This is a genomic window from Paenibacillus chartarius (genome assembly GCF_042432825.1).
GTDB lineage: Bacteria > Bacillota > Bacilli > Paenibacillales > NBRC-103111 > Gordoniibacillus > Gordoniibacillus chartarius.
The window spans coordinates 1-56,783 of sequence record NZ_JBHLWN010000067.1; the positions used below are offsets into that span (position 1 = coordinate 1).

General features: G+C 55.8%; 55 protein-coding genes and 2 pseudogenes (1 of these 57 running past the window's edge). 18 read left to right on the forward strand and 39 right to left on the reverse strand.

Annotated features, from left to right (window positions below):
• Positions 1-132: 132 nt before the first annotated feature.
• Positions 133-534, reverse strand: coding sequence for a fascin domain-containing protein (locus ACFFK0_RS15900; protein WP_377471246.1), 402 nt, complete (start codon positions 532-534; stop codon positions 133-135).
• Between the two features lie 54 nt (positions 535-588).
• Positions 589-1,659: a glycosyltransferase family 61 protein gene (locus tag ACFFK0_RS15905; RefSeq protein ID WP_377471247.1), complete on the reverse strand. Its 1,071-nt coding sequence runs from the start codon at positions 1,657-1,659 to the stop codon at positions 589-591.
• Positions 1,660-1,914: 255 nt separating this feature from the next.
• Here ACFFK0_RS15905 and ACFFK0_RS15910 point away from each other — a divergent pair, with 255 nt between their 5' ends.
• Positions 1,915-3,231, forward strand: coding sequence for a glycosyltransferase family 61 protein (locus ACFFK0_RS15910; protein WP_377471248.1), 1,317 nt, complete (start codon positions 1,915-1,917; stop codon positions 3,229-3,231).
• A 38-nt stretch (positions 3,232-3,269) separates the two neighbouring features.
• Here ACFFK0_RS15910 and ACFFK0_RS15915 read toward each other — a convergent pair whose 3' ends face one another.
• Together ACFFK0_RS15915 and ACFFK0_RS15920 are read right to left on the reverse strand one after the other, a co-directional pair.
• Positions 3,270-4,223 carry a UDP-glucuronic acid decarboxylase family protein gene (locus ACFFK0_RS15915; protein ID WP_377471249.1) on the reverse strand — a complete coding sequence of 318 codons (954 nt, stop codon included), beginning with the start codon at positions 4,221-4,223 and terminating at the stop codon, positions 3,270-3,272.
• Complete coding sequence (locus ACFFK0_RS15920; RefSeq protein WP_377471250.1) at positions 4,208-5,551, reverse strand: UDP-glucose dehydrogenase family protein; 1,344 nt, start codon at positions 5,549-5,551, stop codon at positions 4,208-4,210. The genes ACFFK0_RS15915 and ACFFK0_RS15920 overlap by 16 nt, the downstream gene beginning before the upstream one ends.
• Positions 5,552-5,751: 200 nt before the next feature.
• Between ACFFK0_RS15920 and ACFFK0_RS15925 the strand changes: the two genes are divergently transcribed.
• The 4 genes from ACFFK0_RS15925 to ACFFK0_RS15940 all read left to right on the forward strand — a co-directional run bounded on the left by ACFFK0_RS15925 (position 5,752) and on the right by ACFFK0_RS15940 (position 10,062).
• Positions 5,752-6,996 carry a hypothetical protein gene (locus ACFFK0_RS15925; protein ID WP_377471251.1) on the forward strand — a complete coding sequence of 415 codons (1,245 nt, stop codon included), beginning with the start codon at positions 5,752-5,754 and terminating at the stop codon, positions 6,994-6,996.
• A gap of 189 nt (positions 6,997-7,185) precedes the next feature.
• Positions 7,186-7,959 carry a glucose-1-phosphate cytidylyltransferase gene (gene rfbF, locus ACFFK0_RS15930; RefSeq protein ID WP_377471366.1) on the forward strand — a complete coding sequence of 258 codons (774 nt, stop codon included), beginning with the start codon at positions 7,186-7,188 and terminating at the stop codon, positions 7,957-7,959.
• Positions 7,953-9,053, forward strand: coding sequence for a CDP-glucose 4,6-dehydratase (gene rfbG, locus ACFFK0_RS15935; RefSeq protein WP_377471367.1), 1,101 nt, complete (start codon positions 7,953-7,955; stop codon positions 9,051-9,053). The genes rfbF and rfbG overlap by 7 nt, the downstream gene beginning before the upstream one ends.
• On the forward strand, positions 9,046-10,062 hold the full coding sequence (locus ACFFK0_RS15940; protein ID WP_377471252.1) for an NAD-dependent epimerase/dehydratase family protein: 1,017 nt from the start codon (positions 9,046-9,048) through the stop codon (positions 10,060-10,062). The genes rfbG and ACFFK0_RS15940 overlap by 8 nt, the downstream gene beginning before the upstream one ends.
• Positions 10,063-10,166: 104 nt before the next feature.
• On the opposite strand, the gene ACFFK0_RS15945 is transcribed toward ACFFK0_RS15940, so the two are convergent.
• Entirely contained in the window at positions 10,167-10,802 is a 636-nt protein-coding gene (locus ACFFK0_RS15945) for a class I SAM-dependent methyltransferase (protein WP_377471253.1), read from the reverse strand.
• Between the two features lie 195 nt (positions 10,803-10,997).
• On the opposite strand from ACFFK0_RS15945, the gene ACFFK0_RS15950 reads away from it, so the two are divergent.
• Positions 10,998-12,200: an ROK family protein gene (locus ACFFK0_RS15950; protein WP_377471254.1), complete on the forward strand. Its 1,203-nt coding sequence runs from the start codon at positions 10,998-11,000 to the stop codon at positions 12,198-12,200.
• A 767-nt stretch (positions 12,201-12,967) separates the two neighbouring features.
• On the opposite strand, the gene ACFFK0_RS15955 is transcribed toward ACFFK0_RS15950, so the two are convergent.
• Positions 12,968-14,797, reverse strand: a complete 1,830-nt coding sequence (locus ACFFK0_RS15955; RefSeq protein WP_377471255.1) for a PAS domain-containing protein — start codon at positions 14,795-14,797, stop codon at positions 12,968-12,970.
• Positions 14,798-15,003: 206 nt separating this feature from the next.
• On the opposite strand from ACFFK0_RS15955, the gene ACFFK0_RS15960 reads away from it, so the two are divergent.
• A complete protein-coding gene (locus tag ACFFK0_RS15960; protein ID WP_377471256.1) occupies positions 15,004-15,519 on the forward strand; it encodes an RNA polymerase sigma factor in 516 nt (171 codons plus the stop codon).
• A 5-nt stretch (positions 15,520-15,524) separates the two neighbouring features.
• On the forward strand, positions 15,525-16,751 hold the full coding sequence (locus ACFFK0_RS15965) for a hypothetical protein (RefSeq protein WP_377471257.1): 1,227 nt from the start codon (positions 15,525-15,527) through the stop codon (positions 16,749-16,751).
• Between the two features lie 95 nt (positions 16,752-16,846).
• On the opposite strand, the gene ACFFK0_RS15970 is transcribed toward ACFFK0_RS15965, so the two are convergent.
• The 3 genes from ACFFK0_RS15970 to ACFFK0_RS15980 are packed head-to-tail and all read right to left on the reverse strand — an operon-like array spanning position 16,847 to position 19,196.
• Positions 16,847-18,541 (reverse strand): copper resistance CopC/CopD family protein, encoded by a 1,695-nt coding sequence (locus ACFFK0_RS15970; protein WP_377471258.1) that lies wholly within the window; start codon positions 18,539-18,541, stop codon positions 16,847-16,849.
• Complete coding sequence (locus tag ACFFK0_RS15975) at positions 18,538-18,795, reverse strand: hypothetical protein (RefSeq protein ID WP_377471259.1); 258 nt, start codon at positions 18,793-18,795, stop codon at positions 18,538-18,540. The genes ACFFK0_RS15970 and ACFFK0_RS15975 overlap by 4 nt, the downstream gene beginning before the upstream one ends.
• Complete coding sequence (locus tag ACFFK0_RS15980) at positions 18,792-19,196, reverse strand: DUF2203 domain-containing protein (RefSeq protein ID WP_377471260.1); 405 nt, start codon at positions 19,194-19,196, stop codon at positions 18,792-18,794. Before ACFFK0_RS15980 ends, ACFFK0_RS15975 begins: the two co-directional genes overlap by 4 nt.
• Positions 19,197-19,353: 157 nt before the next feature.
• Between ACFFK0_RS15980 and ACFFK0_RS15985 the strand changes: the two genes are divergently transcribed.
• Positions 19,354-20,241 (forward strand): PhzF family protein, encoded by an 888-nt coding sequence (locus tag ACFFK0_RS15985; protein ID WP_377471261.1) that lies wholly within the window; start codon positions 19,354-19,356, stop codon positions 20,239-20,241.
• Positions 20,242-21,740: 1,499 nt separating this feature from the next.
• Here ACFFK0_RS15985 and ACFFK0_RS15990 read toward each other — a convergent pair.
• The 8 genes from ACFFK0_RS15990 to ACFFK0_RS16025 form a co-directional block, all read right to left on the reverse strand.
• Positions 21,741-23,495 (reverse strand): diguanylate cyclase, encoded by a 1,755-nt coding sequence (locus ACFFK0_RS15990; protein WP_377471262.1) that lies wholly within the window; start codon positions 23,493-23,495, stop codon positions 21,741-21,743.
• Between the two features lie 24 nt (positions 23,496-23,519).
• Positions 23,520-23,894: a response regulator transcription factor gene (locus ACFFK0_RS15995; RefSeq protein ID WP_377471263.1), complete on the reverse strand. Its 375-nt coding sequence runs from the start codon at positions 23,892-23,894 to the stop codon at positions 23,520-23,522.
• Between the two features lie 123 nt (positions 23,895-24,017).
• Complete coding sequence (locus ACFFK0_RS16000; protein ID WP_377471264.1) at positions 24,018-24,386, reverse strand: gamma-glutamylcyclotransferase family protein; 369 nt, start codon at positions 24,384-24,386, stop codon at positions 24,018-24,020.
• A gap of 23 nt (positions 24,387-24,409) precedes the next feature.
• A complete protein-coding gene (locus tag ACFFK0_RS16005; RefSeq protein ID WP_377471265.1) occupies positions 24,410-24,817 on the reverse strand; it encodes a divergent PAP2 family protein in 408 nt (135 codons plus the stop codon).
• Between the two features lie 15 nt (positions 24,818-24,832).
• Positions 24,833-26,599 (reverse strand): hypothetical protein, encoded by a 1,767-nt coding sequence (locus ACFFK0_RS16010; RefSeq protein ID WP_377471266.1) that lies wholly within the window; start codon positions 26,597-26,599, stop codon positions 24,833-24,835.
• Positions 26,586-26,945, reverse strand: a complete 360-nt coding sequence (locus tag ACFFK0_RS16015; RefSeq protein ID WP_377471267.1) for a DMT family transporter — start codon at positions 26,943-26,945, stop codon at positions 26,586-26,588. The genes ACFFK0_RS16010 and ACFFK0_RS16015 overlap by 14 nt, the downstream gene beginning before the upstream one ends.
• A gap of 27 nt (positions 26,946-26,972) precedes the next feature.
• A complete protein-coding gene (locus ACFFK0_RS16020; RefSeq protein WP_377471368.1) occupies positions 26,973-27,893 on the reverse strand; it encodes a decaprenyl-phosphate phosphoribosyltransferase in 921 nt (306 codons plus the stop codon).
• Positions 27,894-28,029: 136 nt separating this feature from the next.
• Positions 28,030-28,323 carry a CD3324 family protein gene (locus tag ACFFK0_RS16025; RefSeq protein WP_377471268.1) on the reverse strand — a complete coding sequence of 98 codons (294 nt, stop codon included), beginning with the start codon at positions 28,321-28,323 and terminating at the stop codon, positions 28,030-28,032.
• 682 nt (positions 28,324-29,005) lie between these two features.
• Between ACFFK0_RS16025 and ACFFK0_RS16030 the strand changes: the two genes are divergently transcribed.
• Genes ACFFK0_RS16030 through ACFFK0_RS16040 form a run of 3 tightly spaced genes read left to right on the forward strand, consistent with a single transcriptional unit; the run spans position 29,006 to position 30,537 of the window.
• Positions 29,006-29,380, forward strand: a complete 375-nt coding sequence (locus ACFFK0_RS16030; RefSeq protein ID WP_377471269.1) for a CidA/LrgA family protein — start codon at positions 29,006-29,008, stop codon at positions 29,378-29,380.
• Positions 29,367-29,834: a hypothetical protein gene (locus ACFFK0_RS16035; protein WP_377471270.1), complete on the forward strand. Its 468-nt coding sequence runs from the start codon at positions 29,367-29,369 to the stop codon at positions 29,832-29,834. Before ACFFK0_RS16030 ends, ACFFK0_RS16035 begins: the two co-directional genes overlap by 14 nt.
• Complete coding sequence (locus ACFFK0_RS16040) at positions 29,770-30,537, forward strand: LrgB family protein (RefSeq protein WP_377471271.1); 768 nt, start codon at positions 29,770-29,772, stop codon at positions 30,535-30,537. The genes ACFFK0_RS16035 and ACFFK0_RS16040 overlap by 65 nt, the downstream gene beginning before the upstream one ends.
• Before the next feature lie 258 nt (positions 30,538-30,795).
• Here ACFFK0_RS16040 and ACFFK0_RS16045 read toward each other — a convergent pair whose 3' ends face one another.
• The 4 genes from ACFFK0_RS16045 to ACFFK0_RS16060 form a co-directional block, all read right to left on the reverse strand.
• The gene (locus ACFFK0_RS16045) at positions 30,796-31,575 is read right to left on the reverse strand and encodes a LamB/YcsF family protein (RefSeq protein ID WP_377471272.1); all 780 of its coding nucleotides are present in this window, start codon (positions 31,573-31,575) and stop codon (positions 30,796-30,798) included.
• Between the two features lie 290 nt (positions 31,576-31,865).
• Complete coding sequence (gene pxpB, locus ACFFK0_RS16050; RefSeq protein ID WP_377471273.1) at positions 31,866-33,731, reverse strand: 5-oxoprolinase subunit PxpB; 1,866 nt, start codon at positions 33,729-33,731, stop codon at positions 31,866-31,868.
• A gap of 213 nt (positions 33,732-33,944) precedes the next feature.
• Positions 33,945-34,745: an alpha/beta hydrolase gene (locus ACFFK0_RS16055; protein ID WP_377471274.1), complete on the reverse strand. Its 801-nt coding sequence runs from the start codon at positions 34,743-34,745 to the stop codon at positions 33,945-33,947.
• A gap of 2 nt (positions 34,746-34,747) precedes the next feature.
• Positions 34,748-36,343 carry a bifunctional metallophosphatase/5'-nucleotidase gene (locus tag ACFFK0_RS16060; RefSeq protein WP_377471275.1) on the reverse strand — a complete coding sequence of 532 codons (1,596 nt, stop codon included), beginning with the start codon at positions 36,341-36,343 and terminating at the stop codon, positions 34,748-34,750.
• 139 nt (positions 36,344-36,482) lie between these two features.
• Between ACFFK0_RS16060 and ACFFK0_RS16065 the strand changes: the two genes are divergently transcribed.
• Together ACFFK0_RS16065 and ACFFK0_RS16070 are read left to right on the forward strand one after the other, a co-directional pair.
• On the forward strand, positions 36,483-37,475 hold the full coding sequence (locus ACFFK0_RS16065) for a phosphate/phosphite/phosphonate ABC transporter substrate-binding protein (protein WP_377471276.1): 993 nt from the start codon (positions 36,483-36,485) through the stop codon (positions 37,473-37,475).
• A gap of 181 nt (positions 37,476-37,656) precedes the next feature.
• Positions 37,657-37,893, forward strand: a complete 237-nt coding sequence (locus ACFFK0_RS16070; protein ID WP_377471277.1) for a hypothetical protein — start codon at positions 37,657-37,659, stop codon at positions 37,891-37,893.
• A gap of 147 nt (positions 37,894-38,040) precedes the next feature.
• Here ACFFK0_RS16070 and phnE (ACFFK0_RS16075) read toward each other — a convergent pair whose 3' ends face one another.
• The 10 genes and pseudogenes from phnE (ACFFK0_RS16075) to ACFFK0_RS16120 all read right to left on the reverse strand — a co-directional run bounded on the left by phnE (ACFFK0_RS16075) (position 38,041) and on the right by ACFFK0_RS16120 (position 44,230).
• Entirely contained in the window at positions 38,041-38,844 is an 804-nt protein-coding gene (gene phnE, locus ACFFK0_RS16075; RefSeq protein ID WP_377471369.1) for a phosphonate ABC transporter, permease protein PhnE, read from the reverse strand.
• A gap of 9 nt (positions 38,845-38,853) precedes the next feature.
• Positions 38,854-39,618: pseudogene (gene phnE, locus ACFFK0_RS16080) on the reverse strand (phosphonate ABC transporter, permease protein PhnE); the annotation flags it as partial.
• A complete protein-coding gene (phnC, locus tag ACFFK0_RS16085) occupies positions 39,615-40,388 on the reverse strand; it encodes a phosphonate ABC transporter ATP-binding protein (RefSeq protein ID WP_377471279.1) in 774 nt (257 codons plus the stop codon). The pseudogene phnE (ACFFK0_RS16080) and the gene phnC, both read right to left, overlap by 4 nt.
• 105 nt (positions 40,389-40,493) lie before the next feature.
• A complete protein-coding gene (locus tag ACFFK0_RS16090; protein WP_377471280.1) occupies positions 40,494-40,853 on the reverse strand; it encodes an Hpt domain-containing protein in 360 nt (119 codons plus the stop codon).
• A 149-nt stretch (positions 40,854-41,002) separates the two neighbouring features.
• Positions 41,003-41,488 (reverse strand): YcxB family protein, encoded by a 486-nt coding sequence (locus ACFFK0_RS16095; protein ID WP_377471282.1) that lies wholly within the window; start codon positions 41,486-41,488, stop codon positions 41,003-41,005.
• A 33-nt stretch (positions 41,489-41,521) separates the two neighbouring features.
• Entirely contained in the window at positions 41,522-41,677 is a 156-nt protein-coding gene (locus ACFFK0_RS16100) for a hypothetical protein (RefSeq protein WP_377471283.1), read from the reverse strand.
• 194 nt (positions 41,678-41,871) lie between these two features.
• Positions 41,872-41,970 (reverse strand): annotated as a pseudogene (locus ACFFK0_RS16105) (histidine phosphatase family protein); the annotation flags it as partial.
• 90 nt (positions 41,971-42,060) lie between these two features.
• Entirely contained in the window at positions 42,061-42,525 is a 465-nt protein-coding gene (locus ACFFK0_RS16110; RefSeq protein ID WP_377471284.1) for a GNAT family N-acetyltransferase, read from the reverse strand.
• 59 nt (positions 42,526-42,584) lie between these two features.
• Positions 42,585-43,013 carry a hypothetical protein gene (locus ACFFK0_RS16115; protein ID WP_377471285.1) on the reverse strand — a complete coding sequence of 143 codons (429 nt, stop codon included), beginning with the start codon at positions 43,011-43,013 and terminating at the stop codon, positions 42,585-42,587.
• Positions 43,014-43,195: 182 nt separating this feature from the next.
• The gene (locus ACFFK0_RS16120; protein WP_377471287.1) at positions 43,196-44,230 is read right to left on the reverse strand and encodes a HoxN/HupN/NixA family nickel/cobalt transporter; all 1,035 of its coding nucleotides are present in this window, start codon (positions 44,228-44,230) and stop codon (positions 43,196-43,198) included.
• Between the two features lie 71 nt (positions 44,231-44,301).
• Between ACFFK0_RS16120 and ACFFK0_RS16125 the strand changes: the two genes are divergently transcribed.
• The 3 genes from ACFFK0_RS16125 to ACFFK0_RS16135 all read left to right on the forward strand — a co-directional run bounded on the left by ACFFK0_RS16125 (position 44,302) and on the right by ACFFK0_RS16135 (position 46,631).
• Positions 44,302-45,207: a sensor histidine kinase gene (locus tag ACFFK0_RS16125; RefSeq protein ID WP_377471288.1), complete on the forward strand. Its 906-nt coding sequence runs from the start codon at positions 44,302-44,304 to the stop codon at positions 45,205-45,207.
• Positions 45,204-45,899, forward strand: a complete 696-nt coding sequence (locus tag ACFFK0_RS16130; protein ID WP_377471289.1) for a response regulator — start codon at positions 45,204-45,206, stop codon at positions 45,897-45,899. The genes ACFFK0_RS16125 and ACFFK0_RS16130 overlap by 4 nt, the downstream gene beginning before the upstream one ends.
• 84 nt (positions 45,900-45,983) lie before the next feature.
• Complete coding sequence (locus ACFFK0_RS16135) at positions 45,984-46,631, forward strand: YcnI family copper-binding membrane protein (RefSeq protein WP_377471291.1); 648 nt, start codon at positions 45,984-45,986, stop codon at positions 46,629-46,631.
• A 67-nt stretch (positions 46,632-46,698) separates the two neighbouring features.
• On the opposite strand, the gene thrS is transcribed toward ACFFK0_RS16135, so the two are convergent.
• The 4 genes from thrS to ACFFK0_RS16155 form a co-directional block, all read right to left on the reverse strand.
• Positions 46,699-48,612, reverse strand: a complete 1,914-nt coding sequence (gene thrS / locus ACFFK0_RS16140; RefSeq protein ID WP_377471292.1) for a threonine--tRNA ligase — start codon at positions 48,610-48,612, stop codon at positions 46,699-46,701.
• Between the two features lie 676 nt (positions 48,613-49,288).
• Positions 49,289-50,281, reverse strand: coding sequence for a GNAT family N-acetyltransferase (locus ACFFK0_RS16145; RefSeq protein WP_377471294.1), 993 nt, complete (start codon positions 50,279-50,281; stop codon positions 49,289-49,291).
• 114 nt (positions 50,282-50,395) lie between these two features.
• Complete coding sequence (locus ACFFK0_RS16150) at positions 50,396-51,082, reverse strand: response regulator transcription factor (protein ID WP_377471295.1); 687 nt, start codon at positions 51,080-51,082, stop codon at positions 50,396-50,398.
• A complete protein-coding gene (locus ACFFK0_RS16155) occupies positions 51,079-53,262 on the reverse strand; it encodes a sensor histidine kinase (RefSeq protein ID WP_377471296.1) in 2,184 nt (727 codons plus the stop codon). Before ACFFK0_RS16155 ends, ACFFK0_RS16150 begins: the two co-directional genes overlap by 4 nt.
• A gap of 228 nt (positions 53,263-53,490) precedes the next feature.
• Between ACFFK0_RS16155 and ACFFK0_RS16160 the strand changes: the two genes are divergently transcribed.
• Positions 53,491-54,183, forward strand: coding sequence for a hypothetical protein (locus tag ACFFK0_RS16160; protein WP_377471298.1), 693 nt, complete (start codon positions 53,491-53,493; stop codon positions 54,181-54,183).
• A gap of 76 nt (positions 54,184-54,259) precedes the next feature.
• On the opposite strand, the gene ACFFK0_RS16165 is transcribed toward ACFFK0_RS16160, so the two are convergent.
• From ACFFK0_RS16165 to ACFFK0_RS16180, 4 genes are all read right to left on the reverse strand, one after another.
• On the reverse strand, positions 54,260-54,526 hold the full coding sequence (locus tag ACFFK0_RS16165) for a YciI family protein (protein WP_377471299.1): 267 nt from the start codon (positions 54,524-54,526) through the stop codon (positions 54,260-54,262).
• Positions 54,527-54,585: 59 nt separating this feature from the next.
• Positions 54,586-55,083 (reverse strand): dihydrofolate reductase, encoded by a 498-nt coding sequence (locus ACFFK0_RS16170; RefSeq protein WP_377471301.1) that lies wholly within the window; start codon positions 55,081-55,083, stop codon positions 54,586-54,588.
• Positions 55,080-55,874: a thymidylate synthase gene (gene thyA, locus ACFFK0_RS16175; RefSeq protein WP_377471302.1), complete on the reverse strand. Its 795-nt coding sequence runs from the start codon at positions 55,872-55,874 to the stop codon at positions 55,080-55,082. Before thyA ends, ACFFK0_RS16170 begins: the two co-directional genes overlap by 4 nt.
• A 98-nt stretch (positions 55,875-55,972) precedes the next feature.
• Positions 55,973-56,783, reverse strand: the 3' portion of a protein-coding gene (locus tag ACFFK0_RS16180; RefSeq protein WP_377471303.1) for a hypothetical protein. It continues 434 nt past the right edge of the window; 811 of the gene's 1,245 nt are visible here — the last part of the coding sequence; its start codon lies beyond the right edge, outside the window; its stop codon occupies positions 55,973-55,975.

A 56,783-nucleotide genomic window follows, 5' to 3' on the forward strand; every position in this document is an offset into this window, starting at 1 on the left:
TTGTACAAAATGAAAAGAGGCTGCCCTCAGTCATCTACGATGACTTTTGGGACAGCCTCATTGTATTCTTCCTAACCGCCTATCGGCCCCCGTGCACTTTCGGCGAACTTGTCCGCCCGGTACCCTACCCTACTACAACAATTCTACGTTGATAGTCTCCCAAGGACCGCGCACGTTTCGGTTCGCAACTACGATACTATTTCCTCCGTTTTCGAAGCACACATATTGTCCATTGTGCGCCTGCAGGGATATGCGGTTATTTCCCAATTGCTCCAGCCGAAACAGCTCCCATGGTCCCAGCTCCGTTCGATCGGCGACCAAGATTTGCCCCCCGCCGCCTTCGGCCGTCACGTAAAAGCGTTGATCATGTGTTTTTAGAAACACAATAAAGTTCAACGGGTCATGAATGTACAACCAGAATGTTTCCCACGGTCCTCTCTGTGTTCGATTAGCAACAATAATGTTCCCGCCGCCGGACTCGTGGGTCATATAATATTTGGAATCCCATGTTTTAAATGCAATTTGCAAAGGCATATCCATTCCCTCCATTTTGCATGAATTCCCATCACAGCATGACCGGTGCGTTCATCAAGGCTGCATTCTTATTTTGAGAAGCAGGCAGCATAGCTCATTGATATCAACAAGGCTATCATGAAAGCCTGCGTACCCTTGCGGATTGTAGGCTTTTGAAACTAATGTGTAATAGTCAAGCTTGCAATGATGAGAGAGGACCCAGTATAGCGGCGAAACAAACGTTTCAGCAAATAGTTCTATGACCTTTGTTCCGGGCTGGGCGAAAGTCAAGTTGGCCAATCCGGCACCATGGGGAGCGACAATCATCTCCGCCGAAGCGAATAACTGAATTTGCTCCTTCAATGTAAGCGCCCCCAGTGTGTAAACCTCAAAACCAAACCGCTGCAATACACCGATCACCTCATGCTCGTTGGCTATTCTGCGATACGCTGCATCCCCCCTGCTAATATAAATAGATTTGGAGCGCCGAAAATCCTTGGATGCGTACGGCAGCAGCTTCTTGCGAAGAAAATCGACTGTCCATTCGGAATACCCCACACGGTTCGGAAGAGAAGGAATCGCTAGTTGAGAAGCGGACCAATAGAATTGGTCGTCTGTATACACGACCTTCGACTCTTCGATTTTCAACAGCCTTAATACTTCGTCTAAAAAACGATGTTTCGTGCCGTTAAGAATATATTGATCGACACGAACTCCGCTTTTTCTAAGCAGCTCAAACCTGGCGATAATATCGTACAGCCAATGGAAATAATTTTGCGGGTCCCAGCAAGTGATAACCGCTGCCGTTCCATGAAAGCGGTCCATCTGCAGCGGTGTCCATGCATGAAACACTTCGTGCTGTCTAGGGTCAAAGTCATGATAAGTCGAAGCATCGTAAAGAAGGTGCACATTAGGCGTTAATACGGCCCCGCTTCTCCCCCACACCCTCCCCTCTGCGACGATGGATACGAAGGGGTTAGGCTCCCTATATGCCATCTCGGTAAAAACGGGCTGATACAGGCCTTTAGAAGGCGATAAGCGGCAATGCGCTGCAAGATTCAAATCCATCGTCATATTTTCAGGATATTTGCTTCGAGAACTATGGACCCATTCTTGAACGGTACAATATCCGAGCGGCCTGCTCATGTCGAACCTCCCTTCGGCAATTTCTTGCCATCCTCTTTTTCTATCGAGAGATAATAGACATTGTATTCAAGCTTCGCTTTATTGGATTAGACTGCTCTCCTTGATAGATTTGTAGAATCGCTAGAAATAAAAAAGACGGGCTTGTCCATAGAGAGATGTTACTTACCCATTTTGCCGTCCATTGGGCATTTTGCCGCTCCTGCCCCGGGTCATTCGCATAAACTGCATGTAAAATTCCGAAGACGGAGGTTGAGCATGCAAACCAAACGAACGCGGGGAAAACAAGCTTCCAATACTAGAAGAAACAAACAAGTGAAATCCATCAAGAAGCGCACCAAACCAACCGGGGGCCGCCGAAAAAAAACGAAACGCCGGAACCCGCTGCGCCAAACGAGGTCTCTGAAGCTGAAGAAAAAAAAGAAAAAGGCGGCTAGGCGAAGAAGAAAGGCTTCTTCTCCGCAGCCCGCCGTTCTTATCGAACCGGGGCGTCCCGTTCGATACGCCGATACGGCGCCGTATGTCAGCGAATGGATCCACAATGGAAACAAGGACTGTTATTTTACAATCCTGTATCCCGACCAGTCCCGGTATTTCGCGACCGCCAAAGCGATCCACGCTCCCGAGTTTCATGAAACCAACCAAGTTTGGGGCCACAGCTTTGCCGCCGTTATTCCCCAAGGAAGAATGTGGGGGCCGCATGGGCATGTGATCACAGCGGACAACACCCTGTTATCGGATGTTTCTCTCGACTTTCCAACAGGCAAAAATCCGGAGTTTCATCCCGCGATGACGAATTGGGAGCCATATCCCCTTATGGATACGTCCGGGACCGTCGCCGCTTTGGCCTTCTGTACCGCAGACAATTACTGGCACTGGCTGTACGACGTGCTTACCCGCATTCATCTGCTGAGAGTGGCCGGTATTCATGTCGACAAGTACGCCGTTAATTTGTCAAGCTCGCGTCCCTTCCAACTAGCAACCTTATATATGTTGGGCATACAACCGGAGCAAATCATTCTCGCCCACCCGCAATTTCACCTTCGAGCAGAGAAGCTGGCCGTAGCATCGGCGCAAGAGAATCAAAACTACCCGCAATGGACAATAGATTGGCTGCGCGAGGAATTGCTGTATAAGCAAAATCTCCACACCAATATCGGTGCCGGCAATGAGCGCATATACATCAGTCGCGGCAACCAACCGCGAAGGCGAATTGAGAACGAACAAGAAATCATGGATCTGCTGTCTGCTTACGGCTTCCGCATCTGCGCTCTCGAGGACATCCCGGTCGAGCAGCAAATTCAGCTTTTCCATTCGGCGCAGGTGATTGTTGCTCCTCACGGTGCGGGGCTTGCCAATCTGACATTTTGCCGGCCTCAGACCAGGGTGTTGGAGCTATTCGGGGAAAACTTTAAACCCAATTTATATTGGAAGCTTAGCAATATGGGAGGACTGGACTACTATCACCTGATCTGCCGTAGCGTCGGCCCCTCGGACACGGGCTATGTCGGCGACGAGAACATTTATGTCGACCGCAACCATCTGGAGCAATCGCTGCAATTCATGGGACTGTGATGACGATTAGACTGTCTAGGCAACACCTAGCCAGTCTATTATTTTTCCCGCTCCAATACACTTGCAAAATAATCGATGGTGTGCTGCAATCCTTCTGCGATCTTTACGCTAGGCTGCCAGTTCAACATGGCGGCGGCAAGACCGATATCCGGCCTTCTTCTGACGGGGTCGTCGGCAGGCAGCGGACGGTGAACGATCTTTGACCGGCTATTCGTCAACCGGATTATCCGTTCAGCAAGCTCTTTGACGGTATATTCCTCGGGATTCCCTAAATTTACGGGGCCGACAAACGAATTCGAGCTGTTCATCATCCGAACGATTCCTTCAATTAAGTCGGTGACATAACAGAAAGACCGGGTTTGGCTTCCATCGCCATACAGCGTAATGTCGTCGCCGCTCAGCGCTTGCACAATAAAGTTGCTGACCACCCTGCCGTCATCCTTATTCATTCGGGGACCATACGTATTGAATATGCGAACGACTTTGACTGGGACTTGATACATACGGTTGTATTCGTAAAACAACGTCTCGGCCGCTCGTTTTCCCTCATCATAGCATGCACGCGGTCCAACTACGTTCACATTCCCGTTGTAGCTTTCCGTCTGGGGATGAACCGCCGGATCTCCATACACTTCGCTTGTCGAGGCGAATAAGATTCGCGCGGATCGCGCTCGTGCTAACTCCAGCATGTTCAAGCTTCCCAGCAGCGACGTCTTCAACGTCATCACCGGGTCTTTCTGATAATGCTTGGGCGATGCCGGACATGCCAGATGATAAATTTGGTCGGCGTCCAAATCGATCGGAACGCTGACATCGTGCTGGATAAACGTAAAGTTAGGATGACCGGTCAATCCTTTGAGGTTATCGACCGTTCCGGTATATAAATTGTCCAAAGCGATAACGTCATGACCGGACGCCAGCAGCCTCTCGCACAAAAACGAGCCCAGAAAGCCTGCGCCTCCCGTAACTACGATTTTCATTCGTGCTCCCATGACGCCTTCCTCCCTATGGAATAGTGATGAAAGCCCGCATTCTTCATCTGCACCGGGTCGAATACGTTTCGGCCGTCAAATACGACCGGCTTGTTCATTGACTTCTTGACAAGGTCCATATCCGCCTTGCGGTAAACGTCCCAATCCGTCACGAGCATCAGTGCATGCGCTCCTTGTACGGCTTCGTACGGATCATTGAAATATCGAATTCCGGGACGATCGCCGAATACTTGTTTGGCATGGGGAAGCGCAATAGGATCATGGATGGATACGGCGGCTCCCTCATTCAGCAAGCTCTTGATCAAATCTAGCGCCGGCGCTTCCCGAATGTCGTCGGTATCGGGCTTAAAGGCTACTCCCCATACGGTGATAGCTTTCCCTTCCAAGCTCCCGTGAAAATATTCGGCGACCTTAGCCAAAAATCGCTTTCGCTGTCTGCGATTGACTTCAACGGTTGCCTGCAGAATGGAGGAAGAAGCCTGGTACTCACGGGCGGTTGCCATTAAAGCCGCTACGTCCTTGGGGAAGCAAGAGCCCCCGTATCCTACACCCGCAGATAAAAAAAACGGGCCAATTCGATGATCGGATCCAATACCTAGACGCACCTTCTCGACGTCGGCCCCTGTCGCCTCGCAGAGCTCCGCGATTTCATTGATAAAGCTGATCCGCGACGCAAGCATGGCGTTAGCTGCGTATTTGGTCATCTCCGATGATCTCAAATCCATAACAATCAGCGAATGTCCCTTCTTCGTCAAAGGCTCATAGATTTGTTCCATGACCCGCGCTGCTTGTTGCGACTCGATACCTACCACGATGCGGTCCGGCTGCAGGAAATCTTCGATCGCTTTACCTTCTCTCAAAAATTCGGGGTTGGATACGACATCCGCAAGCTTCCTGGATAAGCCCCTGCTTTCAAGCTTAGCTTGGATTCGCTCCATAATAACTCGAGTCGTTCCGACCGGAACCGTCGATTTGGCGACAACGACCGTATAGCGGGTTATGAAATCGGCAATTTGATCCGCAGCTTGAAGAACAAAGCTCAGATCGGCCGTCCCGTCCGCTCCGGAAGGAGTACCGACGGCGATGAAGATGGCAGCCGCATCTTCTGCCATTTCGGCGATCGAGGATCTGAACTGCAAGGTTCCCAGCGCACTATGCCGAGTAAGCAGAGGCTCAAGACCCGGCTCGTAAATAGGTGCTTGTCCGGACTGCAGAAGCTGGATCTTCGCAGTATTTTGGTCAATGCATGTGACTTCATGTCCCATTTCCGCCAAGCAAACGCCAGTAACCAGCCCGACATATCCTGTTCCTATTATGCCTATTTTCATTTCTACCCTCCTAACATAACGCTTGGAATACTATATGTTCCGCTGGCGTTTGGCGTAAGGGCTATTTTCCATCGCATATATCCGCCTGATTCTTCAAATTTGGACATATAGTAGGGTTCACTTCTCCCCTGTCTTCATAAGCTATCGCAGGAAACAGACTTTCGACAACTTGGCCCACAGAATTTAAGGAGGGATTATTGTTGATCATCACGACCGTGTCCAGCGCCGCCTATCTGAAGAAAGCCATGTTAATGGCTAAGTCGGCCAAAAGGCATATTCCCAATTGTAAAGTGATTGTCGGCTTGATCGAGGAAAGCATTCCGGAGGGCTGCGCTCAGCTGCCGTATATCGATGAAATCGTTTTGGGCAAGCATATTTGCCCGTATCCGAATTTTCACAAATTTATATTTCAGTACAACGCTTGGGAGGGAATCAATTCTTGCAAGGCGCAGCTATTAAAATACGCCTATCAAACCCACAGCTATGAGAATACGTTCGTTCATATGGATACCGACATGTATGTGTTCGGCAATTTTGATGAGCTGGAGGAAATCCTGAATCAATACAAGATCGTAGTTACTCCCCACTATTCGTATTCTCCCGAACCGTTTCGTCCTTCCGAATTGAAATTCTATCGCTACTACGGGGCGATCAACGGAGGCTTTATAGCCTTTAGGCGGGATTCCGCTGCAGAAAGCTTCATCGACTGGTGGACGCGCAGAGTTGAGAATTACGGGTATTTAAGCGATAAGGACGGTTTATTTTCGGATCAAACCTGGCTTCAATACGCTCCTGTTTTCTTTGATCAAGCTTTGGTGCTTCGTCATCCCGGCTACAATCTTGCACCTTGGAATTTATCCGAACGCAAGCTGTCCGTTCTGAACTATTTTCAGTATCTGACCAACAACCTCCCCGTAAGAGCGTTTCATATGTCCGGTATTAACTCTCACTTTATTGACTATGTCAACCAGCAGCCTGAAGAACAGCAGCAAATCGCGAACGAAATTCGGAATATGTATCTGTATGAGCTGCAATCGCTCGGGTATTCCCAGCTCGACGGAATCGAATGGTCTTATGAAAGGTATCATGACGGCTCCCACATCGACTACAAAGCCAGAGCAGCCCTGCGTGAGCGGTATTACCACGATCAGTCTATTGCGGACCCCTTCGCACTATCCAATGCCTTCTTTATTCCGGAAACGGACAATACCGAAGCTGCTGCAACCGTTACGAAGAGTAGAAATCAACGAATCCGCCGAAAAAAAAGAAGGCCGGTCGCGAAGCGCCTGAACAAAAATACGAAAAAGCTTCGGAAATCTATGGCTTCCAGATCTCTTCAAAGAGCCGGACGAAAGAAAGCTGTCTCCCTCGAGAGCAGAAGAACGGCAAGAAAGCGGACGCGTCTCAAGAGCCCGTTACGGAAACGAACCGGCAAAAAAGCATAACGCGCTGTGCAGCTGTCTTCGATATGTTCGTCCACTCTTCTACAATTCAACGCTCTTACAAAGCCTTGAAATATGAAAATAGACAAATACTAGGGTTCCCGTTTCCAAGCATGCACATAAACTGGTACAAACCAGCTTGAACCATACTACAACTGGAAAGGAGCTCACGCCGTGCGTTCAAATTCAACCATGAAAGTAGTCATCCTGGCAGGCGGCTACGGTACTAGACTAAGCGAAGAAACCTCCGTCAAGCCTAAGCCTATGGTGGAAATCGGCGGCAGACCGATTTTGTGGCATATCATGAAGCTGTACTCCCGATGGGGGTTTCAAGACTTTGTCATTTGTCTGGGTTATAAAGGGGATGTGATCAAGGAGTATTTCGAGAGGTATTATATCAACCAATCCGATGTTACCTTTGATTACAATGAACAGGACTGCAAAATCATCCACAACTATCATGGCGAGCCTTGGAAAGTAACGTTAGTATTCACAGGGGAAGACACGATGACCGGCGGACGCGTAAAAAGAATCGCACCGTATATCGGCAGCCAGCCATTCCTGTTGACATATGGTGACGGCCTGTCTGACGTCAATATAGGCGCGCTCGTCGACTACCATTTCTCTCACGGCAGGCTGGCTACCGTTACGACGGTGCAGCCATCCGGACGCTTCGGGTCCCTGCGTCTCGACGAACATGATGAAGTCGAAGAGTTCGTCGAGAAGCCTAAAGGGGACGGAGGCTGGATTAACGGCGGATTTTTCGTAATGAGTCCTGAGGTGTTCGAATTGATTGACGGGGATGAAACCGTTCTGGAGAAGGAGCCGTTAGAGCGCCTGGTGAACCTGCGGCAATTGATGGCGTTCCGTCATACCGGCTTCTGGCATCCGATGGATACATTGCGCGACAAAATGGTTCTGGAGAAGCTTTGGAGCAGTGGTAACGCTCCGTGGAAAACATGGTAGCTGCCATCAATTCCTCGTTCTGGTCCGGAAAACGGGTGTTGATTACCGGTCACACCGGCTTCAAGGGCTCTTGGCTCACCTTGTGGCTCCATGCGATGGGGGCCGTTGTCGCCGGTTATTCCCTGCCGCCGAATACGAAGCCTTCTATGTTTGAACTGTGCGGGCTGTCGGCGCTTGCAGCCAATTACTATGCCGACGTTAGAAATGCAGCCGCCCTGCAAGCCGCCATTGCCGAATTCCGTCCGGAAGTCATCGTTCACATGGCTGCCCAGCCGCTCGTCCGGGCGTCGTATGAACATCCTGTGAACACCTATGAAGTCAATGTCATGGGTACAGTCAACCTGTTCGAGGCGATCAGACTCGCGGTCATGAACGGAGTACCTGTCAAAGCCGTCTTGAACGTCACGACAGACAAAGTTTATGACAATAAGGAGTGGGCATGGGGATACAGGGAATTCGAGCCGCTAGGCGGCTACGACCCTTATGCGAGCAGCAAGGCCTGCTCCGAACTCGTCACTTCCTCTTATCGCAGTTCGTATTTTCACCCCGACCGCTATGAAGAACACGGGGTCGCGGTTGCTTCCGCCCGGGCCGGTAACGTCATCGGAGGCGGAGATTGGGCTAAGGACCGTCTCATTCCCGATTTGATCGACGCCTTTCACCGGGGCGAGACGATCACGCTCCGCAACCCCGATGCCATACGGCCGTGGCAGCACGTGATGGAGCCTTTGAGAGGCTATGTTATGCTGCTGCAGAAGCTTCTGACCGATGGACCGCGCTTCGCTTCTGCGTGGAATTTCGGCCCGGACGACGATGACGCCGTGAGTGTCCGGAGTGTGTTTGAACTGCTCGGCTCCCACTTGGGGATGGACGTTCGCTACGACACGCCTCCCGGCAATCAGCCCCATGAGCACCGGTTCCTAAAGCTCGATTGCTCCAAATCGAAAACAGAGCTGAATTGGAAGCCGATATGGAGCATCCGGACCGCTGTTGAGAAAATAGCCGACTGGGATAAAGCTTACCGGACAGGTATGGATATGAGAACCTTCACCTTGCGGCAAATCCGCCAATATATGCGTGATTGTAATGATTGAGACGATAGCGGTACGGCATGAGCGTGTGCAGCCTTTCCGCTTTGCGGACAAGAAGGTGGTCGTTACCGGTGTCAGCAGCTTTATCGGCTGCTATTTGGCTGCTCATTTCAGCCGGCTGGGTGCGGATGTAGTCGGTACTGTCAGCGATGAAGTCAGCAACTACACCGGTATTCGCAAAGAAAGACTTCAATTCGTCTTATCCTCCGGCGTCCGGCTGGAACGGCTTAATATTGAGGAATCCATCACCTTAAGCTCGTTTGTGCTGAAGGAGCAGCCTCGCCTGTGGCTCCAGCATGCGGGCTACGTCAGCGGCTACGAATCGGACGGCTATGATTTGAATACGGCAAACTCCATTAACGTATTGGCGCTGAAACCGTTATTTGAAGCACTGGCCGCCGCCGGTGCGGAGGGCATGATTTTGACGGGAACGATGTCGGAGTACGGCGATACAACTGCTGCCTGTCTCGAGGAGGACGCCTGCTGGCCGAATACCGCATACGGGCTGTCGAAGCTGGCAGCCACCCTGCGGGCCCGGCAGCTTGCCAGCCTTTACGGGATGAAGACACGGGTGGCGCGTATCTTTATTCCATTCGGCGTTTTGGATAGCCCCAGGAAGCTGCTCCCCAGCGCGCTGACCGCATTAATTGCGCAGCGTCCGCTAGATCTGACCGCGTGCGAGCAGCGCCGGGATTTCTGCTCCATCCAAGACATCGTCGAGGGCTACGAAGCGCTGGCTGCCGACCTGGAACGCGACGTCATGTTTGACATTATCAATTTGTGCGGCGGCAGCGCCTTATCGCTCAAAACGCTGCTGATGATGATGGCCGCCGAGCTGTCGGCCGACCCTTCCGTGCTGCGGTTCGGTGCGCTCCCGATGCGTCCGGGCGAATCGATGGTCAACTATGGCGCTAACGACAAGGCAAGGCGGCTGTTAGGCTGGGTGCCACGGGAATTAGAGTCTAGCCTAAAAACCTACGTCTCGGAATTTAGAAATAGATTACGACGTTAACAAAGATACCCTAGCGGACAATCGCCGCTAGGTCTTTGTTTTTAATAATCGAAACAGCGGCAGCCAACAATCCTGGACCGCCGCTATTTCTACACTTTCCATCATTAAATTTTAAAACGGTTAAGCAATGAAGAGCCTTCGGATCGTACGATGAGAACAGCGCCCCGCGAATCTTTGTGATAGAACGGATTTTCCCCGTATTTGTAATTTGGATATTCATTCAAGACCCGTTGGACGACGGCCTGCAGGTGTGGACTGTGTCTCAAATCATCGATTGCGATATAAGGGATGTTTAAACGCACGCAATTCACAATATCGCTGTATGCGGTAACCTCGTCGTGTCCGCCATCCACCCACGCGAATTCGATTCCTTGCTCGTGGAAGTGCGGCAGCGTTTGTTTGGAATCGCCTTGGTAGAATTTGATTTGCAGCTTATTTTGAATGCTGTTTAAATAATTCACACATTTTCCGGATTCAGGCTCCAGGCCAAACGTATACAGGGTTGCCGGCTTTGGTAGAATATGCGAAAGCAAATAGGCAAATAGCGCTTTATTCGTACCGGTTTCCAGTATTTTGGTTGGCTGCAAGCTCGCGATTATATAACGAAAAAATTCAATTTGCGCGGATGCCGTTTCCGCATCGGTGAACTCCAGGATGTTCCCTTCCGGGCTGGGATGCAGAGAAACTAGCGTTCTAAACGAATCTTGCGATCGTAAATATTCCCACAACAAATTTGACATGAGCAGCTTCCTCCTATAATCTGGATATTTAATCTTATGCCGGCCATTATGGTTAGCTACATGATACGAGACTATTTCTACGTATATAAAATCGCCTTTTCTTTTTGCTCTTTAAGAGAATAAAAAACCTAGTAATTCAGTTGGATTTTCGTGTATAATGTATCCATCCTTATTGACAGGAAGGCTGATCCTACTGTGATCCGACTGCAAGATCGCATTCCCGGGCGCAAGCACAAGGATGTGTTTGCGCTCATACATAAAAGAGGAGTTGTCTCGAAACAAGAACTGCTGGAGAGCGGCGATTGGACGGGCAGCACACTGACCCGAACCTTGGAGGAGCTGACGTCGGGGGGCTTGATCGAGGAGGCGGGCTTCGGCGAATCGACCGGCGGCAGAAGACCGATACTGTATCGCTCGAATCCCGAATACGGCTACGTGTTCGGTCTGGATATTTCGCGAATGCATTCCATGCTGGTGCTGTACGATATGCATCTGAATAAGCTGGATTCGCAGCGTTGGATGATGACGGATACGATGACCCCCGATGTATTCATCGAGCTCGTAGAGGGCAAGGCGGAAGCCATGCTCGCTTCCCGCGGAATCAGGCCGGACTCCGTCATCGGCATGGGTATCGGCGCAGTCGGCCCGCTTGACCGGGACAGCGGCACGATACTCGAGCCGCTCTACTTTCCCGCTCCGGGCTGGCGCAATGTGGAGATCGCACCCGAGCTGGAGGCCCGGCTGAGCATTCCGGTTAAGCTCGATAACGGTGCGAATACGGCTCTTCTCGGCGAGCAGTGGGCCTCACGAGAACAGCAGTATCAGCATGTGCTCTACATCCATGTCGGCGTCGGTCTCCGCTCCTCCGTCATGGTCGGCGGCAAGGTCGTTTATGGCGCCGTAGATATGGAGGGCGCGATCGGCCAAATGATCATCCAAGCGGACGGCCCGCGCATGAATGCCGAAGGCAACTACGGCTCGCTTGAGGCGTATGCCTCCATTCACGCACTGGAGCAGCATGCAATCCGTTCGATGAAATTGGGCCGGGAAAGCATATTGAGCTCACTCTGCGAAGATCCCGAGAAGCTGCAGTACTCCCACTTGCTTGAGGCGCTCGGCCGGCGCGACTCGCTGTCCATCGAGCTGTTTACGCAGGCGGCTTCTTATTTTGGCGTAGGACTTGCGAATTTGCTGAATATTTTACATCCGGAGAAGGTGATCCTCGGCGGTCCGCTGATTGCCTCCGACCCGCTCTTCTTTCAAACTTGCACGCGCATCGCAGTTCGGAATGCCTACTATTATCCGGCCTATCAAGTCATGTTCTCCCGCGGAGCACTCGGCGACGAGGCTCTCGTCACCGGAGCGGCGGCGATGATGATCGATGCGATGACGGTCTAGCATTCCAGCTTCAAGGAAAACCGGAGAATTGCCTCCGGTTTTTCTGCTTTGGCGGCGGCAGCTTTCCGCCGGAACTGTGCAAGGGGTGACCTCGTCTTTTTTCTGCGAGGGCTTGGCTTGGCGCAGATGCGGTTCGTTAACGGTTCGGGAGGGCCCTATTTTACCGCTATCGCCCTTTTCATTCAAAATAGAGGACTTTCGCGGCGCTATCGAATGTCAACTGATGAATTTGGGCTTGATTTTCCCTGATTGCTGGAACATAACTCCCTCAAAATCCGCTAAACTTGCAAGAGATCAAGTCTCGAGCCAAATAACGGTTTCGGAAACCGTTACGGCTCACAAGGTTTCCCGTATACCTACAGGAATCATTCAAACAGCTAGCTTGCCTGAATTTATTACTGCGAAATTGCAGACATTTGAAGGCAAAGCGTCCGTAGCCGTCCTTTCGCAGCAAAGGTGCCTGTATTTACTTATGCAGGCATTTACTCCCGATAGCCGATGAATGAGCAAAATGGCTTCACGTTCGCATGAATCCTCCGATTAAATGCGCCTTCAAACAAAGCCGATTCCGGCAAGAACGGAAAAATATGATAGGTTTATGTACAGAAAAGCCGCTTCTATCATTTCCTGGCTATGCAAGAACAAAAGCCCGAAAACGGTACGCTCCCGCTTCGGGCTTTGCCATTCATTTTACTTAACGGAGGAAGGATCGCCTCTTGCCTACCGGTGGTTTCCGCCGCGCTCCAGGCGGTTCTGCATCCGTTACATCAACTGTTCAGACGCTGCCTGCCGGCATCGGGAAGGCGGATCCGGAACTTCGTACCGACTCCGGCCTCGCTGTACACCTCGATTTTCCCGCGGTGATTCTCAATGATTTTATAACTCACCATCAATCCGAGCCCGGTTCCTTTTTCCTTCGTCGTATAGAACGGCTGTCCGATCTTGGCGATCTGCTCTTCCGGAATGCCGCACCCTTCGTCCTTGACCTCCGCGACGATCTCCGCGTTATCCCGGTCAATACAGACCGTAACCGTAATCGCACCGCCGTACTTCATCGCTTCAATCGCATTTTTAATCAAGTTGACGAAAACCTGCTTCACTTGATTCTCGTCGCACAGAACGAAGCCGGGCTCTTCCCCCAGCCTGCAATGAATCTCGATATTGCTCAGGATCGCCTGCGTTTCTAGCAGCTGGCTGACCCCCTTCAAGACGCCGCGCAGATCCATAACTTTCATCCGGCTCGGATTCGGTTTGGCGAGCATCAGCATTTCGCTCGTTATGGAGTCGATGCGCTCAATTTCCGATTTGATAATGGTAAAATACTCCGATTTGCTAGGAAGCTGCATCTCCGCCAATTGAACGAAGCCCTTAATTGCAGTGAGCGGGTTGCGAATTTCGTGGGCCAGCCCAGCAGCCATCTGGCCGACGGCTTTCATCTTGTCCGACTGCCGGAACAGCTCCTGCGTTTGCTTTCGTTCCGTGATGTCCCGAATCAGCACATGTACATACGTTTCTCCGTTCAGCAGAGCAGGTATAAAGACGGCCTCCACCTCAATAACGGTGCCGTCCATTCGGAACAATTGCAGCTCCGTAGGACCGTTAATTAATCCCTGCATCGCCCTCTGCACTCGTTCCTCCAGCAGCTTCGCACTCTCCTGGCAGCCGAACTGTGCCGGGGTACGGAACTCCAGACTATCCCCTTCATCCGTACCGAGCATCCGCAAGCAGGCGGCGTTGGCATACACACAGAGGGAGTTACGGAAAACCAGGAACGGTTCCGGCGAATGCTCCAACAGGTTCGCGAACGTTTCCTCACTTTCCCGGGCCTGCTTCCACAATTTATTATGTAGGGTCAAATCCTTCATGATTACCGCAAATTCCATGATCATCCCGGTATCCTCAAAGATCGGTACGACGGAAACACTGACATCGACCGGACTGCCGTCCTTCCGATACTTTACCGTCTCATAGCAGGTCACATCATGGCCTTGTCCAGCCATCTCCATAAGGCTTAGCAGGCTGCTGCCTAGCGTCTCCGTTTCAGACGGCAGACTTTGACCGATAACCTCCTCAGGCAGCCAACCGAACATGATCGAATACGTCTCGTTCATGTCCAGCACAATCCCGTTCCTGTCCAATAGCATGAAAGCATCCGATATCTTTTGGTGATAGGCCCGGACGAGCTGTTCCTCTCTCCCGGCAGCCGGCGCCGGCTGTACGGACGCCGGTTCGATCTCGATCAGGAAGCACGTCGGCTGTCCGGCATCGTCGCGTACTAGCGTCATCTTGAACGATATCCGGATCGGATGTCCGTCTTTGCACAGTAACACTTTATTCTGGGCATGATGGTTCAGCTTACGGCGCAAAGCTTGTTCGAATCGAAAGGTTGATTCGTCGGGATGGCCGCATTGCGGGATATCGTCACACCGGCGGTAGATGAGTTCTTTCCTGGTATAGCCGAACATTCGGCACAAGGCGTCACTGACATCGATCCAACGGCCAAGCAAATCTATCATACCAAGGGCTTTCGGGGCCTGTTGAAACAGAAGTCGGTGAAGCTGCTCTTCCTGAAACGGTTCCGGACCGACAAGCTGCATAAGAGGCGGACTCCTTTAGATGAAAATAAGGTTTACAAACTGCCCTGCCATCATAGCATAGCAAGTACTAGGAAGTTGTCGAACGAACGTGGCTGCAACTTACTTTTTTTCGACATCGACGCCGCCGTCACATTTTTTTCCTTTTGTTGTTATCCGCAACAACTTTTCACCCTTCTTGTGCGTCTAATATGACTGAGGTGAAGAACGTGAGCACGAGTGCCAATTTTGACTATTTGCAATATATTTCATCCACCGTTGACCAGAAGGTTGTAATTCGCGAATTAATGGGCGCGTACGGGGGCGACGTATGGAACTTCGCATTTGCCCTTGCCCGCAGCCCGGAGCATGCCGACGCCATCACGCAGGAAGCGTTCGTAAGAGCATACCGCGCGCTTCCGCTCTTCCGGGGAGAATCGTCCGTCAAGGCATGGCTGCTGGCCTTAACGCACAGCGCGGCCGGATCCGTGAAGACGTCGCTGCTGCAGAGGCTGCCTCTGCGGGGCAAATCCGGCGGGGCCGACGATCCGGATAACGACCGTATGAACGCTTCGTGGCGTACGGTAATGGAGCTTCCGGCGAAGCTTCGCGAAGTGCTGATCTTGTCGGCTCACCACCGATTGACAATCGCCGAAATCGCTTATGTGCTGGATATTTCGGAAGAAACCGCTAAATCGAGGCTGCATCAAGCAAGACTAAAGGCGATTGAAGCGAAAGGGGGATGACGGTCTTGGATCGATCCGAATTCGATCCGGAGCGTGATCTCCAGAAGGGTCCATATCCGCATAGGGGCTTCAACGATGAGTTGCAGAAGCGGATAGAAGAAAGCATCGAACGGAAATCGCGGTGGAAGCGGCTTCGGCTTTCGGCGGCTTTTACGACCTTCGCCGCCGTAGGAGCGTTCCTCCTGATCATGGATTGGAACGGCTGGCCGCAGCCACAAGCACAGACGGAGCTCTCCGTTACGACGGCTGCCGCCTCGCCCGCCGCGGACCCGGCTCCTGCTGAAGCGGGCAATTCCGTCTCCGACACGCAGATGCAATATCAATCGGGGCTGCTTATCGGGCTGCGCGCGGATTTCAAACGAAAGAGCGCCAAGCTCAACTCGGATCAGCTCCCGGATAGCTCCTATCGCACCCTTTTCATCGCTCCGGTGAACGGAAACTTGGAAGTCGCTGCAGAAGGCAAAGGCATATTGCTGCCTTACGGGCAAATGTTTTGGAAAATCGACGCCGTCAGTTCCTCCAGCGGCGGCAATATATACAACACTGTAATCGCCCATCCGGCGAATAAGCCGGTACTCGTACCCGAGCTGCAGCCGAGCGACGGACAACGCGTACAGCATACGGAGAAGCTCCTCTTTGTCGGCAATAAGTATGTATCGCTGGAACAAACCGAGACGGCGAAAAGCGGGAACAAAAAGCTGCAAACGTCACGAATTTGGGTGAAGGAGCTCCAGCAGGTGAACGGCCAACTGACGGCGGCCACCGCTGACCCTTCGAAGCGGAACTACGTCCCCTTCGCCGATTTGTTCGGCGGCTCCTCGACCGATTCGTCGCAGTGGGCAATATTGCGCCGGCCCGGCAGCTGGGTGCCTAATATTGCCGATTCGGTCTTTAACGGGGACAACGAGAGCTATATGCTGCGGCCGGTCTCCATGCCGCTGCCGGATGCGGTCGTATCGCACGACCAGCTATGCTGTGCATGGGCCGATATCGTGCGGGTGCAGCCGAGCGCAGTCGACGCCTTGTCGTCGCCGAAGAAAGACTTTTTGGCGGTCGTCACGCCGACGAATTTATTCTTCTATGAGACGCGGGGCGGCAAGCTGGGGACGACGCCGAAGGCTACCGTAAATTTGATCGAGAATGAAACGGTCATTATGGCGCAGTGGTCGACCGGAAATTATGTCGAAGAGTGGATTAAAGCAAGCCGCACCTATTTGAAGAAGTCTTCTTAAGCCGTTATCCATGCGGCTCCCAGGATGACAGCCAAAGCAAAGGGCTGCCCGTACCGGTCATCGTGACCGTCGGCAGCCCTTCTTTTTTCATTGTGTTAGAACACGCGGAACGTCTGCTCCTCCTGCAGCTCGTCATCGTTGCTGTTGCGCACCGTAACGGTCAGCTTCCAGCTGCCGCCGAACGGGACATACGGGCCTTGAGCCCGGTAGGTGTACCGCTGCAAGTCGCCGTAGGAGGCATCATTCCCGGTCTTCTCCACTTGCACGACCGGAATGCTGATCGGCGCAATCTCCTTGTTGTCCAAACTGGACAATTGCACGCGTACCTGCTTCGGATCCCCGGCTTCCTTGGGCAGCCACACGACGGCGGTAACCGTATTGTCCGCACCCGGTACATTCGGTGTAATGGTCGCTGTCACATGGAGCGGCGGCCCCATCTTGTGCCAATAAAACGGCTCGTTTTGCGGCTTAGGCGGCAAATACGTCAATACTCCGACGGCCAGCAAAATGGCGGCGATCAGCGACACTTCTGCGGTAAGCAGCCGCTTCACGCGCATCGGGTCATCGGTGCTTCTGATCCGGAATCGTAAGAAAGCGGCGACGATGACGACGGCGGCGACCAGAACGATTTTGGCGATGAGGGTGTAGCCCCATTCGGCATACAAAAGATACGACAGCTTCGGGACATAAAGCACGGTCGAGATGATGCCGGTGACGGTAAGCAGAACGATGGACATCAGCGCTGCCGGAGAGAAACGGCGCAGCAGTCCCATCGTCGTGCTGCGGTCGATGTTCAAGGAAGCGAGGACCGCCCACATCCCGCCTACCCAGACGGCGGCCCCGAGCAAATGGACGTAGTCGGCGACAATCGGCCAAGGCTGCGCCGATGCGGCGTTAGCGTGCCCGCTCAAGCTCTTGACCAGCAGCAGTGCGGCTGCCCAAGCGATATCGAGGTAGCGGCTGCGTCCGACGACGACTAAGCCGATGAGTCCCAGGGCAAATGATGCGACCCAGTTCAATCCGATCGAAGTCGAAGTAAAGAGCTGGACGACCTCGTCCCAGCCTCCTTCCCCGACGTAATCCGGGGCATGCGTAGCAATCAGGAAGAGCAGCGCGATGACATGGACGCGCAGCGTATTCGTCGTCCATGTGCGCCAGGACTGCCGGGACTCGCCCGCCGCGGCTTGCACCGCAGTCGGCGTGCCGGAGCTTGCCAGGTGTATCCAGAACGCCCAGCCTGCAGCGGCCAAGAGCGCCGCGAAATAAATTCCGCGCGACAGAAACTTGCCGGCCTTCTCCACACCGAAGCCATCGGAGAAGCCATGCGCATGTCCGCCGGATGCTGGATTCGAAGGCACCGTTATCGCTGCTTCAGGGCTTCCGGGGCCGATGGCAAGCGGATAGCTTCCGCTTACCGGATGCCCGTCGGCCGATATGACATGGTACGAGACGAGATAAGCCCCTTCAGGCAGCTTCGGCAAAGGAAGACTGACGCCGGTTTGATCCGCGGTCATCACAGCCGCCGCATTCGTTACGGAATCCCCGTCTTCGTTGTATACTTTAATGTAAAATAGCCCGGCATCCAATCTTTCGTTAAATGTCAGCGTAATGCTCGGCGGCGGTTCGGCCAGACGGGTGTTCGGCTCGGGTACGGCCGTGACGAGCGAGGCGTGCGCCGATACGCGAAGCGGTGCCGCAATGGCGAGCAGCGTCAGCAGCAGCACCGCAATCGGCAGCGTCCGCCGCCATAAAGAATGGTTCCTTCTCCATATGTAATAAATAGCGGTCACATCTCCTTAACTATGGTCCCGGCATCGGCACCCGCAGCATGAAGGTTCGAGTAAGCGATGCGCGGGCTCGCAAAGGGCGTTGCGGGTGCGCCGGAGCGAGTTGCGGCGATGAAAGCGATCGCCGTCGCCGGCGGCACCTGCAGCAGGCCGAGCGGCGCCCCGGTCAGCGCCTTCGGCGAAGATCGCCGGCTCTGAGGCGATCCAGCCCCAGCGTCAAATAACATCGGTTTAAGCCAGTTCGCACTAAGCATCATTCGGCCAGCCGCTTTCTACCGGCGTATCCATCCTCAGGGCTGTGATAATATTCGATCGTCGGTTCCCCCGCCTTCCAGCACAGCAGCACTTCCCGCCCTTCCAGCATAGCCGGAAAATCGATCAGCCCGATATCGATATCTTTAATCTGAATTCCCTTCTCAAAAAACTGCCGAATCGAGCTTTTCGCCTCAAATTGGAGAAACTCCAGCTCACATTCCAGCAGGAAAAACGGATCTTCTCCTTCCTGCCTGCTCAGCTCCCCGTAAGCATATTGCTCTTTGCGCAGCCTGAGCTCCGCATATCCGCGCTCAAACGCCCGCTTCGTTTCCTGCAGCTTGGCCAAATCCTCACGTACGAAAGGCAGCATGGCCCGAGCCTCTTCCAGCGTAAAATAACGCATCGTCACAAACCTCCAGTGAATCCGTCGTAATCGTGAACAATATTTTCCTGGCGGTCTCCACATATTACCTACTGACAGTTTACTATAAAAATCGTGACGAATCCAAAGTCGAACTATGCTACAATGGAACGAAATTCGTAAATAGGAGATGTTTGCCGTGCCAACAATCCCCTTCTCTATCGTCGACGTATTTGCCGAGCAGCGTTATGCGGGCAACCAGCTGGGTGTATTTCGCCGGGCAGCCGGCTTGACCACGGAACATATGCAGAGGATTGCCAAGGAGCTGAACTTCTCCGAGACAACGTTTATTTTATCGGACGAGCCGCGTGACGGGGGCTATGACGTTCGCATTTTCACACCGGAACGAGAAATCCCGTTCGCCGGTCATCCGACTCTTGGGACAGCCCACTATATCCGTAAAAATATTATCGGTCATGACGTCCCGGAGGTCATCCTGAACCTTGGCGTCGGCCCTATCCCGGTAAAGTGGGAAAACGACGGCGGCGGACTGGCCTGGATGACGCAGAAGCCGCCCGGTTTCGGCACGAGGTTCACTCGGGAAGAAATCGCATCGCTATTCGGCCTGGAACCGGCCCAGATTGACGAGCGCTTTCCTGTGCAGGAAGTGTCGACAGGACTTCCTTCGTTAATCGTACCGCTGAGGCAGGTTAGCGACGTGCAAGCATGCCGTGTCAACATTGAACGATATGCCGAATTTAGACCAAGGCTGCAGTCCGAAACGCTGCTCGTATTCGCTCCAGGCGCTTTGGAGCCCGGCAACGACCTGCACGCACGGGTCTTTGTGCCGTCGCTGGGCGTTCCCGAGGACCCGGCTACCGGCAGCGCGGCGGGCAACCTTGCCGGATATCTCGCTCGCCATCGCTATTTCGGCATCCCGGACGTGGACTTACGTATGGAGCAGGGCTATGCTCTGGGCAGGCCGTCTCTGCTGTATTTACGCAGCCGGGATGCGGATGACGGCCGCGTTCACGTACAAGTCGGCGGCAAAACCTTCGACATCGCTAACGGAGAATGGCCGGTCTAACCGGCTTTTTCATCGTTTTCTTAAACGAGCCTAGCTGCTTCGTACCGCCAAAATGATGCAGCCTATACCTCGTGACACGATAACGCCCTTTTGGACCTTGTTGTGCGGCGGCGGGGCCCCGGCTTCCCTTAACAACGCCCTTTTGGGCCTTGTTGTGCGGCGGAGGGCCCTCGGCTCACCTCAACAACGCCCTTTTGGGCCTTGTTGTGCGGGTGCGGGTCCCCGGCTCACCTCAACAACGCCCTTTTGGGCCTTGTTGTAGGGCGGCGGGCCCCCGGCTCACCTCAACAACGCCCTTTTGGGCCTTGTTGTGCGGCGGAGGGCCCCCGGCTCACCTCAACAACGCCCTTTTGGGCCTTGTTGTGCGGCGGCGGGCCCTCGGCTCACCTCAACAACGCCCTTTTGGGCCTTGTTGTAGGGCGGCGGGCCCCCGGCTCACCTCAACAACGCCCTTTTGGGCCTTGTTGTGCGGCGGCAGGCCCCCGGCTCACCTCAACAACGCCCTTTTGGGCCTTGTTGTGCGGCGGAGGGCCCCCGGCTACCCCTAACAACGCCCTTTTGGGCCTTGTTGTGCGGCGGAGGGCCCCCGGCTACCCCTAACAACGCCCTTTTGGGCCTTGTTGTGCGGTGGCGGGCCCCCGGCTTCCCCCTACAACGCCCTTTTGGGCCTTGTTGTGCGTCGGCAGGCCCCCGGCTCACCTCAACAACGCCCTTTTGGGCCTTGTTGTGCGTCGGCAGGCCCCCGGCTACCCCTAACAACGCCCTTTTGGGCCTTGTTGTGCGGCGGCGGGCCCTCGGCTCACCTCAACAACGCCCTTTTGGGCCTTGTTGTAGGGCGGCGGGACCCCGGCTTCCCCCTACAACGCCCTTTTGGGCCTTGTTGTAGGGCGGCGGGACCCCGGCTTCCCCTAACAACGCCCTTTTGGGCCTTTGTTGTAGGGCGGCGGGACCCCGGCTTCCCCCTACAGCGCCCTTTTGGGCCTTGTTGTGCGGCGGCAGGCCCCCGGCTCACCTCAACAACGCCCTTTTGGGCCTTGTTGTGCTGCACGAAAGTAGTGTGTAAGTGGTAGCATGTAGGTAGTATCCTGTAAGTGGTTGCGTGTAGGTAGTTGCGTGTAGGTAGTTGCGTGTAGGTAGTTGCGTGTAGGTAGTTGCGTGTAGGTAGTTGCGTGTAGGTAGTTGCGTGTAGGTAGTTGCGTGTAGGCGGCAAGCATCTAGGCTGTATCATGTAGGTGCTTGCATGTTGATGGTTGCATGTAGGTGCTTGCATGTAGGTGCTTGCATGTAGGTGGTTGCATGTTGGGGGTTGCGTATAGGTGGTGCCGCCGTGCACATGCAGACGTGCGATACAGCCGCATAGGTGCAGCCATGTAGGCCCAGCCGTGCACGTGCAGCCGTGTAAATGAACCGGCATCCATGCACACAGCAAACCACAAAAAAACAGGCCCTTCCCGGTCAGTTGATCACATCCTCAACCGAACCAATCGGGCCCGCCAAAGCTATAAATCAAGCAGCCGCTTCACGCGCAGGTCGAGCTCGACGAGCGAGAACGGCTTCGGCAAATAATCGTGCGCACCGAGCTCGTAGCCGCGGGCGATATCGTCATCCTTTTTCCGCCCGGACAGCATCATGACTTTCGTCTGCTCATGGTCCGTCGTCCCTCCGGCCAGGTGCCTCCGATGAAGCCGCTCCAGCACCTGAAGTCCGTCCATGCCCGGCATGCTGCCGTCCAAGATGCACAGGTCGAACGGCCGGGAAACCAGCAGCTCATACGCCTCGTCCCCATTGCCCGTCTCTACGATGTTAAGCGGCATCTCCAGCTCGCGCAGACGACCGATCACGATGGAACGCAGAATCATATCGTCATCGGCGACCAATACGTTACGACGGACAGCCTCCGACGATGACGTCCCGGCCCAGGGGTCAATCTGCTCCTCCGAGCCTATGCCGGCCTCCCTGGCGAGCAGCACCCGATTCCGCCCTTCCTGCTTGGCTTCGTACATCGCTTGATCCGCAGCCTGAAGCCAATCCTTGACCGACTGACCCGGCTTCCACTCTGCGATACCGGCGGAGAAGGTGATGCGATATTCGTTTCCATCGTTCTGAGCGGCGGGGTTGTCCCGAACCTGCTGCAAAATGTGCTGAACGACCTGCTTCGCCTGCTCCCCATCCGTATTGGGCATTGCAATGACATACTCTTCCCCGCCGAAACGAGCCAGCAAATCCGTCGCTCTTAGTCTCTGCTGGACGATATGCGATAAGCCCTGCAGCACCAAATCCCCGATATGGTGCCCGTACGTATCGTTAATCGACTTAAATTTATCGATGTCCAGGAACGCAATCGAAAGCGGCGCCGGATAACGTTCAGCCCGCTGCAGCTCAAGCTTGATCTGATTGTCAAAATATAACCGGTTATACACCCCCGTCAGCGGGTCGCGAAACGCCAGCTGTTCGAAGCTCTCCGTCCGCTTCAGCAATCTGTAGATGCGAGCCGCAAGCTCCTCGTATTGAAACGGCTTGGTAACATAATCATCGGATCCCATATAGAAGCACCGCACTTTGTCCGACACATCCTCGCGCCCGGACAGTACGATGGTCGGAATCCATTGCAGCGTCGGATCCTCCTTCAACAACTCGAACAGCTCGTAGCCCGATTTCGGATGCATAACCAGATCAAGCGTTATCAAGTCGAAAGCTTGCTCGCGCAGCAGCCGTATGGCCGTATCCACATCGGCCGCTTCCGACACCTCGTAGCCGTCTGCGTTCAGCCTGCTCACCAGATAGGAGCGGAGTGTATCATCGTCGTCGATTACAAGGAGCCGGCCCTTGTGCGCTCCTCCGGAGAGCTGCCTCGCCTTCACCTTCTGCTTGTCCATCTCATATTCAACTTTGGAAATGTCGAATTCCCGTCTCAGATCGCTTATCAAACCCGACGTTCCTGCGAGACTGTGCCGGTACAGTCTCCGCTTCGAGTGTTCCGTACGGCACCCCTCGCCTTCCGGCTCCTGCGTCCACTCCCACAGCTGCGTAAGCCGCTCCGCCACTTTGCCGATGCGGGCAAACCCGAACATCGCGGCCGAACCTTTCAGCGTATGGACGATTCGATATAATGCCAGCGCGCTCTCGTCGAACGAGGCCGGCTCCTCCGACAGCCTCAGTTCCAGCAGCTCCAGCCGCTTGAGCTGGCTCTCCAGCTCGTTTACGAACAGCCTCTGCACTTCGCGCATGAGCCGATTGTTTGAATCCGTGTGCACGACCTCAATGCCTCCCGTCCGTTTCTACGCTGCCAGCAGCTGCTTCACGACCTCGATCAGCTGCAACGGACTGAATGGCTTAACAATGTATCGGGTGACACCTGCCGCTTTAGCCTTCTCCTTGTCCTTCTCCAGCGCTTTGGCCGTTAAAATAATCACGGGCAGGTCCCGGTTCGGACCGCACCCGGCGCGCAGCCATTCGCACACTTCCACGCCCGTCTTCTCCGGCATCATATAATCAAGAATGACGAGATCGTATTGCTCCAGTTCGAGTAGCTTCTGCGCTTCGCCGCCGTCCTCCGCTTCCGTAATCTCGTAGCCTTCCTCGGCCAACGTCTCCGTAATGAGATACCGCAGCGCCATCTCATCATCTGCAAGCAGTATTTTCTTCATCGTCATACACGATCTCCTTAACGCCAATAATTAACGTCATTATATCATGAATCGGATATCTATAAAGCTGTTATTTTCCGAAAATTCTACCACCTTCGCCATCGTTCGACAAACACGCCGACATTTCTTTTAACGCTTCCGCCAGCTGCCGCACGAAATAAGCGGACAGCCTCGACTGTCCGCCCACACATATACCCAGCCGCGCATATCCGATGCGGCATCCTCCGCTTCAACCCGCTCATAGTCGTTGCCCGGATGGCTTGGACCGAAATACTCCTCCAGCGCATCCATCGCGGCCAACCCTTCTTCCGTTACCTTCAGCCAGACTCCCTCGACCGGCGGAGCCGCCTTGTCAAGCACGAGTCCTGGATACGGACCGTAATCGTACAGCCAACCCCGAACCGCACCGGCCTTCGGCTCCGCCGTCACATAGGGCGCGGCGATATGATGGTTGCGTTCCCCAGGCAGCAGCGTCCCGTATACGAAAACATAACACATACCGTTACCCGCCCGCCTTTCACTTAAGCCAACCACTGCGATGCAACGCTCAGCACATAGCCCAGCAGCGTGCCCAGCACAAGACCGCCGAGCACTTCGATGCGGTTGTGCCCCATGCTTTCGCGCAGCTTCTTCTCGCTCGCCGGATTCAGCTCGTTCAGCCGCTTGGCATGGAAACCGACGTGGCGGCGCAGACCCGTCGCGTCGATAATAACGATAAACGTAATCGCCGCACCTAGGCTGAACATGGCCGTGTCAAAGCCTTCGCGGAATCCGATCAGCATCACGGTCGTTGTCATGATCGACGTATGATTGCTCGGGAAGCCGCCGTTGCCGATTCTCTCCTTCGCGTTGCCGAACCGCAGCTGATTAATGATGAATTTGAGCGTCCCTGCGCACAACCACGCCAAGAAGGGAGCAATAATATACACGGCTTTCACTCTCCATTATTCGATACATAATAACGACGCAGCATAAGCGGCCGTTACCGGCTGCTTGCAGCGCAGATCTTCCTTCTTCACCTCGCGGTAGTCGATGCCCCACTCCTTCATTCGCTGTGCCGGAGCTTTGAACGCCTCCGAGAAGAGCGCCACCTGCTTGCCCTGCATGTCCTGCAGCTGCGCCTTCACTTCCTGGCTCTGCTTGTAGGCTCGGCCTATACTGATGTCAGCACACAAGTATGCGGAAATGAAACACATCGCCAGCACCGCCGCTCCGGCACCGCGAAGCAGCCATTGACGGGCTCTCCACGCCGCCGCGACGAAAACCAGCGGTACCAGCCAAAGCTGAGGCACATAACGGGCCCACCACGGTTCAGGGTTAATGAACACGGAAGCCAGCAGCCCAGCGCCCGCAAAGGCGGCCACTACGCCTACCCGCCAGCGAAGCATGACAATCAGCAGCCCTAGGGCCGGCGTAAGCACAAGCAGCCACCGAGAAAGCGGCCCGAACCCCGCAATCCGGGTATCCACGTTCAGGTTCGCAAACTGCCTCCAGTCGATCGGCCACCATGCGGACCGATGCGTGACGTTCGGCGCGATGACGTCCTCCGTCTTCGACGTATAGGAGACGGCAAACTTGTACCAGCGTGTATGATTGTGGAAATCCGCCGGCGAGTTTACCGTCATGATATCAAGAGCGCCTTTTCCGGCTAGCGGATAGAAAGGATGCCCTTGCTTAACGGTATTAAATACATAAGGGTTCCAGCCGATGACGACGACCGCAACCGCTGCGGTAGCCAGCAGCACCGTAATGGGACGCCACATAGCCCTTGCTTTAAGGACAGCGAGCAGCCTTGCCTTGACTCCGCCTTCACCGCCCTGCATGCTTCCGTCCTTGTTCTCAAGCCACAGCCGAATCGCAACCGCCGCAACCATCGTCGCGCACAAAATTCCGGCATACGCGATCGCCGTAAATTTAACATTAATCAGCAAAACGACGGCTCCGGCCGAAAGCCAAAGCGCCCGGCGTTCGTACGTATAGGTGAAGTATGCAAGCGCCGCGGCCAGCAGCAGCAGCAGGCTGCCGATGATACCATCGTTGTAGTAAGTGAACAGCTGCATCGACGTGACCGGATTCATCGCCGCGCTGGCAGCGATCAGCACCGCGGCCGATCCGCGGGACAATGCGGACAGGCCCGAGAACGCTTCGCCCTTACGCTCGGCGGAGAACACAGCAAGCAGCACCGCCAGAGCTGCAAAAAACGACGAAGCCATCACGATGACATTCACCGCCTTACCCGTTTCGGCAAAACCGGTGAGCGTGTATATCGCCGCAGCAATAAACCAAACGCCTTTAGGGTAATGGTTCACCCAGATCAGGTCGATCCCCATCGGGTCGTAAATCGGATTCCAGCCGCTCTGCAGCTGGAGCACCGCGAAATAGTGGTACACCTGGCCGTCATACGACGTATCGTAGATGACACCGGCACTATAGACCGACACCGCCGCACATATCGCCGAAATAAGCAGCGCACTGCCGCCGCGGAGCCATAACGACCCGCCCGGCGCCCCCCGCCTCAGCCGCCATATCGCAAACGCCGCAACCGCTGCTGCCATAACCAGCAATCCCAAGCTTAACGTCATGCGCGTAACGGGCAGCCGAAGCAGCAGCACGACGAACATCGCTGCATAAAGCGCAGCAACCAAGCCAAATAAACAGCCTGAAACTGCGATACACCATTTTGCCGCCAGCCGGAAGTTACGATTTTGCAAGTACAACCACTCCCGCCACGATCAACAGCATGGCGCCCAGCTTGGCAGCAGTGACCGTTTCTTTAAGTACAAATACGGAAAATACAAACACAATTACATACCCTGCTGCGACGAGCGGATACGCTTGCGACAACGGGAGCCGGGAAAGCGTGAAAATCCACAGCACGGCGGAGATGCCGTAGCACATTAGCCCGGCCATAATAAACGGCGACGTCAGCATCGCGCGCAGCATAGGCACGAGCGAAGGCATCATCTCGCCGCCGAGCTTATTGGTGCCAAGCTTCATGAGCACTTGCCCGGCGGCACCTAACAGAATCGAAGAAAAAGCAAATGCGTAAGCCTGCATTATACAAAATCCTTTCCGTACAGCCTATTATTCGAAGAAAGTAAGAATGACGGTGACGGCGACACCGAACAGCACGACGCAGGTGAGGATCCCTTTGTCCTCAAACAGCAGCTCGTCCGGCTTACCGCCCTTGCCCAGCACATGAATGAGATACAAATACCGGAAAATGCCGTAAAACACAAACGGAATGGTCCACATGAGGTAAATCGTACGCCCCGACATGAACGTGAACAGCGAGTAGCTGATGATAGCGCAGGTCGTCACGATGGTCGACATCTGATCGAGCAGCGGCTCGGAATAATGCTCCAGCACCTTGCGGTGCGAGCCCTTGGAATGCTCCAGCAGCAGCAATTCGTGGCGTCGCTTGCCGATAGCGAGGAACAGCGACAGGACGAATACGCACAGCAAAAACCACGGCGTAAAGCGCACATTGATCACCAGCGCCCCGCCGATCGCTCGCAGCACGAAGCCCGAAGCAAGAATCATCACATCGAGAATGACGACGTGCTTCAGCTTCAAGGAATATCCGACGTTAAGGCCAAAATAAACCGCCAGCAGCAGCGCAAACAACGGGTGCATCGTAAACGCCACGACCAGCGACCCGATCAACAGAACGGCTCCTACACTCAGCGCGAACGCGGGCTTCAGCTGTCCCGACGCCATTGGACGGTGCCGCTTCTCCGGGTGCTGCCGGTCCGCCTCGCGGTCCATAAAATCGTTCAAAATATAGACGCAGCCGGAAACGAAGCAAAATAAAAAGAACGCAATAATCACATTCGTTATTTGGATCGGCTGGCCGGTGCCGAGCGAGAAGACGAGCGCAGCGAAGACGAGCACATTTTTGCTCCACTGCTTCGGTCTTAACTGCTTGAACATCAGCTTAAGCGTCTGCATAGGCGATACGGCGGCATCGCTTTGAATCGTGTTGCGGTGGGTGGACAAACGAATCGACTCCTTATGGCGGGACTGTTTTCATAAGCTTTGTAAATTTTATCATAAACTCAATAAATATGAACGTTTTTTCTCTGTTAAAAGTTTCCCCATTCGGCCAAAAGAAAAACAGCGACGCTAAGGTCGCTGTTCGCTAGGCTCGCTGGGAGCTTGCCGCATGGAGCCGCTTTTTGGTAATGATTTTGCGAATGCTGTCTTCCGACAGGTGGAACGACTGCACGAGCTCGATAATCGGCGTGCCGCTCTGGTACATGCGGAAAATTTCGCTGTTGCGGCGCTCGATGATGAGGCGGGTTCCGTTATTTTCGCCCCAGCCGGCGCGCTTCTGTTCCTTCTTCGGTATATAAATAATCTCGCCCTGGATGTACTCCTGAAGCTGCTTCAGCAGGCTAGGGGGAAGAAAATCCTTTCCGTTTTTGTAACTCATCAAATAAAACCTCCCTGAAGGTTTCCATAAATGTTGGTGTAGCGGTTGTCTGGCTAGTGCTGACGGTATGCGCGGCCGTGCCGGTAAATGCAATTTGCATTGCCCATTCCTCCTTTTCGTAGTTTAAATGTATGAGAATCGCTATTTACACCCGTTTCTGGGCGCAAAAAAGACACGATACCCTGTATCGTGCCTTAGCGTTCGTACTCGTATATACGTAAACGAAAGGTCAGGTCGCGGATATGCCATGGGCGCTGCTATTCGATTGTAACGAAGCGTCGGCTGCAAATACGGATACAAACACAATCGGCATAACAGTACGGGTTACCATGGAATCCATCTCCTTTCGTTCGGTAGTTAGTGTTGGTTAATACTGCCATTATAAACCATTGGTTGAGACATTGTCTAGTGAAATGTGAAGGGGCCGGGGTCGGCCCCTCCCTGCAAACAGTCTCTGCTTACGCAGAGACCACCTCAGCTGCAGTAATCAATCCGATCACACTCCTTTCCTGCGAAGTAGCTGGCCGGCTCATTACCTATCATGCCCGAATTGGAAGCCGTTAACAAGGGCAAGAATCGTTATAACGGAAATGTCCGAACGCATCAGGAATCGTTATAACCGATGCTTGCCTAATTATCGTATACTGATGTAATTAGATTCGTGGGGTTGGAGGTGCGGGGAATGCTTGGCTTTGCGATTTTACTTGGATTCAATTTGCTGGGGCTTGCCGTCAAGGAGCTTGGTCACATACCGCTTCCGGCGAACCTGATCGGACTGATCTTGTTTACGGCGTCCTTGTTTTTGCGGATTGTGAAGCTGGAATGGGTGGAGCAGACGGCCGGCTTTCTAACGAAGCATATGCTGCTGTTTTTCGTGCCTTTTCTGGTCGGAACGATGACGTTCTTTCCGTATATTGGAGCCCATTGGCTAAGCGTCGGGGTGAGCTTGGTCGGAAGCACGTTTGCGGTATTGGCTGCGACGGGCTGGATGACGGCGGCACTGTCCGGCCGTGCCGGCGGAAAGAATCGGCGGGAACGTGGCGTTGACGGAGAGTAGCCCGGATGGGGGTATGATCGGCATGGCTGCGGCGATGAGAGCGCCGGGCGTGGGACTGACGGGCGCGGTAGCGGCGCGGAGTGCGGCGAATGTGTGGATGATGGGCGCGGCTGCGGCGCGGAGTGCGGCGTATGTATGGATGATGGGCGCGGCTGCGGTGCGGAGTGCGGCGAATGTGTGGATGATGGGCGCGGCTGCGGCGCGGAGTGCGGCGTATGTATGGATGATGGGCGCGGCTGCGGTGCGGAGTGCGGCGTATGTATGGATGATGGGCGCGGCTGCGGCGCGGAGTGCGGCGAATGTGTGGATGATGGGCGCGGCTGCGGCGCGGAGTGCGGCTGGCGTGGGGATGGATTGGATGGTTACAACGGAGAGCGAGGCGACTTGGGATGACAGATATAGGGGTGGTGCAGAGCGCAGCGGACGCGGGGGTGACGGGCATCGCTGCGGCTAGTAATGAAGGGTTGGCTGCTTTGTGGAGTGGTCAGCCGCTGTTCGGGCTTGCCGTAAGCGTGTTGTTTTATGTGGGCGGTTTAGGACTGCACCGGCGCTTTCCGTCGATCCATCCGCTGTTTACGAGCTCCGCAGGCATTATTGTTCTTCTGCTTGCGCTAGGCGTGCCGTATGAGGCGTATCAGGCCGGCGGGGAATGGCTGACGCTCGTTCTCGGTCCGGCCACTGTAGCCCTCGGCGTGCCGCTGTACAAATATTGGTCGCGAATCCGGCAAGAAGCGTGGGCGGTCTGCGTCGGGATCTGTGCCGGAGCTATTGTCGCCATTGTCATGGCTGCACTGTTCGTTTGGCTGCTGGGCGGGAGCCGGGAGCTGATTTTGACGATGATGCCGAAGTCGACCTCCTCCCCCATCGCCATCGAGCTGTCCCGTCTCATCGGCGGCAACCCTTCCTTCACCGCGGTGTTAACCGTTCTGACCGGGCTGTTAGGCAGTATGTTCGGGAGGGCGTTTCTGCGGCTTATCGGTGTGAGGGATCCTCTTGCAATCGGCATTGCTGTCGGCGTAGCGGCGCATGGGATCGGTACAGCCAAGCTAATCCGGCAATATGAGGATGAAGGCAGCTACAGCGCGTTCGCTATGGCGCTCACCGGCATTGTGACGGGCTTGCTGTTTGTGCCGATTGTTTTGTGGCTGCAAGGTTAAGGCTTGCGGGATGATTGCATGCTGCGGGAAGTAATGAATATTTCCACACAAGCGGTAAAATGGGACGATGAAGCAACTGATACACTCAGGTCGTCTTTCGTAATATAGCGGGACGTTACAGGAGGATATAAACGGCAAGGCACCCGCTTGGGGCTGGGGGCGGTACGGGGGACGTAAGAAAGCTAATAATTCCGGTTGCCCGGCTGCAGCATCCCTGTTGACACTTACAGCCGGAGGATTTCGGGCTAGTACCCATGATTACAAGGCGGCGATGGCGCAGCCGCCTTCCTCCAGCGCGCGTCGGACGGCGCGAGCTGTTGCGACGGCGTGCGGGCTGTCGCCATGCACGCAAATCGTATCGGCGCGGACGCGGACCGCCGCGCCGGAATCCATCGCGCGCACCGCGCCGTCACGCGCGATGGAGAGCGCTTGCGCCGCTGCCTGCGCGGCGCTCTCGTAGACCGCGCCGGGCATATGGCGCGGGGCCAGCGAGCCGTCCGCGGCGTAAGCGCGGTCGGCAAAAGCTTCGTCGGCCGCACGGAGGCCGACGGCTTCGGCAGCGCGCGGCAACGCGCTGCCGGCGAGCCCGACGAGCGTCAGCTCCGGGCTGACGCGAGCGACCGCCCGAGCGATGGCTTCGGCGAGCTCGGGGCGGGCGGCGGCCATGTTGTACAGGGCGCCGTGCGGCTTAACGTGCCGAAGGCTGCCTCCTTCGGCTTTCACGAACGCCTGCAGGGCGCCGAGCTGATAGATCGTCAGCTCGTAAGCGTCGTCAGGCGTGATTTGCATTGTGCGGCGACCGAAGCCGGCGAGGTCCGGCAGTCCGGGGTGAGCGCCGATCGCCACCCCCTTGGCCAAGCAGCGCTGCACGGCACGCCGCATCGTCGCCGGATCGCCGGCATGAAACCCGCAGGCCAGATTGGCGGAAGTCACGATATCCAGCAGCGCCTCGTCGTCGCCGATCGTGTAAGCGCCGAAGCTTTCTCCCATATCCGCGTTAAGATCGATCTGGGCCTGTTGCGGCATTGCCGAGTCCATGCTTCGTTCCTCCGATGGCATGCGATCTCCTCCCCATGGAATACCCTTATTGCAAAAATCCCCTGCCAAAGAAAATAACGGTCTCCCAGGGTTTTATTCCGGCAGGTTACAAACAAATTAGTAAAATAACGGTTTCCGAGAACCTTATTGGACCGAACGAAAGATATTGCTGCTCAAAACGCAGCAAATAAATCCTTTACAATCCGTTATTTTGCAATCCTCACTAGCTTTAGGTCAAATAAGACCCTGAGAATCCGCTAAAATCTTCAAGCAAACAAGCAGGACTACCTTTACACTCCGCACGACTTGATTCGAACGGCAGTCTGGAGAACCGCCAGCTCACGCACTTGCTTCAGCCATAGCGTTTCGGCTTCCGCGAGAGTAATTTCCCGAAGCCGGACGATGTCGCCGGGACGCAGCTGTGCGGCGACGCCCAGATCGGCGAAGGCAACCTGGGCAATCCGCGGATAGCCGCCCGTTGTCTGGCCGTCCGACAGCAGCAGCACGGGCTGGCCGGACGGCGGCAGCTGGATCGTGCCGGGCAGCACCGGCTCGGACAGCATCGTTCCCGCCGCTGCAGCCGTACCGTCCGCCAGCGGCACCTCGCCGTGCAGCCGGATGCCCATCCGGTCCGACTCCGGCTGCACGGCCCACGCTCCCGCGGCAAGCGCCGCCGCGGCCGCGGGCCCCAGCGCGGCCCACTCCGGGCCGCGCACAAAGCGCAGCACCGCCGCTGCGCGCCGCGGCGGCTGCGCCGCTCTGCCGCCGCCAGCCCCGACGGCGGCGGCGGCAAACCCGGCGGCCCCCCAGCGGGCGGGGCCGCTCTCGCGCAGCTGCCGCAGCAGCGCGGCACCTGTCGGCGTCGGCGCGCCCAGCGGCAGCGCAGCCCCCGGCTGCAGGGCCGAGCCCTGCAGCCCGCCCAGGCCGGAGCGCACATCCGTGCTCCGGCTGCCAAGCGCCGGCGGCGTCAGCACGCCGCCGGCCAGCGCCACATACGCGCGGCAGCCGTGCACCGCGCGCCCGACGCGCAGCACGCTGCCGGCGCGTGCCAGCGCCGGACGGCCGGACGGCACCGGGTCGCCGTCCAGCCGCAGCTCGAACTCGCCGCCGCAGACGGCGAATACCGTCTCCTGCCGGAACCTCAGCTCCGGCCCCGACAACGTACACTCGAGCCCTGCGGTATCCGGCTCGTTTCCGACCAGCGCGTTGGCCGTCCGCAGCGCCGGCAAGTCCAACGCGCCGCTCCACGGCACGCCGAAGCGGCGGTACCCGCGGCGTCCTCCATCCTGCACCGTCGTCCACAGCCCGCCGTTCACCACTTCAACGGCGCTACTGCCGACAATCGCGCCGCCAGTCGTTTCCGCCCGACCGGTACCGGGAACGATTCCGCCGTCGCCTGCCTTAACCCGCTCCACCTGCTCCAGCTCTGCATACCGTTCCGCCGATATCGGAACAAAACGAACCCGATCCCCCGCTTCCAGCAAAACCGGCGGATTGTGCTCCGGCCGCAGCAGGCGCACCGGCGTGCGGCCGATCAGCTGCCAGCCGCCGGGAGAACGTACCGGATACACGCCGGTTTGACCGCCGCCGATGCCGACCGCCCCCGCATCCACAGAGACACGGGGCACTTCCCGGCGCGGTGCATGCAGCTGCTTCGGCAATCCCGTCAAATACGGGAAGCCCGGCAAAAATCCGAGCATGGCAACCCGGTACACAGCACCGGAATGAAGCGATACGATATCTTGTGGAGACATTCCCAGCTTCTCGGCCAAATGCTCCAGATCCGGACCGGACTCTCCTCCGTAGCAAACCGGTATGTCCACCGTACGTTCCGACCGTTTTACCGAATCAGGTCCCATATCCGCAAGTATGGAACGCAGCCAAGCAGCGGCCCGGGCGGCAGACGTATCATCCTCAGCCGGGTTACTTTTTTTACCAGTACCGGGCTGCACCTTAGAAGCTCCGGCAACGACGGCAGGATCGAATATCGCCATCACCGAGACCAACGCAGGTACCGCTTCGATCAACCCCGGAAACGCCGCTTCCTCCAAACGCTTCGCGATACGCCGAACCGTCCCGGTAACCTCCTCGTTGACTTCGTCTCCTACCCGCACGGCTACAGCCCATTCGGCTGCAGCCCTAATGTCCGCCGCCATCCGCCCCATCGCCCTTCCCAACGTCGTTCAACGCCCTTACATACCCTGGAGCCTTAAAGCCCCCCGCTCCGAAGCTGCCGTACTCGGCAGGCTTTCCAGGCTGCATTTTTTTGCGCGCGAGGTCAACCGTGATAGTCCAAGAATTTAGCAAGCCTATCAAGCCCTTCGCTGTCTACGGAAAAGTGTTCCGCTGCGCCCCCCAACATCAATCCGTCAGCAAAAACCCCGCTTGCGGAGCCACGCCGCGCACAAATCCGTCCACGGCTTCGCCTCTTCATGATCCTTCGAGAGGCCCAGTCCGTGCCTTCCGCTCTCGAACACATGCAGCGCGAATGGAACGCCTGCCTGCCGCAGCGCCGCAGCATAGTCCAGCGCGTTCTCTACCGGCACCGCCCCGTCGTCGGCCGTAAACCAGATGAACGTCGGCGGCGTCGCGGCGTGAACCTGCTTTTCCCCCGAATACCGCTCAACGAGCTCATCCGAAGGCGCTTCCCCAAGCAAATTGAGTTTAGACCCTGCGTGTGTGAACGCTCCCATTGTGATGACGGGATAGCACAGCACAGCCGCCTGCACCCGGCTGCTGAACCGTTCGACCGGATCTTCGGCTCCCGAATCCCCGTCGTCGCCCCAATTGCTCGTTACGCACGCCAGATGGCCTCCCGCCGAGAAACCGAGTATAGCCACCCGCTCCCTGTCGATCCCCCACTCCTCTGCACGCGAGCGCACATACCGGATCGCCCGGGCCGCATCCAGCTGCGGCGCAGGCTCGCGGTATGGAGCGACGCGGTAGCGCAGCACCGCCGCCGATATGCCCACCGAATTCAGCCATAGAGCGACGTCATGGCCTTCGTGGGCAGCGCGCCTTCCGTAGCCTCCTCCCGGACATACGACAACTACCGACTTGATGCCTTCGCCCGGAGCCGGATACCAGGTGACCGCAGGGCGGTCCTCATCCGTTGTCCCCGCCGTAAGCGGCGCGCCTTCAGGCCATAACTCGTACGTTTCCCAGCTCATTTTTACTCCTCCTCTTTAATGACTTCCCAGTTTCCGTTCACGGTAGCTTCGATGACTTTCTTCTCCATGATGTAGTTGGCCAGCAGCTCGGCGACATCCGTCGGAATATCCTTGACGACCGGCTTCCCTTGATACATCCAGTAGTTGCCGCCGCCCGCCGCACGGTAATTATTCATCACCACATCGTAGTCGGCTTCCATATCGAGCTCCTTCCCCTGGAAGTTCAGCTCAATCACCCTTTGTCCGTGCGGGCGGGCCACATTCAGCTTGTACTCGATGCCTTCCCACATATCATAATTATAATGCTGCGGCTTCGGCTCGACAAAGCTTGGATTGACAATAACTTCCCCATTCTCCCCCACGGCAAAATATTCCGCGGAAAGCTCCAGCGCATCGCGGATATCCCTCCCTTTCACGCGGATCACCTTCAGCGTATTCGGATATATGTAGTTCGCCACGATATGGCGCATCGTAATGTCCGCCGGAAAGCCCGGCGAGAAGTTGTCGAACAGCGCGGTGTTGGAAATCGGCGCCCCGGACACTTCCATCTGAACCTTATTAATGAATTCGATCAGGGCATTGTCCTTCATCCGCACCGCCATCGGATCGACTACGCTCATATCCCCGGTGAGTCTGCCCATCGGCGTATCGAGCCATGTTTGCGTCTTACGCTCATAAGGAGCCGCCAGCTCCACCAGCTCCGCATCCGGCTCTACACCGTTTACGGACAGCAGCTCGGAGCTCTTCCCAGTGACTTTCCAGCCTTCCGGGCCTTGCTCCAGCCGAACCGTTACTTTGCCCAGCACGACACCGGCCGTCCCCGGCTGCACGATCGTCACCCCGTTGATGTCCAAACCGGCGATTTGTCTATGCTGGTGGCCGGTAAGCAGCACGTCGATGCCCGGGACTTCCATGCACAGCTGGTAGCCTTGATTTTCTCCCGTGAGCGGCTCTGTCGGTTCTCCCGTCTCCATATCCCGTTCGAAGCCGCCGTGGTACGAGACGACAACGACGTCGGCCTTCTCCTCGCGGCGAAGCATCGGCACCCACTGCCGGGCGGCCTCAACAGCGTCGATGAAACGCAAGCCTTCAATATGCTGAGGCTGCTCCCAGTTCGGAATATACGGCGTCGTCAAGCCCAATATCCCGACGCGTACGCCGCCTTCCAGTTCTTTCACGACGTATGGCTTGCCGAAGGCCGGCTCTCCGCTCTCCGCATCCACAACAGTAGCGCTCAACCATGGGAACGACGACTCCTTCATCGCTTTGCGGAGCGTCCCCAGCCCATAGTTGAACTCGTGGTTGCCAACGACGGCGGCATCGCAGTTCAAAGCGCCGAGCGCCGTTACCATCGGATCCGCCGATTCACGGTCGAGTCTCGCATGGTGGTAGGCGAGCGGCGTGCCTTGAATCAAATCGCCATTGTCTATAAACAACACATGCCTCCGCTTGCTCCGCTCATTCCGTATTAACGTTCCGATCTTGGCGAGCCCAAGCTCGGCCGGTCCGTTGTCTCCGTATCGAATCGGCAGCAGCGCACCGTGTAAATCGCTAGTTTCCAAGATAACAAGCTCACATGATCTTTGATCATTCGACATTAATGTCACACTCCAATCTTCAATATCATACAGCATTCTGCACCATTTTTGCTTCTTCACATTTTTTTTACATACCAAATGGGCATTCTATGGTATAGTTGTCTATGGTCATGAAAGAAATATATTACGGAGGTCAACCATGTTGAAAAAATTTGCAACAATCAGCCTGACTGCCGTTATGGCTGCAGGCCTGCTCGCAGCTTGCGGACAAACGAACAACAACACTGCACAAAACAATGGCAACGCAACGACACCTGCACCGGCAGCTACGAAGCCTGAAGAGAAAAAGCCTGAGGCTGCAGGTTATGCTCCTACAACTTTGACCGTTCAATTCGTACCTTCGCAAAATGCCGAAACCCTCGAAGCTAAGGCGAAGCCGCTGGAGAAAATGCTCGGCGACCGCCTCGGCATCCCGGTTAAAGTATCGGTATCCACTGACTACAATACCGTTATCGAAGCAATGGCTTCCAAGAAAGTCGACATCGGCTTCCTGCCGCCGTCCAACTACGTTGTGGCACACGACACTCGTAAAGCCGCTGACCTGCTGCTGCAAGCACAGCGTTTCGGCGTAGACGACGCTACGGGTCAGAACACGACTGAGCTCGTGAACTACTACAAAGCGATGATCGTCGTTAAGGCAGACTCCCCAATCAAGAAAGTGGAAGACCTGAAAGGCAAGAAAATCGGCTGGCAGGGCGTTACTTCTGCTGCAGGCTACGTATATCCGGGCCTCGTGCTGAAGAAAGCCGGCATCGACCCGCAAACCGACGTTCAGCCTACGCAGTTCCAAGGCCATGACAAAGCGGTTATCGCTCTGTTGAACGGTCAAGTTGACGCAGTCGGCGTATTCCAGGACATCCGCGCACAAATGTCCAAAGACTATCCGAACGCTATCAAGGACACTCGCGTCCTGACGTTCACAGACAAGATCCCGAACGACACAATCGCCGTTCGTCCTGATATGGATGCAGCTTGGAAGAAGAAGATCCAAGACGCGTTCATCGCTATCGGTAAAGATCCGGAAGGCCAAAAGGTCATCTCCGACGTTTACTCCCACAAAGGCTACGTTGTAGCAGAAGACAAAGATTTCGATATCGTTCGTGAAGCTAACAAGCAAATGGGCCTGAAATAATCGCCATTTTCCCAAACCGTTCCGCCGATCCGGCGGGGCGGTTTTTTTATTCTTTATGGCTCTCTGCCTGCATAAGATGGATGTGGCGCGTCCAAAGAGCGATTTTCTACAAAAAAACATCGTACCGACCATAACAAACGCTCTTCTGCAGGTGTCATATATGGTAGAGAGGTGAACATTCTTGTTCGATATGCTCATTGGCTGCAAGAAAACCGTGTCCGTCCGCTGTGGTTCGAATGACATTGTTGGCGTCATTTCCCACTTTTACGAGCCTTTCCGACTTCTCAAGATCAACAACGTGCTGCTGCCGCTCGAACTGGTGGAGCACATCATTGTCTTGGACGAACCTGACGCTGCCCCCTACTCGAGCCGGACGGCAAGCATGGCCGCGACCAACCGAAAGCGCTTAAACAGCTAAGATGCCTCCGATTCGAGGCTCATTCCGCAAAGCATGGCCATGCCAGTATAAGCTTTTCATGCCCATCACAACGAACATTTCGCAGCGTAACGAAAGACTGCCCCGCCGGTTCATCGGCGAGGCAGTCTTTTGCATGACACGTATTGCTTACACAATCCGTTTGCGCAGAGCGCCGGAGATGTAATCGATGATGGAAACCGTGACGATAATCCCGATCAAAATAATGCCGACGCGATGCCAGCCGCGGGCGTTAATGGCGAAGATCAGCGGCGTACCGATACCGCCTGCGCCGATAATCCCGAGCAGCGTTGCCGAACGGACGTTAATCTCGAAGCGATACAGAGCATAGGACAGGAATTCCGGAATGACTTGCGGGATGACGGCGAACGATAATATTTTCCATCGATTCGCACCGACAGCCGTCATCGCTTCCACCGGTCCCATATCCATGTTCTCGATCGCTTCCGAGTACAGCTTGCCGAGCATGCCGATCGAGTGCAGACCGAGCGCGAGCACCCCGGCGTACGGGCCCGGTCCGACCGCTTTAATGAAGATGAGGGCCATAATGACCTCAGGCACGGTACGGATGACACTGAGCATAAACTTGCCCGTTCCGGAGATCGCGCGCGATTTGCTCATGTTCGTTGCCGCCCAGAAGGCGAACGGCAGGCAGAGCACGGCGGATACGATGTTGCCAAGGTACGAAATCGACAGCGTCAGCAGCATAAGGCGAATCAAGTCCTCGCCTTCCTCCATCCACACGAAGCCCCAATCCGGCTGCAGCAAGCCGCTGATCATCGCCTTCGTGAACTGCCAAGTCGTCGGCTGGAAGCCGGTAAGCTCCAAACCGGTCAACGCCCAAACAACCAATGCCACGGTCACAAGGATTCCGATCCACGTATAGATTTTGTCACGATGCTGCGAAGCCGGGCCACTGCCTCCGCTCAGCAAGTAACGGCGGATGCGCGTCGACACCAGGTCGATCGCAAGAACGACGATTAGCGTGTAAATGACGATCGAGCTCGCCTGATCGTAGCGGAACAGGTCCAGCACGTTGCGCAGCAGCTGGCCGATGCCGCCTGCGCCGACGAGACCGAGAATCGCCGATGCGCGGATGGACACCTCAAACGTGTACAGCAAATGCGCCAAATAAGTAGGCGCAACTTGAGGCAGGACGCCGTAGCGAATCCATTTGAGCTTATTGGCGCCTACGGCTGTCATCGCTTCGAGCGGCCCCGGATCGATCGCTTCCGTCGACTCATAGGCCAGCTTCGACAATATACCGAACGTAAAGAAGAAAAGCGCAATCGTACCGGCGGTCGGACCAAAGCCGACCAGTACGGCGAACAGCGCCGCGTACAGCAAATCCGGAATCGTCCGGAACAAGTTCAGGATGAGCCGAACCGGAACCGAAATCCAGGCGGCCGTCGTCACGTTGCGCGCCGCGAGCAGCGCCATCGGGAAGGCGAACAGCGCCCCGACGATCGTGCCGAGAATCGACATTTGCAGCGTCTCCGCCATCGGCTTCCAGATCTTCACGAAGAACGCCCAATCCGGCGGGAACATCTCTCCGATGAACTTGACGATTTCCGGAATGCCTTCGACAAGCGCCGGAATCGTCGATTCGGTCTGATACACGCTGCCGACGAATAAAACAAACAAAATCAGAACGGTCACATATAACTTGGTGCGGGGCGGCTTAACTGCCGTGGAAGCCGTTTTCAATGCCCGGTCCCTCCCAGCAGCTCGTCCTGCTTGATCGCCCGGCCGTAGATGTGGCTGAACACTTCATCGGTCGCTTCCGATGCTGGTCCGTCGTAGACCAGTTCTCCGGCGCGAAGTCCGATGATCCGCGTTGCGTACTCGCGGGCAAGGTCGATAAAATGCAGGTTGACGACTGTCGTAATTCCGAGATCCTGATTGATTCGCTTCAAATCATCCATAACCTGACGAGTGGTCAGCGGGTCGAGCGAAGCGACCGGCTCGTCGGCGAGAATGATTTTCGCTTCCTGGGCCAGCGCTCTTGCGATCGATACGCGCTGCTGCTGGCCGCCGGACAGCTCGTCCGCCCGCGAATACGCCTTCTCCCGAATGTTGACGCGTTCAAGCGCCTTCAGCGCCAGATCGACGTCGTGCTGAGGAAACATGCCCAGCAGCATGCGCAGCGTCGAGTGGTAGCCGACCCGTCCCGACAATACGTTGCGAATTACGGAGGAGCGCTTGACCAGGTTGAAGCTTTGGAAAATCATCCCGATATCCCGGCGCATGCGCAGCAGTTCTCCGCCCTTGGCCGCCGTGATCGATTTGCCGTCGATGACGATTTGTCCGTCCGTAATTTCATGCAGCCGGTTGATCGAGCGCAGCAGCGTCGACTTTCCGGCGCCGGACAAGCCGACGATGACCACAAATTCGCCCTTCTTAATCGTCAAATTAATGTTCTTGAGACCGATCGTCCCGTTCGAATAAACTTTGGATACGTTCTGAAATTCAATCATTCTGAACCAACTTTCCAAGCTTTTTTATAGTGTGTAGAAATAACATTCTGATATTCGACAACAGCCGTCATTTTTCCTTTACCCCGGAACGTATTAACAAAATCTTTACACGACACCAATCCGTTCCAGCTCCGCGTTCAGCTCCGCTGCCAGCTGCAGACATATCTTCATGTCGTCCGGAGTCATCGTTCTCCCCGATTCAAGCCCCTGCCGTACAATGAAATCGTTTAGGTCCCCGGACCTGCGGTGCAGCTCCTTCAGATCGACAGTGAGCGCCACGCCCTTCAAATTGTGAGCCGTTCGATACAGGTGATCGATAAGCTCCCCGTCAGGTACGATTCCGCCGCGCCATTGCCCGATGCATGCGTTCAGCTTCGCCATCCGCTGCCGTGCGTCTTTCAGAAACAGCTCGCGGGTCCGCTCCATGATCCGCTGCATGCGGTCGTCTTTCGACATTTGATCCATGAGGGAGCTCCTCTCCAACAAATGCTCGTTCACACATGTACCGGCGTGATACGATACTGCTCAAGTCGATTACAATTGAACACCGGTATATTTTATCGCAACAAGACTCACCGTACCATCCCCAGGCCGCTAAATCATAAGGAAAGAGATTACTTGCTATTCATCAAGTTTTGTTGAATGCCGGCAAGGAAACGGTCTAGCTCCGTTTGCGATTCGAATGTACGCTTGGGAACGATATGGGCCATAATTTTGTTTATGAAGATGAATACGTACTCCTTGTTCTGTTCGACGCCCTCGATCCCCGACCATTGGGTCAGACCTTCCGTCGCTTCATTCTTCCAGACAAGTCCTTTCTCCGTTACTTCCAATTCTTGTTCTCCGACAATCCCTTTGTTTTCGACAGTGAGTTTGTACACTCTCTGCTTGAGACGGAAGTAGGAAAACAGGTGAATCAGTATGCCTGCAGTCAGTCCGAACGTTACACTGTACCAAAGCGATGTTTTCGTCACATACAGGATTAATGCGATAATGATCGGCATCCCGATTAAGTAGGAGTACACGGTCGCCTTATATTTGCTTAGCATCACAAATTTGTTTAATTGCCAGTAGTCTTCTTTCGTTATGATCACTTTCATCTGCCTGCTCCTTTCTCAAGGTGATTGGACGGCTCACGGGCGGATGCGGCGAGCTTCCGCTTTCATTTCCCGTACCGTACCTTCCCGATCGAACAAAATACGCCCCGTCACAAATCGAACCATCGACAACGCGCTGCGGCTGTTATCATCGTCTTGAAAGTATTGGCGGATTTGCCGCGGCGGATTCATAAAATATTCCACCAAGTAACCGTCGACGATTGATTGCCGCGTTCCCGCCAGTCCACATCATCCGACAAAACGATAGGCAAGTCAATGTCCGGCCTAGCCGGCGTGAGGTCACGAGTTGATTGCTTTCCATCGTCACAAAGAGACCATAAATATTATTGAGAGAAAATCCCATACCTAACATAGCAATATAAACAGATGCCCTCCTCATCCAGCGGAATGTCCGAGCTCCCCTGCACTCTGCCTTCCTTATTCCATAACGTGCTTCCGTGCCGTACGATTCCTATTCTAGCCATTAGGACACCCCGCTCTATGGTTTCGGACGCATCGTTGGTTAATTGTTCGGCGATCCTCATAGCGGCTTTATCCTTTGGCCGCTTACGCCGCTATCGCAGACTCTTGCTCATAATATACCATCGATCCGTTTTACCGGGATATTCATGCTCCTCAATCGGCGAGTAATTCAGCTTGGTATAATACGTAACGTTGTCCGGTATGGACAGCCGCACGCCCAGCCTGACTTCGTATACGTCCTTGCTTCTGGCCAACTCTTCCAAATAAGATACGATCGCTTTGCCGATGCCTTGCCCTCTCCATGCGGGCAGCACGGAGATCCGGCCGATATACAGATAAGCGTCTTCAAAATAATACTGGGCCGAGCCGACCGCTTCCGACTCCTTCCAGACCAGAATGGCCCCGCCACGGCCTGCAATCTTCCGTCTTATGGCCTCCGTCGTTTCCGAAAGGGCTCCCGAAGGCGGTACAAGCTTATCCTTGTATTCACTGAATGCCTCGGCCATAATGGCTCTTACCAGCTCGAGTTCGGCGTCGTTCGCTTCTCTGATGAGCACCGTCAGTGCACTCCTTATTCCTATATTCGTTGAAATCGAATCATTGTTGTTAGCAGGATTCATGATTCTCCAAGCCTCTCTTCCTTCCGCTGTGCAAGTATCCCCCCTAGATATGTAAGAACAAGCAGCGAAAGGTCAAATGAGATATTCACCAAAAACGGGTCGCCTTTCGGGTTGAACACGTCTACGATCGTGCCGATCAAACTCAACGTGAAAATGATCATCCCCAGAACAAGGCTGTGGTTGATTTCTCTATGTAACGTTCTTTGTGCGGCGAAGTATCCGGCACCGAACACGACCACCCACGCAATCGCAAAGTCCAGAATAGTCTCCAGCGCGTGGTTGAACATGTTCGCGAAACTTAAGTCTGGGAAAATGCTCTCAACGGCGAGAAGCAGCAGCAAGATCAGGAAACCCGCCAGATAAATTCCTATGAAATAAATAAGCGCTCCTATTGCGAGAGTTTTATAATCCAATTTGCCGAGCATGGTTTCCTCCCTAGGGGTGATAGGAACTCTATGATTCGAGCCGTCCGGCCAACTTTATATGACAAATAGTCTTCAATGTAGTTCGACACCTCTCCTCCTGTTCCTACCTCCAAGCAAAATAAATCGGGAGCCAGCCTGAGGCTAACTCCCGAATGAACGTTCATATCAATTAGATTCAACCTTTATAATTCCGTCGTCTTCCCAACCGGCACTTCTCCTAAACGCAGCAGCTTCCACAGCCCGAACGACACCGCCCATGCAAGCAGGAACGCAGCCACGAGGAGGTAGCCGAGAATACCGAAATCGATCTCCTGCACCCATGTCCAGAAAGCCCCGGTCAAGCCGAGATTTTCGCTGATGACTTGCGCGAGACCCGTAATGCCGATCGTCAGTGCCGCAATGACGGCAAGCAGTGTGACGATCAGGTTGTAATACAGCTTGCGCAGCGGGGACGCGAACGCCCAGCGGTAGGCCGTCGTCATGAACATGCCGTCCGCCGTGTCGAATAAGCTCATGCCTGCGGCGAACAGGATCGGGAACGCCAAGATCCCTGCCGCCGATACCGCTTCTTTCGCCGCTCCGGCGGAGATGGACAGCAGCGCGATTTCCGAAGCGGTATCGAAACCCAGTCCGAACAAGAAGCCGAGCGGATAGATATGCCAGGAACGGCGGATGAACCGGAACATCGGACGAAGCAGTCTGGCGAATAAGCCTCTGGATTCGAGCAGCTCCTCAAACTGATCCTGCGTGTGGCGACCTTGCCGGAACTGAATGAACAGCTTGAACAGCTGGATAAGAATGATTAAATTCAGGATGCCGATGAGCAACAAGAACGACCCCGATACGACTGAGCCGATAACGCCCCCGACGCTTTCGAACTGGGGCAAATGCTCCATCGCCCAGCCGACCGAGAAGGCCATCGCAACGGCCATCAGAAACACGACGGAGGAATGGCCGAGCGCGAAATAAAAGCCGACTCCGTGCGGCCGTTGATTTTGCTGAATGAGCTTGCGAACGGTGTTGTCGATAGCGGCGATATGATCGGCATCGAAAGCATGTCTCATGCCGAGGGTGTAGGACAAGACGCCTATGCTCCATAGTGCCGGATTCGACGAGGCCGCTGAAGCGAGCAGCGCCAAGCCTGCGATGTGCAGCGCCAAAACGGCAAGCGGGTAGCCGACCCAGCTGCGGCGTTCTTGCCAAAGCCGTTTCCACATAACGAAGTCCTCCTGACGAATAAAGAATCTTCACTACTGTACCATATAGCTCGGGGAAGTAGAAGATGCGTATGAGTAAATATGATAGAATGTGGAAAAACGATCACTTGGTTAAGGAAAGGAGTTTGACGGAGATGTCGCTTCGCCAGCTGAAATTTTGGACAATCGCGCTGCCGACGCTTCTGATCGGCGGCTTCGAGTACGCGCGGCACGATTGGCTCGAGCATTATTTGTCCATGGAAACAGGCAATCTATATATCACGCTCTTAACGCTGCTGCTAGCATACTTGTTCGCGACCTGGGTGTTCGGCCGGTTCGAGCAAATCAACCAGCGCCTCGCCGAGGAGCAGGCGAAACGGGCGGTTTATGAGGAACGTGAACGGCTCGCGCGGGAGCTCCACGACAACATTGCTCAGACGCTGTTCTTCACGGGCGTGATGCTGAATCAGGGGAAAATCGAAGAGGCGCGCTCGGCGGTCAGCGACATTGACCAGCAGGTGCGGCAGGCGATTTTCAATCTCCGCACCGCCTCCGACAGATCGCTCGACTTCGCGACCCGGCTGACCGTCTGGCTGCGGGAATGGAGCTCGCTCAGCGGGATGGAAGCGATGGCGGATATTCGCGTATCGCCCGGTTCGTTTACCCAAGCGGAGGAGCTGCAGCTGTTCGCCATCGTGCAGGAGGCGTTCACGAATATCCGCAAGCATTCGCATGCCGAATCGGCGACCTTGAAGCTCACGGGAGGATCGGACGGCTGGGAGCTGATCATCGAGGACGACGGAACGGGATTGCAGCCGGAGGATCAGTCGGCCAAGGAGTCGTCCGAAGCGTCCGGCTCTGCAGGCGGGTCCTACGGCTTGGAGCTGATGCGCCGCCGCTCCCGCGAGCTGGGGGCGCAATTGCACGTCATTTCGCCGGTTGCGGACGGCCGGGGAACGCGAATTAAGGCCAGCTGCCAAAGGAGGCGGGAACCGTGACGATACCAGGAGCCTATCGGCTGCTCATTGCCGACGATCATAAGCTGGCGCGCCAGGCTGTCCGAAGCGTGCTGTCGGGCCCGGATTCTCCGTTCACCATTATCGGCGAAGCGGTGAACGGCGCCGAGGCGGTGCGGCTGTGCGACGAGCTGCTGCCCGACGCGGTCTTGATGGACCTGCAGATGCCCGGGATGAACGGGCTGGAAGCGACCAAGCTCATCAAGCTGCGGCATCCCCACATTCGGGTTGTCATGCTTACGGTGTCCGACGATGTAGCCGATCTGTTCACAGCGATCCGGAACGGCGCCCAAGGCTACTTGCTCAAAAATATGAATCCCGACGAATGGTCCGCCTACCTCCTCGCACTGCTGGACGATCACGCCGAGGTGCCGAGGCAAATGGCCGACAAGCTGTTTCACCGGTTCCGGTCGCATCCGGCGCTGGATTCGGCTTCCGCGACGGAAGCGGGAGCATCGCCGCTGACGGCGCGGGAGCAGGAGCTGGCAACGCTCGTCGCGGCCGGCTACAACAACCGCGAAATTGCCGAGCGGCTGGTGATCGCCGAGAATACGGTGAAGAATCATATGAAAAATATTTTGGACAAGCTCGGCCTGAACAACCGCGTCCAGCTGACCGCCTATGCCATCCAGCGCGGCTGGACACGAAATGCTCACGAATCGCAGCGAAAATAGCCCGTCTTAGCCATGTTACGGCACGCCGATTTCGGGTAGGATGAGTAACGAAGGAATGAACCGGAATCGAAAGGATGATCATTGATGTTAAAAAAAATGAGTATCAGCGCTTTGGCGCTGCTGATCGGGCTTATGGCTTTTGCCGCAGCGGCAAGCGCTCACGTCGTTGTCTACCCGCAGCAGTCGACCCAGGGGTCTTATGAGAAGTTCACGGTCCGTGTGCCTTCCGAGAAACAGAATACGTCTACCGTGAAGGTCGAAATACGCCTGAGCCCTGCCGATGTCAGCGTGTCCCGGGTGGAGCCTAAGGCCGGCTGGACCTACCAGATGACCAAAGACACCACCGGTGCCGTAACGAGCATAGTATGGACGGCGCAAGGCGATGGCTTAGCGGCTACGGAATTTACCGAATTCAACATGAGCGGCAAGGTCGGTGACAACGCGACAGCCATTACGTGGAAGGCTTACCAGACGTACAAGGACGGCGAGGTTGTCGAATGGGTCGGTGCATCCGGCTCGGATAAGCCCGCTTCCGTTACCAAGGTAAACGCCAAGCCGGCTGGAGCAGCAGCCGCCGGCGGACACGATACCGGAGCCGCTCACACGGCCGATACGGCGGCAAGCTCCGGTGCCGGTGAAGCTTCCCAGCTGCCGCTGATCCTCTCCATCGTTGCTGTCGTGCTGGGCGCACTCTCTCTAATCCTGACTCTTCTGCGCCGCAATAAGGCGTAATCGCAGCATAAAGCGGCAGCCTGTAACGATTGCATCGTTACGGACTGCCGCATTTTTCATACGCAGATCACCTTTTCCCGCTTATTTCCCCGCATATCTGAGGAATGAGATCTTGCAAGCCTTTGGTCCCAAGATCCTCTCCGCCGCGTTTTCGGACGGAGACGGTTTCGGAAGCTAATTCGTTTTCCCCAAGGACCAGCATATAGGGGACCTTCTCCAGCTGCGCTTCACGGACCTTGTAGCCAAGCTTCTCATTACGCCCGTCGATGTCCACACGAATACCGGCTTCTTCAAGGTCTTGCTTCACACGCCATGCATAGTCCAGAAAACGATCGGATACCGGCAGCAGCTTTACTTGAACCGGCGCAAGCCAAAGCGGGAACGCCCCGCTGTAATGCTCCGTCAAAATACCGATGAATCGATCAATGGAGCCGAACACAGCTCGATGGATGACTACCGGACGATGTTTTTGTCCGTCTTCCCCGACGTACGTCAGGTCAAATTTCTCCGGCATCTGAAAATCAAGCTGAATCGTCGCACATTGCCAGCTTCTCTTCAAAGCATCCAGAATGTGAAAATCGATCTTCGGCCCATAGAAAGCACCGTCCCCCTCGTTCATGCGATAGTCGATTCCCCGATTGTCCAATACGCTCTGCAGCGCCCCTTCGGCTTTGTGCCACAGCTCGGCTGACCCCATTGCGTCTTCAGGCTTTGTCGAGAGCTCAATCCGGTACTCGAAGCCGAATACCCGGTACATGTCATCGATGAATGAAAGAATCCGGCCGATCTCCTCTTCGATTTGATCCGGGCGCAGGAAGATATGGGCATCATCTTGGCAAAACGTTCTTACCCTCATCATCCCGTTAAGCGCCCCTGAAAACTCATGCCGATGCACTTGACCGAATTCGGCCAGACGAATCGGGAGCTCGCGGTACGAATGCAGATTGTTTTTGTAAATGAGCATGTGTCCCGGGCAGTTCATCGGCTTCAAGGCAAATTTCTCCTCATCCGCTTCGGTAAAATACATATGCTCGTGGTAATGGTCCCAGTGCCCCGATTGTTCCCATAGGCGCTGATTCATCATGAGCGGGGTCCGAACCTCGTCATAATCGCGGCGCTCTTGAAGCTCGCGGGCGAAATTTTCCAGCTGGGTGCGAATCGTCATTCCCTTAGGCAAATAGAAGGGCATGCCCGGCGCTTCTTCGGAGAACATGAACAGTCCAAGCTCTTTCCCGAGCTTACGATGGTCGCGCTTCTTCGCTTCGTCCAATAGACGCAAATACTCGTCTAACTGGCTTTGCTTGGGGAATGCCGTTCCGTAGATGCGCTGCATGGTCTTGTTGTTTGCATCGCCGCGCCAGTAGGCTCCTGAGACGTTCAGCAGCTTGAAAGCCTTAATTCGGCCGGTGGACGGCAGATGCGGTCCGCGGCAAAGATCGTAAAATTCGCCTTGGCTGTAGATCGAGATGACGGAATCATCCGGCAGATCGCGGATCAGCTCCAGCTTGTACGGATCCCCAAGATCGGTAAATATACGGACAGCTTCTTCACGGCTCACCTCACGGCGAACGATAGGCACATTTTCTTGAATGATGCTTTGCATTACCTTCTCGATCTTATCGAAATCTTCCGTGGAAATCGGTACATCGAGATCGACGTCATAGTAAAAACCGTTCTCGATCACGGGACCGACTCCAAGCTTTACGTTATTCTCACCGTACATTCTGCGCAGAGCCTGGGCTAGCAGGTGTGCGGCGCTATGGCGAAGCACCTCGATTCCTCCGTCATTATCCAGCGTCAAAATCTCAATGGAGGCATGCCCCCGTATGGACTCGGCCAGGTCGACCGGCTTGCCGTTCAGTGCGCCTGCGACGGCATTTTTCTTCAGTCCGGGACTGATCGATTCCGCAATCTGCCCAATGGTAGTCCCGGCCGGATACTCCCGTACCATACCATCAGGAAAAGTGATTTTACACAACATGCTGCAGCACCCTTTCATCAATTATTGAAATAAAAAAGACGCACCTGTCCCGGCTAAGGGACGAATGCGTCGTGGTTCCACCCTAATTTGATTCGCGAAGCAGCGAATCCTCATTCCAAATCTGTAACGGGAATACCCGGCGAACCTTACACTCAAGAGCGGAGCCTTGATTTCAAGATCGCAGCTGCAAGGGGGTAAATCCTTACGGAGTTAACGAAGAGGATTTCAGCCAATGTCCTCTCTCTCTGGGCGGCTCGCGTTAAGGATTCATGTCCTTGATCATGGCTTGTATGTGATATGTGTTTTGACAAAATAAAAAAAGCATACTGATCCCGAAAGGGACGAGTATGCTCGTGGTTCCACCCTAATTTGATTCACCGAGAAGCGAATCCTCATTCAAGTTCTGTAACGGGAATACCCGGCGAAGTTTACACTCAAGGGCGGGGCCTTGATTTCAAGATCGCAGCTGCAAGGCGGTAAATCCTTATGGAGTTCTCGAAGAGGATTTCAGCCAATGTCCTCTCTCTCTGGGCGGCTCGCGTTAAGGATTCATGTCCTTGATCATGGCTTTTATTGTTTATTATTAAAACAGACCGGCAACTGCATGTCAACCATGCTTGATCTCATCCTGCCGAAACCGTTTACCAAGGCGGTGCAGGTCTCCTCCATGAATCTCTCATGACGGCCGGAGCTCGCGTACCATCTTGTACTCCCCGGGCTCCGCCCGGAAACCGATCATTTCGCGATTAATGCGCAGCATGGGGCCGTTCATGGAATCGTTATGCGTTCGCAGATAAGGAACGTTCCATGCACGGGCCGTCTGCACGCCGAGCAGCTTCAACGCCAGAGCGATGCGGCGTCCCCGGTATTCCTGAAGCACACCGGTATAATCGTGATACATGGCCCCGGTTTGCTCATTCAGCTGCAGGGTGACAACACCGATATAGCGTTCTCCGTCTTTCGCAATATGAATCCATTCCGGACGAACGCCGTGCAGCTCAATGCTCCACTTCTTCCATTCTTCGAACCAGGGAAAGCCGCCGGAATAACCCGGAATATCCCGATGCGTTATTTTATACAGCTCATACAGCTTGCGCTCGTTCTCTTCCCCCGGCTCCTCCGCAAGCGTCGCGAATCGGATCCCGGACCGCTCCGCTTCACGGACAGCATCAAATAGCGAACTGCCGTCGAACGAAGCGAGATCAAGCACCGATTCGAACATATGGCGCTCCTTGACATAATCGCGCCGCTGAGCAAAAGCTGCCGATGCCTCATCCGATTCCCTTACATGGCCGATCAAGCGCGAGGCCCTCACCTCTACAGCCCATTGATGCACTGCTTCGTACAGCGCTCCACCAATCCCGTTCCGGCGACGGTCCGGGCGAACGACAAGCGTACACATCAATGTTCCGGGTTCCGTCCAAGGAGCCCGCCAAGCGATCGCGTAAGCGACCACTTGACCCTGTTCGTCTTCCGCCACCCATTTGGGACGATCCCATCCCGTCAAATTGCCCTTGTCGTCGTAGTCCAGCCTGCCCGGGGGAATTTTGTCCTCGTCGTCCTTCAGCCGTTCCGGCGTCGTCGGCTCCGACCAGATCGTGTTCTGCAGCGGCGCAATCGCCGGGTAATCGTCCGGCTGCCGCATCCTGCGAATGTGAAATGCCGCCACATCCCAACCTCCACCTTGTTGAAGTCCGCTCTCATTCACATTATCGCATGCCCGTATGCCGGCTTCACGGTAAAGTCTGAGTATCACGAAAGCAGGCTGCGGCGGATCTATCGTTCACTCCGCCCCTCCGCCGCCCAGCCGGGCTTCCCTCGCGATACGGGCGGCTTCGGAGCGCCCCTCGACCTGAAGCTTGTTGAGCACGTTCGTCACGTAATTGGCAACGGTTTTCCCGCTTAGCTCCAGCTTCAGGGCGATCTCCGCATTCGAGGCGCCGTCGGCGATCAGGTACAGCACCTCGCGCTCGCGGGTCGTCAGCTCCGGGAACAGCTCTTCCCGCGCAGCCGGACGAGTCATCGCGAAGTAATCGATCATCCGCGCCGCAATATTCGGGCTGAAGATCGCCTCCCCGCCCGCAACGGCGCGGATGGCGCGCATCAGCTCCTCTTCGTCGGCATCCTTGAGCACGTAGCCGCGCGCCCCGGCGCGCATCGCCGTGAACACGGACGAATCGTCCTGGAACATCGTCAAGATGAGCACCCGCACCTTCGGCTGCTTGCCGACAATCCGCTTCGTCGCTTCAATGCCGTTCAAGCCAGGCATCCGAATATCCATCAGCACGACGTCCGGCTCCAGTGCGGCCGCCAAGCTGACGGCCTCCTCCCCGTTCGTCGCCTCGCCGGCGATGTCCATGTCCGGCGAGCCGGCGAGCAGGGCGCGTACGCCTTGCCGGAACAGCGGATGATCGTCGGCGATCAGGATGCGCAGCTTGCCGGCCTTTCCCCCGGTATTCGTATCGCTCATGCCGTTCCCGCCTCTCTCTTCTGATCTTCCGCACTTAATCCCTGAACCTCTTCGTATGGCAGCCACGCCTGCACAACCATACCGCCGCCCGGCGCCGGCTCGATCCGGCACACGCCGCCCAGCTCAGCGGCGCGCTCGCGCATCGAGGCGAGGCCGAGCCCGCCCGGCGCGCCGGCGGAGCGGTCGGCGGCAGCGCGGGCATCGCCGCCGTTATCGCGCACCTCCAGCTCGAGGCGGCCGCCGCCCGCTCGCAGCCGCACGACGCAGTGTGCGGCGCGCGTGTGCTTGGCGACGTTGACGAGCGCCTCCGTCGCAATCCGATAGGCCGCCACCTCGACGGCGGCCGGCAGCGGCGGGAGCGCCTCGGGCGCATCGAGCTCGAAGCTCCAGCCCGGCGCTCCCGCCGCCGGCGGCGACGGCGCGAGTCCCGCCCGCGCCGAGCCGGCCATGTCGGCGATCCGCTCGCGGATCGCCCCGACCAAGCCGAGCTCGTCCAAGGCCGGCGGACGAAGGTCGTACACGAGCGTACGGATGTCGGCAATCGTACGGCGAATGTGGCCGCGCAGCTCGGCCAGCATCGCCTTCGCTTCGGCGGGCTCCCGGTCGATACGCTGCTCCGCCGCGGCCGACGTGTAGAGCAGCGACGCAAGACGCGGCGCGAGATCGTCGTGCAGATTGCGCCGCAGCCGGCGGCGCTCCTCCTCGCGCGCATGAACGAGCCGCTCCCGGGACTCCTGCAGGTCGGCGGCGAGCAGCTGCACCTCATACGTCGCCTGCACGCCCTGCACGACAGCTCCCGCTTGCCGGCTCAGCAGCTCAAGCAGCTTGCCGTTATCCTTCGCGGCTCCCCAGCCTCCGGCATCCCCTTCGGCGGGCATGGCCAGCAGCAAAGTCCCGACCCGTTCGCCGCGATGAATAAGCGGCAGCCGGAGCGGCTGCCGAGGCCGGCTGCCGGTTTCGGCGACCGGCTCCTCCGCACCGCCGAGCGCGATTCCTACGTACGGCGCTCGCACCGCTTCGCGCACCGACCGCGCCACCGCCTGCAGCGCCTCCTCCGGGGCCAGCGGCTCGGCAAGACGCTCGCCGAGCCGCCCTAGCGTCGCGAGCGGATCACCCTGCCCGCCGTACAGCCAGCGGCTTACCATCCGCTGCAGGCGAACCCGCAGCGGGTGAAACAGCACGGCCACAAGGCCGGTGGCCGCGAATGAAATCGCCCATGAGCCGCTCGTTTGAAACAGCAGGCTCAGATACCCGACGGAGCCGGCGTACAAGCCGACCACGCACAGCGTCAGAATGCCGTACACGAGCGTTCGGCTCAGCAGCGGATCGATGTTCCATAGCCGATAGCGCAGCAAGGCGATCAGCAGCGTCACCGGGATCGCACACATCGACAGCTGGATACCCAGCTCCAGCACATACATCAAATAAGGGTTGGCGTCCCAGGCCGGCCGGTTGATCACATAGACGGCGGTCCATCCGGCTAGTCCCGCTATCGCCGCCAGGCAGCCGAACACCGCCCATTTCGTCTGCAGCCGTTCGGTCGGACTCATCGTTCGCCGGTATTTATACACCAGCAGGAAGATCATCGTGCCGATCCACGCCACGAACCATACGGCAAACACCGGCATCGCGTTTTGTATATCCAGAGCCGTCCCCGGCGCCAGCATCCCCGGTACGCGCACGGCTATAACCGTCAGGACCAGCCATCTGGACCAGCCCGGCTCGAGCTTGCCGTTCGGAAACAAGCTGACGAATACAATAAAGGCAGGCATGCCGAACGCTCCGACCCACCGGACAAGGCCGTTCAGCAGCGGATGCAGCGGCTTCAGTGCGTCGATTACGGGAATAAAGGTCGTTCCCAGCGTAAACAGCATGTACGTTCCGAGCAGCCCCATCGCATCGCCGCGCTTGCGGGCGAACAGCACGGCGCCAGCGGCAAAGAATAGCCCCGCAAACAGCGCGTACAGCCCCGTGTAAGCCCACGCGTACTGCACGCTCGTCCAGCCGTTCGCCTCCAGCCAGCCCGCTCCCGGAGCAGGATTATAGAACGCTTCGCAGCTGCGGTAGGCGCACACGTCTCGCAGCTCCCGGTAAAACAGCGGCAATGCGGCCGCAAACATCAGCACGAGCGCCAGCGAATAGACGGCTACGGCCAAGGCACCCCATCGAATCCAGCGCATCGCTTCGAACATCCCCTGTCTCTAAGTAGAAGCCATTCACCGAATCTATTACACCGATTATAGCAACCGCCCCGAATCGCCGTAAACGCCCGCGTCGGGCTTCACCGCAATTTCCCGGTCCGGTTTCCCGGAAACCGGGAATCGGCTCCTCTGCCGGCGGGGATACCCGGGGCTATACAATAAGCTCATCGGCAACCGCCAACTATCCCGAGGAGGTAAATACCACTCATGAACGTTACAATCAGTTCGAACTATTTTCGCCTATCCGGTCTTGCCCTTCTGCTGGGCGGCCTTATGGGCGGCGTCGGCCAGCTGCTGCACGCCGGCGATACGCCGGAAACCGTCGCCGAGATTCCCGGCTTCGTCGCCTACGCGGTCAACACCCACGTGCTGCTGGCCTGGGCTTCGACGCTCATTTTGCTCGGCCTTCCGGCCATCTATTTGCGCCAAGCCGCCAAGCTCAAATGGTGGGGCTGGCTCGGACTGCCGCTCCTGTTCATCGCCTTGATGTTTGAAATTTTCCATGGGCCGCTGCAAATCATGGGGTACCCGATCATTTTCCATAACGTTACGACACCCGAGCAGCTCCAAGTCATCAACGATCAAATCCACACGCTCGCCACCGATCAGTACCCGCTGCAGCTCGCCGTCCTGATTCCGCTTATGCCGTTCCTGTTTATCGGTTTGATCTTGACCGCCGTCGGCATGCTGACGGCACGGGTGCTGCCGAAGCACGTCGGTGTCGTACTGACGGCGGCTATTACGCTGCTCGTGCTCGGCATGTTCATCAAGATCCGCGTATTGGACGTCTCGTTCTCGTACTTGCTGCTTGCTTTCGCCTATATCGGCGGTTCGCTGCTGCTGGGCTCCTCGAACCCGGCCGAAGTCACTAACGCCTCCAGGCCGGCTCGTTCGGCTTAATCTCCTCATACATGGCCTTCCTGCAACACAAAGGGCTGCTTTCGTCCGCTACAGACGAGGCAGCCCTTGCAACATTTTATTCGGTGAGCAGCATTTCCCATTCGTGAATTTCATACGTCCGCGCTCTATGCACGATATACGGGTCCTCGTCGACCATTTGCTGCACTTCCGCGATCGATCCCGCCTTGTAGATGACCATTCCGCCCCAACCGTCGGTAAACCGGCCCCGGGCCAAAATTTTCCCTTCTTTCGCCCTCTGCTCCAAATACTCGAGATGCTCCGGACGGTACGTCTGACTCAGCTCCACATCCAGCATTGGCAGAAATACGGCGTAATATTTCATAAATCTCTCTCCCTATTAAACCGACTGTCCTCCCATTATCTCCCAGTCCGTATCCTGAATCAAGTCCCCGTCTTCCGCTCGTAGACGACGAATTCGTAATCGTACGGGTTCTCTTCATCCTTCACTCCGGGCTCCCGCGACGTCACTTCCCAAACCGATGCTTCGATTTCCGGAAAAAACGTATCCGCCGCAAATTCATGATAAATATGGGTAATATACAGCTTGTCCGTATAAGGCATGGCCGCTTTGCAAATTTCCGCACCGCCGATCACGATCAGCTCGTCATCCGCGGGATTGTGCCGGCGCAGCGCTTCCTCCAGCGAGTGCTCGACGACGCAGCCTTCCGCCTTGTAACTCGGATCGCGAGTCACGATCACGTTGAGCCGGTTGGGCAGCGGCTTGCCGATCGATTCATGCGTCTTGCGCCCCATTAGCACCGTTCGCCCTTTCGTCACCTTGCGAAAATACGCCATGTCCGCCGGGAGCCGCCAGGGCAGCTTGTTGTCGATCCCGATGCCGTTATTGCGGTCCATCGCCAGCAGCATCGCGATCGTCATACCGCCACCTCGCCTTTGATCGCCGGATGATGCTCGTAGCCGACAATTTCGAAATCCTCATACACGTAATCGAAAATCGTATCCGGCTTGCGCTTGATCACAAGCTTCGGCAGCGGGTACGGCTCCCGGGTCAGCTGCAGCTTCACCTGCTCCATGTGATTCGAGTAAATATGCACGTCTCCCCCGGACCAAATGAATTCGCCCGGTTTCAGACCGCATTGCTGCGCCATCATATGGGTCAGCAGCGCATAGCTCGCGATGTTGAACGGCAGGCCGAGGAACGAATCGACCGAGCGCATCGTCAGCATGCACGAAAGCTTACCGTCCGCTACATAAAATTGGAAGGCGAAGTGACACGGCGGCAGCGCCATCTTGTCCACCTCAGCCGGGTTCCACGCAGTCACCAGCAGCCGCCGCGAATCGGGCGTCCGCTTGATCTGCTCGACCACCTTGCTGATCTGGTCGATCTTCGTCCCGTCCGGAGCAGGCCAGGAGCGCCACTGCGATCCGTATACCGGTCCGAGGTCGCCGTTCTCGTCCGCCCACTCGTCCCAGATGGACACTTTATTTTCCTTCAAATACCGGATGTTCGTGTCTCCGCTTAGGAACCACAGCAGCTCGTGAATAATCGAGCGAAGGTGAAGTTTCTTTGTCGTCACGAGCGGGAAGCCCTCCGACAGGTCGAAGCGCATCTGCCGCCCGAAGACGGACAGCGTCCCCGTGCCCGTGCGGTCTTCCTTCTTGACGCCATTATCCAAAATATCCTGCAGCAAATTCAAATATGCCCGCATCGTCCAGCATCCCCTTGTCCGTATCTTTTGCATGTACAATGAATAACTAGATTATATCAGCAGGGGGGCCTGAACAAAACCGGAACTTGGAATCCGAATCATTGCGGCTTGACCGTGTAACCGGTCGCTCTCCGCTTTTTAAGAATTTTAATCGACTGATCCAGCAGAGAGGGAGTACAGCTGACCTCGAGAAGGACCTCGCTTTTACGGCTCGCAAAAACGGTTACTTTCTTTTTACTGACCGCCAATTCGATGATCAATCCCAGAATGAAGCCGCCCACTAAGCCAAGCAATCCCCAAATTATTGGCCCCCAGTACAGAACGAATCCATATACCGCACCCAGAACCGCGAAGATCGTCGCGCCCATCATCGCTCCGTCCAGAATACTTCTGCCATCTACCCTATGAATGGAGTCCAGGATATGTGTTTGAGACTCAAGGTTTTCCAGAGGCAGTGCAACGATATGGTGCGAAGGGACCCCCAGCTTCTCCATGTCATGGATAACCATCTCCACAAAAGGTGAGTGTTCAAATGTGGCGACGATCTTTACTGTATTATTTTCTCCAGTGTTTAATTGTGCCAAGTTTGCAGCCCTCACTCTAAGGTATCGTATTTGCTCAATGTCGAATAACGTGTTGCTTTCATTTACCGATACATAGGCATGATAAATTGCAAAAGCGTACATCGAAGGCAGAAATAGAAACCACTGCCAGTCCACCATGGCTGCTGCGCTGCTAAAATCTCCAAGGAACGAATAAAGCCCGGCACGAACGGCCGCAGCCTTATAGCAGACAAATATCCACCAGGCCAAAACAAATGTGCCGACAATCGTACTGCCGCCATACAGCTGCCCCAAGCCCGGCGATAAGATCGACCAGACCATACCCACCCAGGGATTTCTCTTGTCA

Bases quoted from the DNA above. Each gene is read 5' to 3' on its own strand.
- ACFFK0_RS16025 (WP_377471268.1), bottom strand. From the start codon at position 28,323: ATGAGTTACAAAAACGGAAAGGATTTTCTTCCCCCTAGCCTGCTGAAG.
- ACFFK0_RS15995 (WP_377471263.1), bottom strand. From the start codon at position 23,894: ATGACGATGAAGAAAATACTGCTTGCAGATGATGAGATGGCGCTGCGG.
- ACFFK0_RS15975 (WP_377471259.1), bottom strand. From the start codon at position 18,795: ATGATGCTTAGTGCGAACTGGCTTAAACCGATGTTATTTGACGCTGGG.
- ACFFK0_RS16160 (WP_377471298.1), top strand. From the start codon at position 53,491: ATGAACGTTACAATCAGTTCGAACTATTTTCGCCTATCCGGTCTTGCC.
- ACFFK0_RS16135 (WP_377471291.1), top strand. From the start codon at position 45,984: ATGTTAAAAAAAATGAGTATCAGCGCTTTGGCGCTGCTGATCGGGCTT.
- ACFFK0_RS15940 (WP_377471252.1), top strand. From the start codon at position 9,046: ATGATTGAGACGATAGCGGTACGGCATGAGCGTGTGCAGCCTTTCCGC.
- ACFFK0_RS16030 (WP_377471269.1), top strand. From the start codon at position 29,006: ATGCTTGGCTTTGCGATTTTACTTGGATTCAATTTGCTGGGGCTTGCC.
- ACFFK0_RS15945 (WP_377471253.1), bottom strand. From the start codon at position 10,802: ATGTCAAATTTGTTGTGGGAATATTTACGATCGCAAGATTCGTTTAGA.
- ACFFK0_RS16155 (WP_377471296.1), bottom strand. From the start codon at position 53,262: ATGCGCTGGATTCGATGGGGTGCCTTGGCCGTAGCCGTCTATTCGCTG.
- ACFFK0_RS15910 (WP_377471248.1), top strand. From the start codon at position 1,915: ATGCAAACCAAACGAACGCGGGGAAAACAAGCTTCCAATACTAGAAGA.
- ACFFK0_RS16045 (WP_377471272.1), bottom strand. From the start codon at position 31,575: ATGGACTCGGCAATGCCGCAACAGGCCCAGATCGATCTTAACGCGGAT.
- ACFFK0_RS15905 (WP_377471247.1), bottom strand. From the start codon at position 1,659: ATGAGCAGGCCGCTCGGATATTGTACCGTTCAAGAATGGGTCCATAGT.
- ACFFK0_RS15920 (WP_377471250.1), bottom strand. From the start codon at position 5,551: ATGAAAATAGGCATAATAGGAACAGGATATGTCGGGCTGGTTACTGGC.
- ACFFK0_RS16015 (WP_377471267.1), bottom strand. From the start codon at position 26,945: ATGCAGGCTTACGCATTTGCTTTTTCTTCGATTCTGTTAGGTGCCGCC.
- ACFFK0_RS16060 (WP_377471275.1), bottom strand. From the start codon at position 36,343: ATGTCGAATGATCAAAGATCATGTGAGCTTGTTATCTTGGAAACTAGC.
- thrS (WP_377471292.1), bottom strand. From the start codon at position 48,612: ATGTTGTGTAAAATCACTTTTCCTGATGGTATGGTACGGGAGTATCCG.
- pxpB (WP_377471273.1), bottom strand. From the start codon at position 33,731: ATGGCGGCGGACATTAGGGCTGCAGCCGAATGGGCTGTAGCCGTGCGG.
- ACFFK0_RS16090 (WP_377471280.1), bottom strand. From the start codon at position 40,853: ATGGATCAAATGTCGAAAGACGACCGCATGCAGCGGATCATGGAGCGG.
- rfbF (WP_377471366.1), top strand. From the start codon at position 7,186: ATGAAAGTAGTCATCCTGGCAGGCGGCTACGGTACTAGACTAAGCGAA.
- ACFFK0_RS16115 (WP_377471285.1), bottom strand. From the start codon at position 43,013: ATGCTCGGCAAATTGGATTATAAAACTCTCGCAATAGGAGCGCTTATT.
- ACFFK0_RS16150 (WP_377471295.1), bottom strand. From the start codon at position 51,082: ATGAGCGATACGAATACCGGGGGAAAGGCCGGCAAGCTGCGCATCCTG.
- ACFFK0_RS16120 (WP_377471287.1), bottom strand. From the start codon at position 44,230: ATGTGGAAACGGCTTTGGCAAGAACGCCGCAGCTGGGTCGGCTACCCG.
- ACFFK0_RS16165 (WP_377471299.1), bottom strand. From the start codon at position 54,526: ATGAAATATTACGCCGTATTTCTGCCAATGCTGGATGTGGAGCTGAGT.
- ACFFK0_RS15900 (WP_377471246.1), bottom strand. From the start codon at position 534: ATGCCTTTGCAAATTGCATTTAAAACATGGGATTCCAAATATTATATG.
- ACFFK0_RS15980 (WP_377471260.1), bottom strand. From the start codon at position 19,196: ATGCGTTATTTTACGCTGGAAGAGGCTCGGGCCATGCTGCCTTTCGTA.
- phnC (WP_377471279.1), bottom strand. From the start codon at position 40,388: ATGATTGAATTTCAGAACGTATCCAAAGTTTATTCGAACGGGACGATC.
- ACFFK0_RS16125 (WP_377471288.1), top strand. From the start codon at position 44,302: ATGAGTAAATATGATAGAATGTGGAAAAACGATCACTTGGTTAAGGAA.
- ACFFK0_RS16040 (WP_377471271.1), top strand. From the start codon at position 29,770: ATGACAGATATAGGGGTGGTGCAGAGCGCAGCGGACGCGGGGGTGACG.
- rfbG (WP_377471367.1), top strand. From the start codon at position 7,953: ATGGTAGCTGCCATCAATTCCTCGTTCTGGTCCGGAAAACGGGTGTTG.
- ACFFK0_RS16100 (WP_377471283.1), bottom strand. From the start codon at position 41,677: ATGAATCCGCCGCGGCAAATCCGCCAATACTTTCAAGACGATGATAAC.
- ACFFK0_RS16055 (WP_377471274.1), bottom strand. From the start codon at position 34,745: ATGAGCTGGGAAACGTACGAGTTATGGCCTGAAGGCGCGCCGCTTACG.
- thyA (WP_377471302.1), bottom strand. From the start codon at position 55,874: ATGCGGGCATATTTGAATTTGCTGCAGGATATTTTGGATAATGGCGTC.
- ACFFK0_RS16095 (WP_377471282.1), bottom strand. From the start codon at position 41,488: ATGAAAGTGATCATAACGAAAGAAGACTACTGGCAATTAAACAAATTT.
- ACFFK0_RS16170 (WP_377471301.1), bottom strand. From the start codon at position 55,083: ATGACGATCGCGATGCTGCTGGCGATGGACCGCAATAACGGCATCGGG.
- ACFFK0_RS15915 (WP_377471249.1), bottom strand. From the start codon at position 4,223: ATGGGAGCACGAATGAAAATCGTAGTTACGGGAGGCGCAGGCTTTCTG.
- ACFFK0_RS16065 (WP_377471276.1), top strand. From the start codon at position 36,483: ATGTTGAAAAAATTTGCAACAATCAGCCTGACTGCCGTTATGGCTGCA.
- ACFFK0_RS16000 (WP_377471264.1), bottom strand. From the start codon at position 24,386: ATGTGTTATGTTTTCGTATACGGGACGCTGCTGCCTGGGGAACGCAAC.
- ACFFK0_RS15955 (WP_377471255.1), bottom strand. From the start codon at position 14,797: ATGCAGCTTGTCGGTCCGGAACCGTTTCAGGAAGAGCAGCTTCACCGA.